Origin of the sequence: Vibrio sp. 10N.261.51.C6 (assembly GCF_041471785.1) — a bacterium.
GTDB lineage: Bacteria > Pseudomonadota > Gammaproteobacteria > Enterobacterales > Vibrionaceae > Vibrio > Vibrio crassostreae_C.
The window spans coordinates 1-57671 of sequence record NZ_JBFRPB010000056.1; the positions used below are offsets into that span (position 1 = coordinate 1).

The 57671-nt window shown below is 44.7% G+C and carries 41 protein-coding genes and 1 pseudogene (1 of these 42 running past the window's edge); 13 read left to right on the forward strand and 29 right to left on the reverse strand.

Going from position 1 to position 57671, the window contains the following annotated elements:
• Window positions 1–48: 48 nt before the first annotated feature.
• Together AB4375_RS15375 and AB4375_RS15380 are read right to left on the reverse strand one after the other, a co-directional pair.
• Window positions 49–2331, reverse strand: a complete 2283-nt coding sequence (locus tag AB4375_RS15375) for an acyl-CoA dehydrogenase (RefSeq protein ID WP_372051933.1) — start codon at window positions 2329–2331, stop codon at window positions 49–51.
• A 55-nt stretch (window positions 2332–2386) separates the two neighbouring features.
• Window positions 2387–3016 carry a TetR/AcrR family transcriptional regulator gene (locus AB4375_RS15380; protein ID WP_017065403.1) on the reverse strand — a complete coding sequence of 210 codons (630 nt, stop codon included), beginning with the start codon at window positions 3014–3016 and terminating at the stop codon, window positions 2387–2389.
• 761 nt (window positions 3017–3777) lie between these two features.
• Between AB4375_RS15380 and AB4375_RS15385 the strand changes: the two genes are divergently transcribed.
• Window positions 3778–5085, forward strand: a complete 1308-nt coding sequence (locus AB4375_RS15385; RefSeq protein ID WP_372051934.1) for a TolC family outer membrane protein — start codon at window positions 3778–3780, stop codon at window positions 5083–5085.
• Window positions 5085–5696, forward strand: a complete 612-nt coding sequence (locus AB4375_RS15390; protein WP_372051935.1) for an OmpA family protein — start codon at window positions 5085–5087, stop codon at window positions 5694–5696. Before AB4375_RS15385 ends, AB4375_RS15390 begins: the two co-directional genes overlap by 1 nt.
• Window positions 5697–5972: 276 nt before the next feature.
• Here AB4375_RS15390 and nhaA read toward each other — a convergent pair whose 3' ends face one another.
• The 5 genes from nhaA to AB4375_RS15415 all read right to left on the reverse strand — a co-directional run bounded on the left by nhaA (window position 5973) and on the right by AB4375_RS15415 (window position 13154).
• Complete coding sequence (nhaA, locus tag AB4375_RS15395; protein ID WP_010441484.1) at window positions 5973–7139, reverse strand: Na+/H+ antiporter NhaA; 1167 nt, start codon at window positions 7137–7139, stop codon at window positions 5973–5975.
• Between the two features lie 275 nt (window positions 7140–7414).
• A complete protein-coding gene (locus AB4375_RS15400) occupies window positions 7415–8563 on the reverse strand; it encodes a lipocalin-like domain-containing protein (RefSeq protein WP_372051936.1) in 1149 nt (382 codons plus the stop codon).
• On the reverse strand, window positions 8553–11006 hold the full coding sequence (locus AB4375_RS15405; RefSeq protein ID WP_372051937.1) for an ABC transporter permease: 2454 nt from the start codon (window positions 11004–11006) through the stop codon (window positions 8553–8555). The genes AB4375_RS15400 and AB4375_RS15405 overlap by 11 nt, the downstream gene beginning before the upstream one ends.
• Window positions 10987–11658 (reverse strand): ABC transporter ATP-binding protein, encoded by a 672-nt coding sequence (locus AB4375_RS15410; RefSeq protein WP_017060385.1) that lies wholly within the window; start codon window positions 11656–11658, stop codon window positions 10987–10989. Before AB4375_RS15410 ends, AB4375_RS15405 begins: the two co-directional genes overlap by 20 nt.
• A 122-nt stretch (window positions 11659–11780) precedes the next feature.
• Entirely contained in the window at window positions 11781–13154 is a 1374-nt protein-coding gene (locus AB4375_RS15415) for an MATE family efflux transporter (protein ID WP_372051938.1), read from the reverse strand.
• 98 nt (window positions 13155–13252) lie between these two features.
• Here AB4375_RS15415 and AB4375_RS15420 point away from each other — a divergent pair, with 98 nt between their 5' ends.
• The gene (locus AB4375_RS15420; RefSeq protein ID WP_372051939.1) at window positions 13253–14683 is read left to right on the forward strand and encodes a DUF2867 domain-containing protein; all 1431 of its coding nucleotides are present in this window, start codon (window positions 13253–13255) and stop codon (window positions 14681–14683) included.
• Between the two features lie 250 nt (window positions 14684–14933).
• Here the strand turns inward: AB4375_RS15420 and AB4375_RS15425 are convergent, their stop codons facing one another.
• From AB4375_RS15425 to rsuA, 3 genes are all read right to left on the reverse strand, one after another.
• Window positions 14934–15593 (reverse strand): DUF2913 family protein, encoded by a 660-nt coding sequence (locus AB4375_RS15425; protein WP_017060382.1) that lies wholly within the window; start codon window positions 15591–15593, stop codon window positions 14934–14936.
• Window positions 15593–16810 carry a Bcr/CflA family multidrug efflux MFS transporter gene (locus AB4375_RS15430; protein WP_017060381.1) on the reverse strand — a complete coding sequence of 406 codons (1218 nt, stop codon included), beginning with the start codon at window positions 16808–16810 and terminating at the stop codon, window positions 15593–15595. The genes AB4375_RS15425 and AB4375_RS15430 overlap by 1 nt, the downstream gene beginning before the upstream one ends.
• Window positions 16811–17010: 200 nt before the next feature.
• The gene (gene rsuA, locus AB4375_RS15435; RefSeq protein ID WP_017060380.1) at window positions 17011–17706 is read right to left on the reverse strand and encodes a 16S rRNA pseudouridine(516) synthase RsuA; all 696 of its coding nucleotides are present in this window, start codon (window positions 17704–17706) and stop codon (window positions 17011–17013) included.
• 97 nt (window positions 17707–17803) lie between these two features.
• On the opposite strand from rsuA, the gene AB4375_RS15440 reads away from it, so the two are divergent.
• From AB4375_RS15440 to AB4375_RS15455, 4 genes are all read left to right on the forward strand, one after another.
• Window positions 17804–19546 carry a DEAD/DEAH box helicase gene (locus AB4375_RS15440; RefSeq protein WP_372051941.1) on the forward strand — a complete coding sequence of 581 codons (1743 nt, stop codon included), beginning with the start codon at window positions 17804–17806 and terminating at the stop codon, window positions 19544–19546.
• A 104-nt stretch (window positions 19547–19650) separates the two neighbouring features.
• Window positions 19651–20049 (forward strand): PepSY domain-containing protein, encoded by a 399-nt coding sequence (locus AB4375_RS15445; RefSeq protein ID WP_017066076.1) that lies wholly within the window; start codon window positions 19651–19653, stop codon window positions 20047–20049.
• 61 nt (window positions 20050–20110) lie between these two features.
• Complete coding sequence (locus AB4375_RS15450) at window positions 20111–20770, forward strand: response regulator transcription factor (RefSeq protein WP_017060377.1); 660 nt, start codon at window positions 20111–20113, stop codon at window positions 20768–20770.
• 104 nt (window positions 20771–20874) lie between these two features.
• Window positions 20875–22221 carry an ATP-binding protein gene (locus AB4375_RS15455; RefSeq protein ID WP_372051942.1) on the forward strand — a complete coding sequence of 449 codons (1347 nt, stop codon included), beginning with the start codon at window positions 20875–20877 and terminating at the stop codon, window positions 22219–22221.
• A gap of 77 nt (window positions 22222–22298) precedes the next feature.
• Here AB4375_RS15455 and AB4375_RS15460 read toward each other — a convergent pair whose 3' ends face one another.
• Together AB4375_RS15460 and AB4375_RS15465 are read right to left on the reverse strand one after the other, a co-directional pair.
• The gene (locus AB4375_RS15460) at window positions 22299–23606 is read right to left on the reverse strand and encodes an LssY C-terminal domain-containing protein (RefSeq protein WP_017070602.1); all 1308 of its coding nucleotides are present in this window, start codon (window positions 23604–23606) and stop codon (window positions 22299–22301) included.
• A 14-nt stretch (window positions 23607–23620) separates the two neighbouring features.
• Window positions 23621–24349, reverse strand: a complete 729-nt coding sequence (locus tag AB4375_RS15465) for a glycosyltransferase family 2 protein (RefSeq protein WP_372051943.1) — start codon at window positions 24347–24349, stop codon at window positions 23621–23623.
• A gap of 367 nt (window positions 24350–24716) precedes the next feature.
• Here AB4375_RS15465 and rplY point away from each other — a divergent pair, with 367 nt between their 5' ends.
• Window positions 24717–24995 (forward strand): 50S ribosomal protein L25, encoded by a 279-nt coding sequence (rplY, locus tag AB4375_RS15470; RefSeq protein WP_017060373.1) that lies wholly within the window; start codon window positions 24717–24719, stop codon window positions 24993–24995.
• Between the two features lie 168 nt (window positions 24996–25163).
• Here the strand turns inward: rplY and AB4375_RS15475 are convergent, their stop codons facing one another.
• The 7 genes and pseudogenes from AB4375_RS15475 to AB4375_RS15505 form a co-directional block, all read right to left on the reverse strand.
• A complete protein-coding gene (locus AB4375_RS15475; RefSeq protein ID WP_017060354.1) occupies window positions 25164–25556 on the reverse strand; it encodes an NUDIX hydrolase in 393 nt (130 codons plus the stop codon).
• Between the two features lie 61 nt (window positions 25557–25617).
• Window positions 25618–26379, reverse strand: coding sequence for a nucleotidyltransferase domain-containing protein (locus AB4375_RS15480; RefSeq protein WP_017068038.1), 762 nt, complete (start codon window positions 26377–26379; stop codon window positions 25618–25620).
• Between the two features lie 14 nt (window positions 26380–26393).
• A complete protein-coding gene (locus tag AB4375_RS15485; protein ID WP_017068039.1) occupies window positions 26394–26930 on the reverse strand; it encodes a GNAT family N-acetyltransferase in 537 nt (178 codons plus the stop codon).
• Window positions 26931–26980: 50 nt separating this feature from the next.
• A pseudogene (locus AB4375_RS15490) lies at window positions 26981–27079 on the reverse strand (DUF3465 domain-containing protein); the annotation flags it as partial.
• A gap of 39 nt (window positions 27080–27118) precedes the next feature.
• Window positions 27119–27370 carry a TIGR03643 family protein gene (locus AB4375_RS15495; RefSeq protein ID WP_017065384.1) on the reverse strand — a complete coding sequence of 84 codons (252 nt, stop codon included), beginning with the start codon at window positions 27368–27370 and terminating at the stop codon, window positions 27119–27121.
• A gap of 123 nt (window positions 27371–27493) precedes the next feature.
• Entirely contained in the window at window positions 27494–28306 is an 813-nt protein-coding gene (locus AB4375_RS15500; RefSeq protein WP_017065382.1) for a hypothetical protein, read from the reverse strand.
• 218 nt (window positions 28307–28524) lie between these two features.
• Window positions 28525–28950, reverse strand: a complete 426-nt coding sequence (locus tag AB4375_RS15505; protein WP_017065381.1) for a hypothetical protein — start codon at window positions 28948–28950, stop codon at window positions 28525–28527.
• A 528-nt stretch (window positions 28951–29478) separates the two neighbouring features.
• On the opposite strand from AB4375_RS15505, the gene AB4375_RS15510 reads away from it, so the two are divergent.
• A complete protein-coding gene (locus tag AB4375_RS15510) occupies window positions 29479–29670 on the forward strand; it encodes a hypothetical protein (protein WP_017065380.1) in 192 nt (63 codons plus the stop codon).
• Between the two features lie 206 nt (window positions 29671–29876).
• Window positions 29877–30296: a BLUF domain-containing protein gene (locus AB4375_RS15515; protein WP_017067227.1), complete on the forward strand. Its 420-nt coding sequence runs from the start codon at window positions 29877–29879 to the stop codon at window positions 30294–30296.
• A gap of 106 nt (window positions 30297–30402) precedes the next feature.
• Here AB4375_RS15515 and AB4375_RS15520 read toward each other — a convergent pair whose 3' ends face one another.
• The 3 genes from AB4375_RS15520 to AB4375_RS15530 all read right to left on the reverse strand — a co-directional run bounded on the left by AB4375_RS15520 (window position 30403) and on the right by AB4375_RS15530 (window position 45353).
• Window positions 30403–31353: an OmpA family protein gene (locus AB4375_RS15520; RefSeq protein ID WP_017068040.1), complete on the reverse strand. Its 951-nt coding sequence runs from the start codon at window positions 31351–31353 to the stop codon at window positions 30403–30405.
• Between the two features lie 62 nt (window positions 31354–31415).
• The gene (locus AB4375_RS15525; protein WP_372051946.1) at window positions 31416–34931 is read right to left on the reverse strand and encodes a hypothetical protein; all 3516 of its coding nucleotides are present in this window, start codon (window positions 34929–34931) and stop codon (window positions 31416–31418) included.
• 27 nt (window positions 34932–34958) lie between these two features.
• Window positions 34959–45353 carry a hypothetical protein gene (locus AB4375_RS15530; protein WP_372051968.1) on the reverse strand — a complete coding sequence of 3465 codons (10395 nt, stop codon included), beginning with the start codon at window positions 45351–45353 and terminating at the stop codon, window positions 34959–34961.
• A 306-nt stretch (window positions 45354–45659) separates the two neighbouring features.
• Here AB4375_RS15530 and AB4375_RS15535 point away from each other — a divergent pair, with 306 nt between their 5' ends.
• Window positions 45660–47519 carry a helix-turn-helix domain-containing protein gene (locus tag AB4375_RS15535; RefSeq protein ID WP_372051948.1) on the forward strand — a complete coding sequence of 620 codons (1860 nt, stop codon included), beginning with the start codon at window positions 45660–45662 and terminating at the stop codon, window positions 47517–47519.
• 28 nt (window positions 47520–47547) lie between these two features.
• Here the strand turns inward: AB4375_RS15535 and AB4375_RS15540 are convergent, their stop codons facing one another.
• Window positions 47548–48414, reverse strand: a complete 867-nt coding sequence (locus AB4375_RS15540) for a LysR family transcriptional regulator (RefSeq protein ID WP_372051949.1) — start codon at window positions 48412–48414, stop codon at window positions 47548–47550.
• 141 nt (window positions 48415–48555) lie between these two features.
• On the opposite strand from AB4375_RS15540, the gene AB4375_RS15545 reads away from it, so the two are divergent.
• A complete protein-coding gene (locus AB4375_RS15545) occupies window positions 48556–48930 on the forward strand; it encodes a nuclear transport factor 2 family protein (RefSeq protein ID WP_372051951.1) in 375 nt (124 codons plus the stop codon).
• A 210-nt stretch (window positions 48931–49140) separates the two neighbouring features.
• Here AB4375_RS15545 and proX read toward each other — a convergent pair whose 3' ends face one another.
• Genes proX through proV form a run of 3 tightly spaced genes read right to left on the reverse strand, consistent with a single transcriptional unit; the run spans window position 49141 to window position 52426 of the window.
• Window positions 49141–50148, reverse strand: a complete 1008-nt coding sequence (gene proX / locus AB4375_RS15550; protein ID WP_017065955.1) for a glycine betaine/L-proline ABC transporter substrate-binding protein ProX — start codon at window positions 50146–50148, stop codon at window positions 49141–49143.
• Window positions 50141–51235: a glycine betaine/L-proline ABC transporter permease ProW gene (proW, locus tag AB4375_RS15555; protein WP_102333175.1), complete on the reverse strand. Its 1095-nt coding sequence runs from the start codon at window positions 51233–51235 to the stop codon at window positions 50141–50143. The genes proX and proW overlap by 8 nt, the downstream gene beginning before the upstream one ends.
• Before the next feature lie 3 nt (window positions 51236–51238).
• The gene (gene proV / locus AB4375_RS15560; protein WP_372051953.1) at window positions 51239–52426 is read right to left on the reverse strand and encodes a glycine betaine/L-proline ABC transporter ATP-binding protein ProV; all 1188 of its coding nucleotides are present in this window, start codon (window positions 52424–52426) and stop codon (window positions 51239–51241) included.
• Window positions 52427–53067: 641 nt separating this feature from the next.
• Here proV and AB4375_RS15565 point away from each other — a divergent pair.
• Complete coding sequence (locus AB4375_RS15565; RefSeq protein ID WP_372051954.1) at window positions 53068–53805, forward strand: HAD-IIB family hydrolase; 738 nt, start codon at window positions 53068–53070, stop codon at window positions 53803–53805.
• A 40-nt stretch (window positions 53806–53845) separates the two neighbouring features.
• Here the strand turns inward: AB4375_RS15565 and AB4375_RS15570 are convergent, their stop codons facing one another.
• The 3 genes from AB4375_RS15570 to AB4375_RS15580 all read right to left on the reverse strand — a co-directional run.
• Window positions 53846–54058 carry a TIGR02450 family Trp-rich protein gene (locus AB4375_RS15570; RefSeq protein WP_017068050.1) on the reverse strand — a complete coding sequence of 71 codons (213 nt, stop codon included), beginning with the start codon at window positions 54056–54058 and terminating at the stop codon, window positions 53846–53848.
• Window positions 54059–54199: 141 nt separating this feature from the next.
• The gene (locus AB4375_RS15575; protein WP_372051955.1) at window positions 54200–56647 is read right to left on the reverse strand and encodes a molybdopterin guanine dinucleotide-containing S/N-oxide reductase; all 2448 of its coding nucleotides are present in this window, start codon (window positions 56645–56647) and stop codon (window positions 54200–54202) included.
• Between the two features lie 22 nt (window positions 56648–56669).
• Window positions 56670–57671, reverse strand: partial view of a NapC/NirT family cytochrome c gene (locus AB4375_RS15580; protein WP_372051956.1) — the 3' portion only. It continues 93 nt past the right edge of the window; the window shows 1002 of its 1095 coding nt (coding positions 94–1095); its start codon lies off the right edge, out of view — the gene reads right to left on this strand; it ends in the stop codon at window positions 56670–56672.

The following is a 57671-nucleotide window of genomic DNA, read 5'->3' on the forward strand; positions in this document are numbered from 1 at the left end:
TTGTGTATAAGAGACAGCCTAATAAGGTGCCTTTTGTCATTTCTTTATCTAAGCAACGCTATTTAGCTTAGGTTTTAACTCTTTTCGCGTCAAAGTTTCACTGTAATCATGACTGAAGTGGTCAACTTGAATCGCTGCGTAGCGAAGTTTGTCTGCTGCAATGATTTGGTCAACTTCGTCTTGAGTAAGAACATCTGCCGCCAGTGCTTGAGCAAGTTTATCTTGCAATAGACCTTTACGAGCCACTTTGCCCTCTTTCACTGCTTTGAAGATCTTACGTTCGAGAGGCTTGATGCTGTACATCGCATTGAACGCATTCTCCATTAGGCCAACACTATCCTCTTCTTCTTTGCCTATGTAGCAAAGGTGAGTTAGACGTTCACGGTGTGCACCCGGAGTCATCAAGCTTTCTGCCAGTTGTACCGTTAGATTATCACTTGGTTTTTCAAAGTGGTTACCGACAGGGAAAACTAGACCTTTAAGTACTTTACCTACCATCTTGTTCGGGAAGTTTCTGTACGCTTCTTGTAGCGATTTAGCCGCGTTATGGAAACAGTGTTGAACCGCGTAGTGTACGTAGTCTAGGTCAGCTTGTTGACGACCTTCATCTTCATACTTCTTAAGCGCTGCAGACGCCATGTATAGGTAACTTAGACCATCACCTAGACGTGCAGAGATAAGCTCTTTACGTTTCAGTTCGCCACCTAGTGTAAGCATTGCGAAATCCGCACTCACTGCAAGCGCACGGCTCAAGCGAGTTAAGTCTTGGTAGTAAGGCTTCGTTGGACCGCTCATATCCGCTTTAATGAACTTAGAGCCTGTCAATGCCGCACCGAACGCACCAAACGTGTTCTTAGTTGCGTGAGAGATATGCTTGAACAACAAGTTATCGAAATCCTTCGCACCTTGCTTCTCATCTGGGTTTGCTGCCGCTTCCATTTCGCTTAGCACGTATGGGTGACAACGTGTCGCACCTTGACCGAAGATCATCAGGTTGCGAGTTAAGATGTTCGCACCTTCTACTGTGATAGCAACTGGAATACCTAGGTAAGGCGCAGCTAAGTAGTTCATTGGACCATCTTGAATTGCACGACCAGAGTGGATATCCATTGAATCATTCAGGATAGTACGCGCCATTTCTGTCATGTGATATTTCGCGATAGCCGTAACGATACCCGGCTTCTCTTTCATATCGAGTGAAGTAGTTGTTAGTGTACGAGTCGCTTCTAGTAGATACGTTAAGCCACCAATACGACCTAAACTCTCTGCAACTCCTTCAAACTTACCAATCGACATACCGAACTGCTTACGAACATAAGCGTATGCGCCGGTCGTTTTCGCCGTTAGGTGGCCCATCGCCGTGCCAAGTGCGGGTAATGAGATACCACGACCTGCAGACAGACATTCCACCAGCATACGCCAGCCTTTACCTGCGTAATCGGCACCACCGATTAACCATTCCATAGGAATAAATACATCGTGACCGCGTGTTGGACCATTCATAAACGCAAGACCAAGTGGGTCATGACGCTCACCAATCACAACACCTTCGTGGTCAGCCGGGATTAGCGCACAAGTGATGCCAATGTCTTCTTTGTCACCCAGTAGCTTTTCTGGATCGTGCAGTTTGAAAGCCAGACCAAGTACCGTCGCCACTGGTGCTAGTGTAATGTAGCGTTTGTTCCAGTTAAGCTTGATACCTAGCGTCTCTTTACCTTCGTGCATGCCCATGCACACAGTACCGACATCAGGGATACCACCCGCATCAGAACCCGCTTCTGGGCCTGTTAGTGCGAAACATGGGATATCTGTACCGTCAGCAAGACGAGGTAGCCAGTAGTCTTTTTGGTCTTGAGTGCCGTAGTGAGACAGCAGCTCACCAGGACCAAGAGAGTTTGGAACCATTACTGAAACCGCAGTACTGATACTGCGAGTCGCAATCTTAGTTACGATAGTTGAGTTAGCGTGTGCTGAGAATTCACGACCGCCATACTCTTTCGCAATAATTAGCGAAAAGAAACGCTCTTTGCGTAAGAAGTTCCACACCTCTTCAGGAAGGTCTCGATCTTCTTTTACAATTTGGTGGTCATCAAGCATAGCGAGCAAGGTTTCAAGCTCATTATCCATGAACGATTGCTCTTCTGCTGTCAGATGAGGTTTTGGGTATTGATGCAGCTTAGTGAAATCTGGTTTACCAGAAAACAGCTCTCCGTCCCACCACACGCTACCCGCTTCCATCGCTTCTTTCTCGGTGCTAGATAGTGGTGGTAGTACTTTTTTAAAGAGTTTAAAAGCTGGGTCACTTACCCATTTTTGTCTTAGAGAGCTCATAGTTCAGATCCTTTTGTTCACTATATTGGTTGTGAATGTTTCGCTTTTTATTGTTTTATTCTTCTGCTGACATGCCAGCGGCTAAATATGGAATAAGAATATCGACCACTGCCTTAGCATCTATCTTTCTGTCATAGTCATTCTCTGCAATTTCTACCAGAGCCTGACTTGATGCCATGGTGAATACACAAGTCCCTAGGGTGAAGTGTAATCGCCAAAATAACTGTTCTTGAGTGAGGTTCGGATTCGCCTTCATTACAGATGTAGTAAACAAAGAAAGTACTTCGCTGTAGCGAGTAGTAATGAACCAACGCAAGTGTCCTTGCACATCTGTATAGCCTCTGCCGATAAGTAACATGAACCGGCTTGTACCATTTGGCCTAACATCATTAAGTGCTCTTAGTGGCTGTCTCAGAGACTCAAACACGTCACTCATAGAATACGTTTCGTTCAAGTTTAAGTTCACTAATGCATCTTGCAGTGCTGGCATAAATGCTTCTAAGTAACGATTGAGTACCGCACGAACCAGAGTCTTCTTATCGCCAAAGTGATAGTTCACTGAAGCTAAGTTGACATTCGCTTTACTCGTAATCGTGCGTAAAGAGGTGTCATTAAAACCGTGCTCAGCAAATAAGCCTTCAGCCACATCTAAGATTTTGTCTTTGGTTGTACTTCTTGGTGCCATTTCAATCACTCGTATTAAACAACTGTTTGAAATATACGCTTAGTACATTTATTTAACAAGCAAGCAACATCACATTTTCACAAATTGGTCGTACCAGTTAATAAAACTCAGCACTAACCGATTGAATCGCTGTGTGTTTACAAAAAAAGAAAAAAATAATGAATTTTCTTGGAACTGAAATGGAAATGGTGGGTCATAAATTATATAGAAAACAGCGTATTTAGAAGTTTAACAGGCCGTCAAACTTGTTCTTCTCACTGCTTTCTTAATTACTGCATTTTCCTTATTAACTCCTATACTTGTATCCGCCCAAACCACGTTGGTTTGGGCTTTTTTTTTGTTTGTTGTTTGGGACGAGAGTGAGCCTTACTTACCCCTCTTCACAGCTACTAACTACAACCTGAACAGCGCGACCGCCTCTTTATATGCTGTCATTTCTTCCTAAGAGTCGAACTACCATGCTTGGCACATTGTTATCACTGGAACTCGTATTTCAAACAACCTACTAGCCAACGTTTACCTATCTGAGTCCAAACCTAATACTACGTTTCCTCTATTTACGGTGCATCCATTCGAAGCTTGCCACTTGCTACTATTGGTAAATTAATCAATAAGGATAGAGACTTACATTCGAAATAAAGCCAACAAACTTAGCAATTTCTTGCAGATGTCCTAAGCTTCGTTTAATACCCTTTTCAATTAAGTAGTTAAACGCTTGTTGGGAAGCGGCGGGAGCTTTTAAAAGTAGAAGGAGACCTACTTTGAGACTGTTGAAATTACCTATTATGTGTTGCTTAGTTATTGCAGAGCCACTCTCTGCTCAAACTTTAGAACAGGCCGTAGCCATTACCTTGGCTACCAATCCTGAGATAAAGAGTATCTTTAATGAGTTTGTGAGTGTACGGAAACGAAATGACGCCGCAGGTGGTGCTTATAGACCTAGTATCGACCTGGATGCTGGTATTGGTTACGAAGGCATAAACCCTGCACCAAATAACGGCCCCGATACCGATCTCACAAGAAAGGAAGCGACGATTTCCCTCACTCAGTTGCTGTGGGATGGTTCATCGACTCTCAATGATATTGATCGTACTGCCGCAGAAGCAGAATCGGTTCGTTTGCAATTGATCGCGGATGCCGAAGACAAAGCGCTGGAGGTAACACAAATCTATCTAGATGCAGTGAAAGCCACTGAAGTGCTGGCACTGTCAGAAAGTAATCTTTCAATACACAAGAAAATCTATAAAGACATAAAGAAACGAGCGAATTCAGGCATAGGTTCGACAGCTGATGTATCGCAGGTAGAAGCTAGGATTGCGAAGGCTCATGGTAATTTGTTGGCCGCACAGAATAATTTGATCGATACCCACACCCAGTTTAGACGAGTGGTGGGTCAAGAACCCCTAGGCTTAATTTACCCAAGAGCCGATATTTCTAAAATTCCTTTGTCGTTAACTGACGCCATTGTTGATGCATTAGACCAACACCCAGTGATCAAAGTTGCAAACGCAGATGTCGATTCAGCCCACTTCCAATACAAACAATCAAAGGGCGTGAACTACCCTACCTTCTCCATCGAGGCTTCTCAGTCGTGGCGTGATGATGCAGGTGGCGATGAAGGCTCAAGTCAAGAGACCCTCGCGATGCTACGCATGCGATATAACCTCTACAACGGTGGTACCGATAGTGCTAATTCAGAAGCTGCAGCTTACCAACTCAATAAAGCAAAAGATCTAAGAGATCGTGCTTATCGACAAGTTGAAGAAGGCCTTCGCCTCTCTTGGAGTGCATTGGATCTGACGTTGCAACAAAAGAACTTCTTGTCTGATCACGTGGATTCGGCGTCAGAAACCGTTATCGCTTATGAGAAACAATATCGAATCGGTAAACGTACGCTACTGGATCTGCTTAACACTGAAAACGAATTGTTTGAAGCCCGCAAAGATTACTTAGATGCGCATTACTCTGAACAGTACGCTAAATACCGTGTAATGAACGCGACAGGCTCTCTATTGAACGCTCTACTGGTCGACATTCCAGACGAGTGGACAACGGCAGTGGAGTATTAATGATGAAAATACCTTACTTATTACTTCCCGTGTTAACGATGACTTTATTTGCCTGTTCAAACCAGCAGGAAGAGGCTTATATCGAGACACCTGAAGCAGAACAGATTGCAGACCTGCAAGACGATGATAGAGATGGTGTGGTGAACGCTCGTGATATCTGTCCAGGTACGCCTGAGACATCACAAGTCGACAATGATGGTTGTGGAGAAACGATTCTTGCGGAAGAAGTCAGACAACTAAAAATACTTTTTGCTCATGACTCATTTGAAGTGAACCCGATCTTCTCAGACCAGATCAGCACGATGGCAGAGTTTCTTGAAACCTACAAAAGTGCCTCGATTGAAATACAAGGCTATGCGAGTAAAGTGGGTTCTAACGAGTACAACTTAGACCTATCAAAAAAACGAGCAAACAATGTTCAAGACGAGTTACTGTCGAATGGTATCGAACCAGAGCGAGTGCGAATTATCGGCTATGGTGAAGAGCGCCTAGAAAGCGTTGGCGACGACCCTACTTCACACGCATTGAACCGTAAGGTAACAGCAACGGTTGTCGGGCTGAATGAGCAGATCGTCGAGGAGTGGACCATATTTACCACGCTAGAAAAATAACATGACACTGTCACTCTGGTCATCCAAAACGATCCGCAATTCATGCCGATCAAAATAATGAGTTGAATCTAGGAGTTTTAGATCATCAATAACTAACCAAACTAAAAATACTAGCAGTTAGGATCAATAAAGCCGAGATAGGAAACCCTATCACGGCTTTTTTGTTCTTTGCTGTCACATGAATCGGGGAGGATGATTCTGTGACTCGTCTTGCTACTCAGAAGTTAGCTTGTTAATCAGTGAATAGGCTCGCCGTTAAACGAGCCTACCCGCTGATTATAGTTTTACTTCTTGTTGCTTTGCTGTTTTCGGTAAAGAAACGCTTAGCAGGAAGTAACCTAGAATTGCAGCTGTTGTAGATCCCATCAGGATGCCTAGTCGAGCTAGTGTGTCAAACTCTACATTCGTTGGGCCAAATGCTAGTGATGAAATAAAGATAGACATTGTAAAACCAATACCACACAGGACAGATACTGCGAAGATGTTCATAAAGTTCACACCTTCAGGGAGCTTAGCAACACCCAATTTCACCGCACCCCAGCTGAATGCAAAGATACCAAGAGGCTTACCAATCAATAGACCCATAGCGATACCAAGCGGTAGCATACCTGTTAGGCTTGAGATTGAGATACCTTCCAATGAAATACCTGCGTTTGCAAAAGCAAAGACTGGCAAGATTGCAAAAGCGACGTATGGGTGCAGAGCATGTTCTAGATGCTTCAGCGGAGAATGTTCACCTTTATTGCCTTTCAGTGGGATAGCAAAACCAATCACTACACCAGCCAGCGTTGCATGAACACCAGACTTCAATACTGCAAACCACAGAATTGCACCAACAATGAGATAAACACTCAGCTTAGTCACATGCTTGTTGTTTAGCATGAACAACACACCAGTCGCGATGAAGCCAACTGTAAGTGCAAGTGTTGATAGGTCGCCTGAGTAGAACAGAGCAATGATAACAACAACACCTAGGTCATCGATAATTGCTAAAGCCAATAGGAACACCTTCAAGCTAACCGGTACACGGTTACCAAGAAGAGCCATAATACCCAATGCGAATGCGATATCAGTCGCTGCTGGGATAGCCCAACCTTGAAGCGCTTCAGGGTTACTTGAATTAAATAGCACGTAAATAAGTGCAGGAGCTAGCATACCACCCACAGCTGCGATAGCTGGGAAGATTGCTGTCTCTTTAGACTTTAATGCGCCTTCTAAAAGTTCGCGCTTAACTTCTAAGCCGATTAGAAGGAAGAAGACAGCCATTAAGCCATCGTTAATCCAATGAGACACAGACATACCAAGAACGTAACTGTGAAGTACACCTTGGTACATTTCGTTCAGTGGTGAGTTTGCTACAAACATTGCGATCGCCGCAGCGATGACTAGTATGATGCCGCCAGCAGATTCCATTTTAAAGAAGTCACGGATGACGTCGGTCATGATTTCGCCCTTATATTTATTATTTAAATAAACGAATAACAAAGAATAACCACGAGTTTATATCCAAGTTTAATTGATAGATAATCACTTCTTCGGATGTTTAACTTCGGTTTTTCCTACAAATACTAAACAATACGTCGTATATTCCATAATGTTGTTATGCACCATGAATTAAGTATAGATGAGATCATCGAACCTGTATGCACAATTCATTGGGGGACGCTAAAAGGCGCAGGCATAAAAAAAGGCTATCAAATTATAGCCTTAGGTGTTTTTCAGTAGCCAGTTAACTGCATAAAGCCTGTCGCTTCATGGCTCCCGCTCGCCTTAATCGGCCCTTCCCAATATGGTATGACAAATGGAAGCCACATATCCCTGCGTATAATACGCGTTGTGAGGTTAATATCATGCTTAGGGACGTTAATGATCCACTGCAAAGGCATCCGTCTTCCATTCATCAACGTTGTATTTTGCAATGGTTGAATGGAAATGTCGGATTCCGTTAATTGGTAAACTTTGCCTGAGCGCGTTGCTAATGTCCCGAATATGTAAGGCAACTGTTGGTTATGACGATAGCGGTTAATGCTCAGCGCTGTGCCGTCATCGAGGTTAAATACAAACCAATCCCAACCTTGTTGGCCCACTCCAAGTAAGCCACTGCCCCACTCTTTATGTACCCACGCAGTTCCTTCCACTTCCTTGGTAACGCCGTCTAGGTTCAACACACCGCTCAACGATAAAAATGGAGCGCTGAAGTTATAAGACGCGACAGGTAATAAGTCGTGCTTTTTCTGATAACCGTTATCGCCGTTGAGCACATAGGGCCCTTTTGCAATGGTGTCGAGTTCTAGTCCAAACGTATCAGTTTGCACTTGAAGGCGCCCGGGGAATGGGGTGTTGCCGAGTGCACGCCAGTTCCAGTTATCAATCCAAAGTCTGAATGGACGATTAGTCATTCCCGCTTGGCCAATACCGCCACGAGCCATGCGCTGTTCTTTCCATACTTTGGACTTAGAAGAGACCACCACATTTGAGATATAGACTTGAGGGCTTTGCCACCCCGGTGTTTCACGTTCGTCCGTTGCGATACGAAAAAAACTCCACTGAACCGAATAGTCTTTACCATCATCACCTTTCAAAGACGCGAAGTAATGCCACAACTCGTGCTGAAACTCTGGGTGGAACTTAAAATCTTGTGGTAGCGAAACATTACGGTCTGGCAAAACAGGTTCGAACACATTGAAGTGTTCATTAACCAATATTGAGTTAACTTCATTCACGCCCTTTTCACCAGGATCGATGAAATAGGAGTAATAACCCCAAACACTTAAAAAGATGCCGAAGAAACTGATTAATAGCAGAGAAGACAGAATTCGTTGTCTTAACTTAGTTGAAGTATTCCGTAAAAACATACTAAAGCGCATCCCTCAGTGACTTCATCGGAGTGTTCCGAATCATTCTCATCACTGGTAAAGCACCAGCTAGCATCAATGCTGCCATGGCCCATGCAAATATCTGCAAATAGTCCCAAGGAATCACTTGTAACTCGAGTGACCACCCAAAAGACTGCTTTATCACGATATCAACAATTAGGCTCGCTAACGCCAATCCGAGCGGAATCGCAATTAAGGAGGAAATAAGCCCAAACACAAACAACTGCAAACTACCTGTCAGGATCAGCTCTTTCGCCGAGACACCCAAACAGCGCTGCAAGGAAATATGCCTTTGGCGAGACACTTCTCCCGCAACCGTCGCGAAGAAGATACCGAAGACGGCGATAACCAAGGTGATGTTACCTAGTGTATCTGCAATCGCGAACGTCCTATCGAACACCCGCATTGCTTGACTGTGAATATTGTTGTTATCGAAAACACGCTCAGAACCAAGTCTAAATACGCTTTCCAATCGGCTGCGAAGCCCTAATGAATTCACATCGTCTTTGAGTATTACGCCAAGTCCGACATTACCCCGCCCTGCAAACCCATACAGCCAGTTTCGATGCGACATCATGACTTGATGGTAAGGGTTACCATAATCGTAATAAACACCGACAACCTGCCAACCAGAGCCGAGACTGTCATAGAGGTCAATGTAGTCGCCAGGCCGAATCCCCAGCTTGAGAGACATCGATTCACTGATCAACACACCTTTAGAGTGATGTAAGTGATACCAGTAATTCGGAATACCTAATTTGATCGTCAGCGCTTCTAGCTCACCTTCAGAAGGACCCGTACTGATCACCTGAATGCTACCAACTGGAGACGCCACATCTTTCTCCCAACGCCACCAAACCGAATCCACTTCAGGTTGGTCGGATAACCAATTACTCATACGAGCAGCGGCATTGTTGGTTGGGTAGATATACAGATCGGCAGCCAAACGCTGTGTTAGCCATTTATCAGTGGTATCTCTAAAGCTACCGACCATGGTTTCTACACCAATATTGGCTGTTAAGGCCAACATAAACGCCATCGTCGCCACGCCACGGTAACTCATACTGGAAGCAGCATCAGCAAAGAACCAGCGAGCGCGAACCCAACGCAACGAATAAGAGAGGCTGTTAAATAACTTCCACATCAAAAACGGGGTAAATAGCGCCACACTGATCAGCATTAGCGCGATAATCGCAAAACCCGTTTCTTGAGTCTGAGGGGCTTGATACACAGCAACAGCAGCAACCAAGAAGCCACAGCCAATCAACGCTTGCCAAGTGAACTCGGTACCCGCAAAACGCATCAAAGACAAACGAGAAGAGAGACGAATCGGTTGAGACTTAAGTAAACGAACCAGTGGCCACGCACACGCTAAGAAAGCACCAATCAATGCCATCAGTAAGCTGTAACCACTCCAACGCCAATTCCAGTCGATCGTTAAGCCGACGTTAGCGTCGTATAAATCGCCCAAGCTTGAAGATACCGCTGGTAACAATTGGTTGGCTAACATGACACCGAATACATTACCGCAGATCCAGCTCAGTACGACCAATATCAACAATTCTAAGCAAAGTGCTTTAGCCAATTGCCAGCCCGATACACCTGTTTGTCTTAAGATTCCGACTAACGGTTGGCGCTGAATAAATGACAACGACATCGCTTGATAGAAAATAAATAAACCAACCACAAACGACAGCATACCCATCGCTTTTAGGTTTAAGTGGAACGCACTGGTCAGCGACTCAAGCTCTGCCTTAGAGCTACGAGAGATCGTCAAACCATTAGGTAACATATTTTTAAGACGTTCAAACTTCTCAGTGGGCATGTCTGAACAAGCAATCACTGAAAGCCCAGCACTGCGTTTAAGCATTCGGAGCAAGGAGATATCCGCAATCAACCTTGTACCATTAATCATATTATTTTGATCAACAACCACAGGACCAAGTTCAGAACCATCCATCAAAGGGATGTAATCACCGTTGTGCCATTCCATGTGTTCAGCAAGATCATCACTGACAAGGATTGGATATGGTGGCTTCATGAGGTTCAAAGCGGTGAGATCTTTTAACGCTATACCAGGTTGTAGCTGAAGCATAGAAACAGGATCTATACCGACAACCATGAAGTTTGCGCCATTTTCATCAGTGATACGATGGTGATCAAGAGGAGAACACTGTTGAAAACCTTCACGGCGAAGTTGGATATAAAAGCCTTGCGGGATTTTATTGGCGTTGTGTTTTGGTCGAATACGGTAAGGAAGAGGATTCGAAAAGAGTTTTTCGCCATGCGCATAGCTTTGTTTGGCGTGTTGGTTGATAGCAGTAACACCAACCAAAAGTGATACGCCGAGGGTTAAACCAAGCCATACCAAAATAATCTGCAGTGGGTAACGTCGATAGTGACCGAGTAGTGCCTTAACTACGGGCCATAACATGCAGTTGCCCTCCTTGCAGACGGATCCTACCATCCATATGCAGAGCTACTTTTTCACTGTGTGTTACCAACAGCAACGTACATTCTAATTGACGAGCCAAAGAGGTCAGCAAACGCATTACCGCTTCTGCATTACGCTCATCTAAACTACCGGTCGGCTCATCGGCCAGCAATATTTTTGGTTCCATATACAGCGCACGCGCAATGGCCGCACGTTGTTGTTGGCCACCAGACGCTTCTTCAGGGTAACGGCCAAGTAAAGGCATAAGATCTAAAGCAGAGAGAATCTGTCTCCAGAGACCTTTGTCTTCAGGTAAGCCTTTTAACTGGCGGCAAAAACGGATGTTATCGGCAATATTTAACGTTGGCAGTAAGTTGAATTGCTGAAAAATATGGCCAATGTTGTTTCTGCGATAAGCGGTGCGGTCACGCTCGGTTGAGTCGTGCATATTGAAGTGAGGAAAAGCGATTTCACCTGAGTCCGCTAGGTCTAAGCCCGCGATAAGATTCAGTAAAGTACTTTTACCTGAACCGCTTTCTCCCATTAATGCCAGCTGGTCACCTTGGTTTAATGTTAATTCAGCACCTTGCAAAACAGGGTGAAACTCCCCCCCATCGACATAGCCTTTACATAGGTCTGACAGCTTTAACATTAAACAGCTCGCATTAGTTAGAATTTGGAAGGAGAATCTACACTAATTCCCTGTTAGGAGGAAGTATTTTGAAAGATAGATCACACGCCAACGATAAAGTGATGCGATTGGTGCGCCCTACTTCAACTTCCTATCAAGTTTTTAATCCATTTTCTTGTTTTCATGCGATAGAGCGACTCGCCCCACTTGAGGACTTCTTCCGTTAGGAAAAGCAGATATACCCACTCAGGTGGAAACTTAAAATAGATAGCCGCGATGGCTGCCAATGGGATACCGATCACCCACTGAGCAATCAAATCTTGATAGAGGCAGAACTTCACATCACCACCCGCTCTCAACACCCCAACGATCACAGTCAATGGCACCGAGCGAAAGACAATACCCACACAGAGGATCAGAATGAACTTCTCTGAGAGGGCTCTGGTTTCTTCCGTCAGTGCGCTAAAGGCATTAAGTATTGGCGTTTGAACGAAATAGAGAAAAACGGCTACAACAATACTAGTTAAGAAACACAAAATTGTTAAGCCAAGCGCTTGATAGTAAACCGCTTCATTGTTTTTTGCACCAAGTTGATTACCCACCAAAACAGCTGCCGCATTCGAAAGGCCAATCAATAAACTCAATGAGATAGATTCAACCGGCGTCATGACCGATAGCGCAGCCAGACCTTGAACGCCCGATTGCCCCATGATCGCGTGGTAAGCAAACAAACCACCCGCCCATGCTAAGAAGTTAAACGTGGTCGGCAGAGACAGCTTCAAGAAGCGAACCACCTTATCAATCGAAGCTGCCGCTTTAATATCGCAAAACTTAAATGCTAATAAATGCTTAGAGAAATAGAGATAACCAAACAAAGTCGCGACTTCAATCGCGCCACTCAGTACCGTCGCAATCGCCGCACCTTTGATTCCAAGCGCAGGAAAGCCTAAGTTACCGAAGATCAGCACCCAGTTTAAGAACACGTTAGACAGGATGCCGATACCGCTGAAAAATGTACTTAGCCCGGGTTTGTGCATCGCTCTCAAACCCACAGCCATACTGCTGACACACGATACCGCTAGCATGCTAAATGACGTAATTACGATGTATTCAACGCCTAAGTTAATGACCTCTTGAGAGTCGGTCGTCACGCCCATGATTTGTGCAGGAAATGAAACGAAAAACGCGATAGTCAGTAAAGCAAACAGTGTCGACACCAGCCACGTCAGCGCAGTGCTTTCTCTCACACCTTGTCTATTACCCGCGCCCCAATATTGAGCAGTAAGAAGAGCACCGCCCGTGGTCACACCCACCAGCATAATGGTCGTCACGAACATCGCTCGGCTCGCCACACCCACAGCTGCGATGTCTGCTTCGCCAAGTTGGCCCAACATCAATACATCCACCAAGCCTCGGCTTGAAAACATAATGCTCTGCAAGGTGATGGGCAGTGCAATCGCAATAAGCCTGCGAACAAAATCACCTCGTGTGTGATGAATAATTGAAGAGAGCAACATAGAGAGATACCTAAACGGAACGTATTGATGAATAAAGATAAATATCGCGCTATTATATCAATGTTCGGTTTTTAACCACAGATATAAATGGAGTAACAATGAAGAAAGTACTGGTTTTAGGCGCTTCTGGATATGTTGGTTCGCAACTCCTCCCTCTCCTGCTTGAGCAAGGCTATCAAGTCACGGCAGCAGCAAGGCATATCGACTATTTAAAGGCACGGACCGAGCCTCACGAAAGCTTATTGCTTGAGTATCTTGATCTGGCCGATCAAGCTGCGACACAAGCCTTAGTCCCCGACTTTGATCTTATCTTCTTTCTCGTCCATGGCATGGCGGAAGGCCACGACTTTATCGATTATGAGCTGAACTTAGCCCGTAACTTTGTTTCTGCTCTTGGGTCAAAGAATCAACACGTCATCTACCTGAGTTCTTTACAGCCTCAGACTGGTGATTCAGAGCACCTTCAAGCGAGAAAGAAAACCGGCGAACTGCTTCGTAAAGGGCCTGTACCCGTTACCGAACTTCAAGCTGGCGTGATCATTGGCCCAGGATCTGCGGCATTCGAGATCATGCGAGATTTCGTGTACAACTTGCCGATTATGATTGCGCCAAAATGGGTTGACTCTAAAGCCAACCCGATTGCTTTGCAGAACCTGAACCACTATTTACTAAAACTCGCACAAGACACGCCTAACGAAAGCCAAACCTTTGAGGTTGGCGGGCCGGATATTGTCTCTTACCGAAACCAATTTGCTCATATTGCCAAAACTGCCGATCGTCCACTCAGGCTATGGGCGACATCGCTACTGACACCAAAGATTGCTTCATATTGGTTAGGCGTGGTGACTTCTGTACCGTCTAACATAGGTAGAGCACTACTTGCAGGCTTAAAGCACGACTTCATCGCCAGTTCGACCATCATTAGAGAAAAGTACCCTCAGAAGCTTATCTCGTTCGAAAATATGGTTGAACAAGCCATTCACGCTGAAGGAAACTTTGTCAAAAGCAATGTATGGGGCTTTGATAAAACCGCATTCAAACGCTGGCAAGCTGGGTATGGCTATTACCCGAAGAAAACAGGCGCAAGTATCACCTCAAGCGCTTCATTGGAATCGCTTTGGCATGTTGCTCAGCAAATCGGAAGCCCGAAGCAAGGTTACTTCTTCGCTAACACTTTATGGCGCACACGCGAATGGTTGGATGTTCTTTTCGGTGGCGGGGTGCCTGTTCGTCAAATGCCAGAAGGCCCCAACCTAAAAGTCGGTGACAAAATCGATTCATGGAAGGTCATTCGCTGTGAAGAGAATCAGTTTTTATCTCTGCTTTTCGGTATGAAAGGCCCCGGTTTAGGGCGACTCGAGATTACCGTCTCTGACCACGGTGACTCTCGCGAGCTGAACATTTCAGCGTGGTGGCACCCTAAAGGCTTTCTAGGGTTACTGTATTGGTTTGCTATGATGCCAGCCCACCTGTTTATTTTTAAAGGCATGGTGAAGGCAATTGAGAAGCAGGCTAAAGAACAGGATTAAAAGCAGATGCGGGATTCGAGTGACGAGATGCGAAAAGATTAAAAGCAGATGCGAGATTCGAGTGTCGAGATGAGAAAAGATTAAAAGCAGATGCGAGATTCGGGTAACGGGATGCGAAAAGATTAAAAGCAGATGCGGGATTCGAGTGTCGAGATGCGAAAAGACTAAAAGCAAATTAGCGACACGCGCTATGAGAGACAAAAAAGAGCGGATAATTCCGCTCTTCGTATCTCTCATCTCGAATCCGCTATTAGCCGATAACGCTAATTGGGATCTCAGCCAGTTGGTTGCCTTGGTTAGCAGGGTAAACGATGTATTCACCGTGATACTTCACCGCAGACTTATAGTCCGTTACTTTGTGAAGCATGAAGCCCGCTTCCATCGCCGCTTGGATGAACTCAGCATGGTTGCCACGAACAAACCAGTTCATTGGCTTAACCATCAACTCCCCGTCGAAAGAGTCGTCACACTGTTTACCGCATAAAGCAAAAGAGTGCTCGCCATCGGTGAAGAATTGAATCTTGCCGCCAGTCGTTAGCTCGTCTTCACTCGATACGCTCCAACCCATCTCGTACATTTTGTCCATGAACGCTTCAACATCACTGTCTTTTAGCGTTTTAGGCTCTTCGCCTTCAGGGAAAAAACGTCCGTAAAACGCAGAAATACGTTTAAAGGTAAAAGTCAAATCAGAGTTGTTGCCTTTTGAGCGACCCTGTTTCTGCCAGCGAACTAAGTCAGGCACAATCACGCGATCATAAGCTTGAGATTTAATCGCTTTTGTTACCCAACGAACAAGATAAAGGTTGTTCGCGATAGGTGCGTCGATCGCTTTACCAGACTTATGCAGAGCATACAGCTCGCCCAGCGCATCGTTCACTAACTTCTGAATTTCAATATAGTATTTTGACATTATGCCTTCTTTCCTAATGTCCAATATAGTAATGCTGACAGTATTGCACATGCTGCCATCATCATAGCCATTGGCCCTGCAGTGTCACTTGGTAGCATAGCAACAATTGCCCCCACTACAGAACCAGTACCAAATCTTAATGTGCCTGCAAGCGAAGAAGCTGTGCCGGCCATATTCGGGTATCCGCTTAAAAGCAGTGCCATTGAGTTACTACCAATGGTAGACAGTGTGCCGATAAACAGCATCACGAATGGCACAATACCCCACAAACCGATATCTAACATCCAACCGACTAACAGACCTAAGCCCGCAAACAGTTGAATGGTTAAACCGACTCTGAGCATAGCGTGAGAGCCCACTTTCTTAACGATTCGACCGTTGATGCTCGTCATCAAGATCATAGCAACAATATTCAAGCCGAACAGGTAGCCAAACAGATCAGGGCGAACGCCATAGATATCGATGTAAACGAATGAACCTGCCGTTAAGAACGCAAACATCCCTGAAAATGAGAATGCACCAGAGAAAATCAGGCCCATCGCCGTTGGGTTCTTACACAGTCGAGCATAGTTACGAATCGTTGTTTTAAAGCGCAATGGTTGTCGGTTTTCTGCAGGAAGCGTTTCTGGGATCTTCATCGATACCGCCAGAATCACGATCACCGCAAAAATAGCCAGAACCCAGAAAATTGAACGCCAACCGAACCACAACGCTAAGTAACCGCCAATCATCGGAGCAACCAATGGCGCAACTGTCATCACCAAAGTAACGAAAGACATGGTTCTTGCGAAATCTTCACGATCGAACATATCTCTTACCACCGCTTGGATGATAACGGCCGCCGCAGCACCAGCAAAACCTTGAGCGGTACGGATGTAAGTCAGCGCTTCAATGCCATGAGTTGTCGCACTCACCATAGAAGCGATAGCAAACAAGAACACACCAATAAGCAGTACAGGCTTGCGACCATAGCTATCCGCCAACGGGCCATGCAGCAACTGCCCCAGCGCGAAACCTGCGGTATAGGCTGTTAGCGTGATTTGTACCTCACCCGCCGTCACACCAAGATCTTTAGCAATGGTCGGCATCGCTGGCAGATACATATCAATGGCTAGCGGAGTAAGTGCACCAATCGCACCTAGAATCAAAAACAGCACTAAGCCTAATTGAGGTGTTTCTAGTTGGGAGCTTTGGCTCTGTGAGGTCGATGTTTGCATGGTTCTCCGAATGTTCAACTGATAGAGCTAGGGACTAGCGTGAGTACGCGAGTCAAAGATTGGCTGAGACTTTCCTAGTACCAGTCAACATCATCAGCCGACGCTATCCATGGTCGGCTTTACAACGAAAGGGCTATTTCCAGCAAAAGTGGTCTCTTGTTAAGAACAATTTCTTGTTAAGAGCAACTTCTAGCTAAGGACTACTTCCAGATTGAATCGACTTCTTCTTGCGTTAGGTAACGGTATTCACCTAACTCTAAAGATTCGTCCATCTCAATTTCGCCAATACGTTCACGGTGTAGTGCTTCTACCTTGTTACCAAGAGCAGCAAACATACGTTTAACTTGGTGGTATTTGCCTTCGTGAATCGTTAGCAATACTTCACGCTCTGCACGAACTTCTAGGTGTGCAGGAAGTGTTAGGCCATCTTCGCTCTTAAGCTGGATGCCCTCTTTGAATTTTTCAACGTAATCGTCTTCAACAGGTTCAACCAACCACACACGGTACGTCTTCTCGCACTTGTGCTTTGGCGAAGTGATACGGTGAGACCACTTACCATCGTCGGTAATCAATACAAGACCTGTTGTATCAATATCTAGACGACCAGCAAAGTGCAGCTTGTCCATTTTGATTTCATCAAGTAATTCAAACGCGATACGATTTGCGCCATCTTCATGCGAACAAACAAAGCCTTCTGGCTTATAAAGCATGATGTAACGTGGGCCGTGAACATTCAGTTCATTGCCTTGCCATTCCACAACGCACTCTTCAGTTACCTTGAGTGAGCCGCTTTTTTGAATGACATCATTTACTGTCACTGCCTTGGATTTTAATAAGTGTGTTGCTTCTCTTCGAGTGACGCCTAATGCATCGCACAGAAATTTATCTAAACGCATGAATACCTCAACTAATCTAAGTCGGGTATTATAGTCACCTTTGCTCAATTAGTTGAGCTATTTCACACTATTTGTTTTCCTTCTTACAAGACGCGATATGTATACACTCCGCCCGTACCAAGCTGATTCTGTAAAATCAGTGATTCATTACTTCAGAAAACACCAAACTCCGGCAGTGCTCGTGCTTCCGACAGGTGCAGGAAAAAGCCTTGTGATTGCAGAGTTAGCAAGGCTTGCGAAAGGTCGAGTGTTGGTGCTTGCTCACGTAAAAGAGTTGGTTGAACAGAACCATGAAAAGTATGAAGGTTACGGGCTGAAAGGCTCGATTTTCTCTGCGGGTTTAGGACGCAAAGAGACCGACCAACAAGTCGTGTTTGCTTCGGTGCAATCTGTGGTGCGAAATCTCGATTCATTCTCTAACCAATTTTCGCTGTTGGTTATCGACGAATGCCACCGTGTTCCCGATGAAAAGACCAGTAGTTATCAGAAAGTCATCACTCACTTACGCGAGAATAATTCGGGCATCAAGGTGCTTGGATTAACAGCGACCCCATATCGTCTTGGGATGGGTTGGATTTATCAATACCACACTCGCGGTCAAGTGCGTTCAGATGAGCCACGTTTCTTCCGCGACTGTATCTTTGAGCTGCCGATTCGTTACCTGCTCGATGAAGGTTTCTTAACTCCTGCACGCATGATTGATGCACCCGTGTTGAGCTATGACTTTTCGCAGTTAAAGCCCGCGAGCACTGGTCGCTACAAAGAAGCAGAACTCGACATGGTGATCGAGCAATCGAAACGAGCGACCCCACAGATTGTCGATCAGATTATTCACCTAGCCCAAGATAAACTAGGCATCATGGTATTCGCTGCGACCGTTCGACACGCGCAAGAGATCCTCGGCTTATTGCCAGAAGGTGAAGCTTCAATTGTGATTGGTGATACACCAACTCTCGAACGTGACCAAATTATCAGCGACTTCAAAGAACGTAAAATCAAGTTCTTGGTTAACGTATCAGTATTAACCACAGGTTTTGATGCGCCACACGTCGATTTAATCGCGATTTTGCGCCCGACAGAATCCATCAGTTTGTATCAACAAATCGTTGGCCGTGGCTTACGCCTATCTCCGGGTAAAAAAGAGTGTTTGGTGCTCGACTATGCGGGCAACAGTTACGACCTCTACCAACCTGAGGTTGGCGACCCTAAACCCGATTCAGACAGTGAAATCATCACCATCCCTTGCCCTGTGTGCGGCTTCAATAATAACTTTTGGGGCAAGCTAGACAGCAATGGCTTCTTGCTTGAGCACTTTGGGCGCAAATGCCAAGGCTACTTTACCGATGAAGACACGGGCGAGCGCGAGCACTGTAATTATCGCTTCCGAGCGAAATATTGCGGTGAATGTGGTGCTGATAATGACATTGCTGCGCGCATTTGTCATGAGTGCGATGCAACCTTAGTCGACCCAGACAAAAAGCTAAAAGAAGCACTGAACCTAAAAGATGCCTTGGTATTTGAATGCTTGGAAATGGACCTCAACGTGCTTAAAGACGAGAAAGGTAAATCACAACTTAAGGTCACCTATCGCGGAGAAAACCAAGCGCAAGTGCATGAGTTTTGGTCATTAACCAGCAAAAAGCAGAAGCAGAACTTCAAAGACCAGTTTGTTCGCCCTCACCTTGCAGACAGACATCGCCCTTTTGAGGAAGCCTCACCAACGAAAGTGGTTGCTCACCAACATAGATTCCGCCCACCTCAATTCGTGATTGCACGTAAAGTCGGGCGTTTTTGGAAAATGAGAGACAAGATATTCGAAGACGAGCTTCAGCAACGTTAACATCTCATTTTTTGAGAACCTAAATCTCATTATTCATCAGGTTCACTTTCTGTTCAGAATTACTTTTTTATACTGAACGCTATCAACCTTCTCTAGGATTCGCTATGTTTAGTAAAGCTATGATTTCTTTGTTTTCTATAAGCTTAGGCTTATTTGTTTCTGCTGGCGCATGGGCTGACTCACATCATAATGGTCATGAATTAGTGCAGGACGTTCATAAAGCAGGAACCAGCATCGAATTTGAAGAAGATCAAGACGAAGTCTATGAAGCCGTACGAGAAGGCTACATTCGCCCTTTCTCAGAAATGTATGCGGCGGTTGAAAACGATCTTCATGGCAGAATCATTAAAGTAGAACTAGAAGAAGATGACGACATTTGGGTGTATGAACTAAAAATCAATTACCAAAACAACATCATCAAAGTCGAATACAACGCTGAGACGTTAGAAATGCTTATGATCAAAGGCCGCAACTTTAAAGACGCAATTAAACACGGCGACTAGTTACGTACGACGAAGAGCTAAGCACGACGAACAGTCATTACAAGAATTAAGAAGAACAATTATGAAAATTTTAGTCGTTGAAGACGAGCCTCGTTTGGGCCAACAAATTATTGAAACACTTGAGGGGGCCGACTGGGTTCCAGAGCTCTCTCAAGATGGTATCGACGCACTCTACCGTGCAACGTCAGAAGAATGGGACGCGATTGTCCTCGATTTAGGTTTACCTAAGCTTGACGGCCTAACGGTATTAAAAGGCATTCGAGACGAAAACATCAACACGCCAGTGATTATCTTAAGTGCTCGTGACACGCTAACTCAACGTGTTGAGGGCTTGAACGCCGGTGCTGATGACTACCTAACTAAGCCATTTGAGATGGTCGAGCTGATTGCCCGTATCCGAGCTCAACTGCGCCGAGCATCAGGCAGTGCTGCTCCGATACTTCAAATCGGTGATCTAAGCCTAGACACACGCAGTTCTAAAGTGTTGTGGCAAGGTCAAGCAGTTAGCCTCACGGCGCTGGAATATAAAGTTGTCGCGTACTTCATGCATAACCAAAACAAGGTTATCTCGCGCACTGAGTTGGTTGAGCATATCTACAAGCAAGACTTCGACCGAGACTCAAACACGGTTGAAGTGTTCATCGGTCGTATTCGTAAGAAAATCGCACCAAAGATCATCAAAACCGTTCGTGGCCTTGGCTACCAACTGAATGCTGAATAGCTCAGTCGTCAATCACGCCAAGAGCAACCATTAATTAAGTGGACAGCCTGTTCTGATCATCGCAATACGATAAGTTACGATGAGCAAAGGCAGGTTGGAAATGCATGAATCTAAAGAAACGAACACTTAAAAACATCAGTTTAAAAAGCCGCTTGCTCCTTGCTGCGGCTTTTTGGCTAGGTGCGATGATATTAGCGGCTGGTGTCGGGATTCCGAAACTGGTTAACGACTACCTCGTCGATGGCATGAAGCAGCAGCTTGGCTTAACCATGGATGAGTTAACCGCCAATATCGAAACCAATGACAGTGGTAACCTGATCATGGCAGAGCGTCTGTCTGATCCTAGGTTCAACCAGCCCTACAGTGGTATTTATTGGCGCGCCGCTACCCAAGAGCAGATCATTCGATCTCGCTCGCTATGGGATAAAGACCTCACCATCAAGCGTTCACCGATTCACACATCAGTCAAAGGGCCAGAGAAAGAAAAGCTGATTTACATCGAGCAAGATATCTACCTGCCTGAACTGAGCGACCCTGTCACGATCACCATTGGTATTGATGAAGATCCATTAGAATCCACACTGACAGAGCTTACTGGTCAAGTCTGGTTGATCCTAATGTTGCTGTTTGTTGGCGTGCTGATGTTGATCGGTATTCAAGTCAGTTGGTCGTTATTACCGCTCAGCAAGATGCAACGCGAACTGGTAATGCTAAGAAACGGCGAGCAACAAGGGTTAAGCGATAACTACCCGAAAGAGGTTTCTCCATTAGTCTCTGACCTCAATGCCCTGCTCTTTCACTATCAAGAGTTATTAGAACGAGCTCGTAACCACGCGGGTAACTTATCTCATGCGTTGAAAACACCGCTTTCAGTTCTAAAAAATGAGATAGAGCGACTTCCAGAGGATGACAAGGCACTGCTGCAACAGCCCATTCATCAGATTCAAAGCCAAATTGATTATCACCTTGGCCGCGCTCGTATGGCAGGTGCAATGAACATTCTTTCGGTGAAGTCTTCACCTTGTGAGCGTGTCGAAGCTATCTCAATGGCGTTTGATAAAGTCTACGCTGCCAATGAAGTCACCATGATTAACGAGCTAGACTCTGAGATTGAAGTGGCAGTAGAAAAAACCGACCTTGATGAAATGGTCGGCAACCTACTCGAGAACAGTTACAAGTGGGCGGGCAGCATTATTCGCGTCCATGCAAATGAACTCGACGATGGCAACATAGAGTTGGTGATTGAAGATGATGGCCAAGGCATTCCTGAAGAGAAGCTTGAGCAAGTGACCAAACGTGGCGTCCGACTTGATGAAACCACACCAGGAACAGGCTTAGGGCTTAATATCGTAAATGAAATGGCACACAGTTACCGAGGCAGCCTAACGCTCAGCAAGAGCTCAATGGGCGGCTTAAAAGCTTCTCTGGTGCTTAAAGTAAGTAAAGGCTGAACAAGCTAAGTAAAAGTTAAACACAATAAGCCCTAACGTAATGCTAGGGCTTAATTCTATCGACCTTATATACAACTCTATATATCGTTCACAGCAACATCCAAAGTTTGTGAATTATCACTAAGGGTCGTTGCTCCAATCGTTAATACCCGGCCATCAGTGTAATAGTCATGATCGTCATTGATCACTTCCACCGTTGCTAATGGGTACTTGTCTAACTCGATGTCTGGTAGTAACGTTCGTATCTGATTAGCAAGCCGATCTCGCTCTTCATCAACATTAGGGTCAATGTTATGAAGCACGGTCACAATGCCTGAGTAAGGCGTGACTTTAAGGCCATCATCATAGCTAATTGCGCCTAACCACTGAGGCTGGTTAGTTTTAATATCAACACCTGCACGCCACCAACGAATATGGCTGCGCTTCATCAGGTTACCCGGCAATTGAAAAGCCATATCTTGCGGCTTGTCTCGCCAATATAAATCAGACACTGGCGGCGTTTTTTCTCTAAGCAATGCGAGATAACCAACCCATTCAATCTCATTTCGAGAGAAGGTTTGATTCTCTATCCAGCCTAATTGCTTCATTAAGTCTCTTGGGGTTGCTCCAACATAAATTACGTTGATCGCTTGCGCCGAGTAGAACGAAGATTTACCGGGGAACGCTTTATAGGTAACCGAGTTCCAGTCGACTTTGTTTATTTGAGCCGTCTCTGGTTGATTCTGAAAGTCATCCGCTTTCCAGAAAAAGTGAGCGTAGTTCGCAAACAATACCCACGCCAACAACAGCGCACTAGACTTAAGTACTAAGCATCGCCACTTCATTCGGTAACCGATAATGGTGAAGACTAATACCGCGAACACACCAACGATCAAGCTATTATGCTCCGAGATAAATATCTTAAGGCTATTAAGCCACGGGAAGTTTTCAACGCCGTGCGCCAGTAACATGCCCCAAGCAATGAACTGCCCTCCACCAAGGGCCAAACCGATAAACGCCAACACACTAAAATTACGCCACGGTACACGATGCGAGCCAGCTATAAATGGCACAACCCAAGCGATAGGCCCTAATAAACGAGCAAAAAGAATGATGTATGTGCCTTTGCGAGCAACCAGATAGCGGCAGCGCGCAATTAATCTTTTGGTTTTAGGGCGAAACTTAATGAGCCTTCGTTGCACCTTAACACCGTATTTATAACCAATGAAATAACTGAGTTGATCACCAAGCAAACCACCTAGCATCACCAAAACCAACGCCATCCATGCACCTGAATACAGTTGAAAGCCCGCTGCGATAAAGAACGGCTCTCCCGGTACAAATAGGTTTGGGCCAATGAGAGCATCACCCAATGCTCCCAGAAACAACCCTAGTCCATCAAACATAACAACCTCAACGCTTACTGTTCTTTGTAGTGACCAAACTTGTAGTTCATCTCGTTATTACGCATTTCTCCTTTAAAGAAGCGTCTTACATTGGCTTTAAGATAAGTAGAGCCTGTCTTCACAACGCCATCTTGGTCTAAGCGACGTGGGTCAAAACCAAAAGTCATATTTAGGAATCTAAATCGCCATGTTTTGCTCGCACGTTTTACGTAGTCACAATCTTCACACAGGACGATCTCTTCATCAAAACCGCCGATCTCATCATGCGCCCGTTTAGTCGAGAAAATACATGCGCCAATCGCCGTCGGGAAAAAGAACTGAGTAGTAAACAAGCCTGCGTTAAATAGCCCGTAACCAAACTTGTGTACAAGCGGCAAACCTTTCGAGCTCATGTACACACCCGCCACTTCAAGCTTGTTCTCTTCTAGTTCATAAAGCGCTTTCGCAAGGAAGTTTCGAGGCAAGCTCACGTCAGCATCTAAGAAAAGGATTCGGTTGTATTGCGCCAATGAAGCACCCGTGTTTCGGCCAAGGCTCACACCACGGTTTTCCATGTGATGCACCGTTAATTTTGGCAACGCGTTTTCATAAGCTTGCGCCACTTCTCTGGTGTTATCTTCACTGTTCGAGTCGACAACAATCACTTCAAACTCTTGGTGGGTTTGCACGCTCAACTCTTCCATTAAGCGGCTAATGCGTTTCTCTTCGTTTAGCGTAATTACGACAATGCTTACCGGTTTCATATTTTCACCTATTCATTCTGCTGTTTAATTAACACTAAGATTAACGAACTAAGACTTAACCAAGTCTTAGGCAAACATTCATTTTCCGTTCATTAACTTGATGATTTAGCAGTGATATAAATAGATAAGGATTGCGATGTAAAAGGGAGTAAAATGCGCTAAACAAGCGTTAGCGAACGTTTTATCTCCAAACGAACCCATTATCGAAGGAAATTCACTTTGAGATGGGCTTCTGACTTGCTCATATTGGAATGTGATGTTAGTATCCGCGCTCGCTTAAGCATGAACTTTTATGTTTAAGCATTACCACACACTCAAGGTCGCATTGAGGTGTGAAGTTAATTTTTACTAATTTGAGAGTAAAACTATGAAATTTGAAGCAGTAGTACGTACTGAACTAGGTAAAGGTGCGAGCCGCCGCCTACGTCACGCTGGTAAATTCCCAGCTGTAATCTACGGTGGCGAAGCTGAAGCTGTAGCTATCGAACTTGTTCACGCTGACGTGATCAACCAAATGGACAAGCCTGAATTCTACGAAGCAATCACTCTACTGATTGACGGCGCAGAAGTTAAGGTTAAGCCACAAGACGTTCAACGTCACGCGTTCAAGCCAAAAGTTGAGCACATGGACTTCATCCGCATCTAATTCCCTACCAAGGAATAAGATTGGATTAATCCAGCCTTCTGCATAGAAAAGATAATCGATCTTACCAGTCGAGAAATCTAGAAATTCGAAACCCCGATGCTACCAACATCGGGGTTTCACCGTTTTTGAGCCCTCAAAAAACGTCCAAAACATCTTATCGAATCCAAACTAAAGATACCTACCCACGCGCTCTACTTCTTTCAAAGCAATACCATCGGCTGCTATACCAACAGGAGCTGAACCTAGTGAATACCACTTAACATCATCAGTCTCTTGAGCGGTGATATCTCCTTTCCAGTCACTCACGATAAAATAATGAATCAACTGAAGTTCCTTCGTAGGATGGTAAAGCGAACACAAGTATTGGTAATCAATCGGAACAACATTAAGCTCTTCATCAAGTTCACGAAACAGCGCCTGAACCTGGTTTTCACCGTGTTCAATATGGCCGCCAGGTATAGTGATTAAACCGGGATCGGTCTCCCTAGACTCACTACGCTTTTCTAGTAATACCTGCGATTCCTTCAGCATGATAAAAGAAACACACTCGTGGACATCCATCTAATTTTCCTAAAGCCGTTACAAAGGTAGTTAAGTTTGTTGTTCTAGCTTGTGTTAATGCTTAATTTACAACAAGCTTTTTACTCAGCCTTTCATACAATTCAAAAGCTTCTGTTTTAGATATCAAATTTCCGAGAGCGTATTGATGAGCTAGCTCAATATCGTCGCTTTGATTGGAGTAATAGCGCTTGGCGACTGCAGCGCACTGGCTCAGATTGGTGTACCAACTGCCGTCTTGCTCAGCCACAAAGTAATACGCCGCTCGAACTAACTTTTTGCCAATTACCTTAACGACATCCGCATCAGTCATTGTTTTGAAACTCGGGGGCATTTGCTTAAGAAAAGTCGATAAATCGCCATTGAGAGCTTGAGCGATTTCAATGCTGGGTTTGTATAGTGGGAACTCATTAGATAAATCATTCCCCCAAACACAACAGCAGCAATGCTTGAGCCAAAACTGCCAATGGAATTCTTCGTTGGGCTGCAGAACCTCTGAGAGATACCCTGGATCAATATCAAGCTTAGTCACTTGCGGATAGGTTTGGGGTATGGTGCCGGAAAGTAGGTTAAATACTTCCTTTTCTCTCTGACCAACAGGCGTAGCGAGTACGATAGAAACATCCAAATCAGAGCGACCAACAATGGCCGTTCCTCTAGGCACGCTTCCATACAAGTAGATACCATCAACTTGACTTGGAAGTTCTCTTAGCAACGAATCAACGACTGCTGACACCACTTCTTGAAATTCAGGCGCAATGTTCTTTGGCGAATAAAGATTTTGAATGAACCCTTCTCGATCGAGTCCTCTATCTAGCTTCTGCATACCACTTTCCATCACTAAGCCTTTTTCCAATCAGATCGAACAACCGCCAACACAACTGTATCCCACCATTGACCTTTGAAGAATCGATGAGCTTTAAAACACGCTTCTTGTTTCATTCCCAGTGACTTACATAATTTAATCGCAGCCAAGTTCTTGCTGATGGTTTCGGCGTAGATACGGTGTATGCCTAACTCTGAGAAACCAAAATCAGCGAGGGCTTCAGATGCTTCTATAGAAAGCCCTTTTCCCTGAGTTTCCCTCGATAAAGCACAGCCCATCGAAGCTTGTTTATCGCCCTCAAGGCGCAAACAAACGGTTCCAATAAACTTCCCCGAGCCTTTGCTTTCAACCGCTAATTGAAAAGACTGGCGCGGAACTTCCAAAGCCTGCGTAACAAACAACTGAGTTAGCTCTCGATATTTGTTAGGTTCACAATCACTTTCGTCATAGAAACGCTGATACTTAGCGTCTTGAGACATCGCAACAAAGGCACACTCGTCTTCGAGACTCATATCTCGAAGAATCAACCTGTCAGTTTCCAGCTTAAACATCAAAATTCCTTTTTATCTTATAGCCTTGAAGGGAAAAGTCTCGGAGGTGTTTACTCGTATACTTTCCCGTTATGCTTCAACCAACCATGAGTGTGATGATTACGAGGGTCTTTGTGCGTCCAGTGCATTGCGCCACCTTTCTTGTTCCACAATCAAATGTCATTTGGGCTGACTAAATAAGTCCCTATCTAACGGTGCTTGTATTGAGTCGGACAATAACCTCTCGAAACGTCCGAACTGCGTAGTTTTACATGCTTGGTCGAGCGCCCAGAAACACGTGAACGCCACAGCTTAAAACTGCCAAGCTTGAGATGGCTACGCATAAAACGAATCACTTCCGATTCATTTAAACCAAATTGCAGTTCTATTGCTTCAAACGGCGTTCTGTCTTCCCACGCCATTTCGATAATTCTTGATTCATTCTCTTTAGATAGCATCATGCATACTCTTCCTTAATAAACTGGAAGAAATACGCCCGTCTTAGATTTAAAGATCACAGGACAAACACTTTGAATTGAACGCGTTATAACGTTCGATAAAACAACAGGCTACCAACTAGGCAATCATGGGGTTAAATAAGCTTGTGCGAACTCTCTAAGCACTCTCGCATTATTGTGGTATTTGCTATCCCCGCACTTTGTGCCATCTACTCTGATGTCCGGGCTGGAATATGCAGGTATAACATCTCGCTCATAAGACATCACTGTGCCTCTGTCAGCACAAATTGTACCGAAGGAATATTGAGGAGCTCTTGGATACGTTCCAGAAATGTAACTTTCTATACTATCAAAATCTTTCAATAACGTTTTATAGTCATGATTAGCACCACTTAAATGGCCAATTTCATGCTCCATTAAGTAATCAGGGCAGTTTATCGCTAAAGAAAAAAAGTAGGATACCGAAGAAGACATACCACAATAATCAGACTCAAAGCTAAAATTATAATTAGAAAATACTATCCCAGTAAAAATGGGGACGCCGTCTTCTGTTGTTTCTGGAATCGGTTCTTCCATCGAGAGTTTTAATAACCTCTCTGCTGCGCCCAAATCTTGAAACCAAAGGCTGTCGATTTCAGACGTATAAGTCACCTTAGTGACTTTTCTCGTCATAGGGACGCAGGAGTTTTTTAACACCAGATTCGAATAGCTTTCCCATGTCGCTATTTTAGAGGCTATAAATGCTTTGGAATATTCATCTAACACCGATTCATCAACATAAAGGTGGATTTCTGTATTCAAAACCTCGCTCTGTACACAAGTAGGAAACTCGATGCTTTGAGCATTGGAGAGTCGACTATTGCTCAACACTATAATCAAAACACAACCAACTAACTGGATGAGCCTTTTAAAAGAACTCTCACTGACTCGTGTATTCATTTCCACCCTCTCCCTATATTCAAAACCACAAAGAGCATCAAAAACGCCGTGACTTAAGATTCATATCAACCCCCATTACACATATAAGCATTGGCCTCTCAAAGTAACCTGCACTACCTGTGTTTTTCAGAAAATAAAAAGCTCGCCATACAATGACGAGCCTTGTTGATTATGGGAGCTTAACGCTTATAAGACCTTAACCTTAACAGATCTAGCCACTAAGACAGCTGATCGCGTAAAGCCAATTCAACGTTTTTCAATACTTTGAACTCTTCTCGAGTACAACCGCGCGCCACGGAAACCCAATGGTCGCCAGTTTCATCGGCCCCTTTAAACTCTGCACGCAACTCATATCGTCGCCATGTAACAAACGCCAAAATAAAGGTCAGTGCAAGCATTGGTAAACCGAACTGAGGAACAAATGCCCAAGTCGCCGCCGAGAGGACTAAAGCCAACGAAACGATATTGATTGCGTTTTCTTTAAGACCCAATTGACGAATTTCTAACTGTTTGATTTTACGTAAGCTATACACATCTTTTTTAACTCGGAGTTCATCAGAACCCACCAGAAAGTCTGATGCTTTGTATGACCTACGAAGTCGCACTAAATTCGCTAACCTGTTGCGTGTTTGGTTCTTATTCATCGCCTTTCTCCATGTTATTTAAAGGTTAGTAAAAAATAATATAATCATGAAGTTAATGAACGAATGCTTGTTTTATAAATCAAACCAATATTAAAATCAAGCCTATGTGATTAATAACAATTATAACAACACCACTTAGCATATAAAATTCAAATAAAAAGAAGGCTTATTGAGGAGTCGACTCATCGTAAATCGATGTACTTTAGTTAAGTTAGATATAGGCCGATAATATTTCCAATAACCGACCAAACATACCAAACGGCGGGCATAATTCCTCCTGCTTTGTAACCACTTATTTCAACGCGATTTTTGCGACAAACTTCGTGTTCAAGGAATGCTGAACAGTGGTCACATAACGCTCCACTTGTCATAGGTCGCATAACTCCCTTGCCCACAATCCATCCGGCTTTTAAATACCTGAATCACTCAATTGAACATATCAATATAGCTTATCGATTAAGCAATTGATCTCATAATGTAGAGTCTGTACGCTTACACTATGCACACGGTTACCTAATGAAGATCACGATGAACGAACTATTGACATGCGGTATGGAACAGAAACAACGAACAACGGTGACGAGTTTATTCGCAAGAAATGGATTTAAGATCGCAACGACTGACTTTGATGATGTGACTTTCGAACGTGAAAATGTGTTGGTCAACGTTCGATTTGATTCCTCTTCTAACGTTGAATCGATTTCAACTCTAAACAACTAACGAGCTCACAAGCAGGTCGCTAAAATAATTGAATGGCCAACATTCGAGTCATTTTAGCGTATCTTGCAACCTGCCCTTTTCTACTTCATCCCCACCCTCTTCTCTTCCAAAAGCCACCGAGTGACAATTAAATCAATAACTCGCAATTCCATGATCTTGGCTTATATTTATTAATATCCTTTGAAAAAAAATTCGAAATGATGCCTATGTTCCTAACTCGGTTAATTTATGTCAGTACGCTCTGTGAAAGTTGCGATTCTCAGGCTTTGAACGACATTCTTCAGATTTCACACGACCGCAATAAGCAAAGCCATTTAACAGGCCTTCTAAGCCACAATGATAAGTATTTCCTGCAATGTATTGAAGGTTCGAGAACCGCAGTGAACCATACTTACAATCATATCTTGAATGACACGCGACACAAAAACGTCATGATTTTATATTTCAAAGAGATCGATTGTAGGCAGTTTGGTGATTGGTCTATGGGTGATATTCCACAATCTAGCCTAACTGAACTGGTTAATTTACAGTTTTCAACATCAGACCAGTTCAACCCGTATGAGATGTCAGGAGAAAGTGCCTACCGAATGCTTCTGGAATTGAAACAGAATTTGCCATCAGAATAGCTCTTCGACCCAACTTAATCCGTAGAGCAAGCAACAAAAAGCCCCAACGTATGGGGCTTTTTGCGTTTTATTGTAAAGGCAACTATTCGTTATTCTTCGGTGAACTCTAATCGCTCTCGCTGCTCACCGCTTCTTGTTCACTGCCAGCAAGAGCTTGCTGTTCGGCGGTAATATCAGATTCTTTGAACACAATGAACGCGCGGCGGTTTAATGCATCGGCTTTTTCAGAGCGTTCATTAATCGCAGGCTGCAACTTACCAAATGACTTCACTTCCCAGATAAACTGCTTAGGATCGAGTTTGGTTTTGAGGTATTCAACCACCGTTTCTGCGCGGCGCTCTGCCAGCTTTTCATTGTAAGAAAGTGAACCCGATTGGTCGGTGTGCCCTGCCACCATTATGCTGCCTTGCAGGCCGCTCAACTTCGTTGTGAAGTCATCTAACTGAGTTAGATCTTCTTGCTTGAGTACTGACTTATCGAAATCGAAGTGTGGCGTCATTGCCATATAAACTTTACGTTCTGGTTTTGGTGGCTCACAGAAAGGCATCTCTTCGTACTTCTGAGCTTCTTCAAACACAATAAATGCACGGCGGTTCTCCGCTCGGTCTTTATCTGTCTTACCAAACAGAAGAGGTTGAGTCTCACCAAAATGTTTCACTTCCCAGTCATATTTCGTTGGGTCTAGTTGCCCTTTCAAATAATCTGCGACCGATTTAGCACGGCGCTGTGAAAGACGTTCGTTGTATTCCAGAGAACCTTTGTAATCAGTATGGCCGACAATCGTGATACGCCCTTCGAGGCCTCTGATCTCTTTAACAAAGGTATCCAAGTTGATCTTATCGAGGTCGCGTAATTGGTATTTATCAAACGCAAAATGCTCTGCGATGGCGATGTGCACCTCACGCTCTGGCGCCAAACACTCGCTGATTAAAAACTTAGACACATCGATGCCTGCGAACTTGTCTCGGTTCTCCTGGCTCACATAGGTGTCGGTTGCACAGCCGGACAGCAGCAAAGTACTCATCACTGCGCTTATTAGGAAAATAATTTTTTTCATCTTACTCTTTACTGTCACTTTGAATTCTCAACTCTTAACTTTCAACCCACTTTGGGGCATGCTTAGATCTTACCGACTAAGTTAATAAACACGCCGGATGCGTCGTAGTCGTCATCATTGGTTAAGTCACTATCAAACGCAGAGAAGTTATAACCAATCCCCATTTTGAAGTTCTCGCCGATGTGCTTGTTCACCGAAACTAACGCACCGTGTTCTAGCTCATCGTTGAGTGTGTCTGTTTTCCAGTGGTATTCACCCGTCACATCCCACTCTTTCATCACACGGTAAGAAGCGCTTAATCCGTATAGGTCGATATCGCTTTTAACCAGCTCATTCGAACCAGATGCTCGTTCAAAAGCTTGCTGTTTGTCTTTATGGGCGTACTTAGTACCGACATCCCAGTGTTGGTCAATCGAATAGATCGCCTCAACTTCAATGATCTGACTGGTTTCGTCTTGATAATCCACATCGCGATCCAGTTGATCGAAATCTGCAATATACGTGTAGCGGCTCAGTAAGTTGAGTCGATCGTTGTAGATCGGACGATACGCGAGGCCGCCAGTGGCTTCGGTAAATTGCGCCATGGTTTCGCCCGTGGTTTCGCTTTCGGTGATGGAGTAGTTGTACTTACCAAATAGCGTGTACTCTTCCGTTAAGTGATGCGTGTAACGGTTGGTCGTCACGATTTGTTGCAGTTCTCGCTGAGCGATGTCAGGGTCGTCTTCACTCTTATCCACTCGGTATTCAAATTTGTGGCTAAGGGTTATGTCATCTAGGTCAATTGAGGCATTGAAGCTGATAGATTCACGCTCTGTGGTAATGTTCTCGTCATCTTCAATTTCACCAAGCTGATAACCAATCCCCATCTCGATATCTTCCGTCACATCGTAGCCAAAGCCGTATGAGTCGATACGGCCATGACCATCATTTTCATCAACAAACTGGTTCTCTTGGTAAAAATCGACACTGCTGGTGAGATCTGCACGCTGACCAACAATCACGTTGTTTTGGCCTTCGTAGTTATCATCTACATAAGTTACGTAGGTTGAGTGGTCATCGGATACATCGTAAGTCACAGTCGCTTCTGCTACTTGGCCTCGGTCGCCATCGGTGTATTCGCCACCAAGAGACAAGTCTTCCAACACTTGGAATTCAGCACCAATCGACGCGCTGTCGTTTTCATCATAGTCATCCGACTGGTCGACGGTCTTTTGCCCTTTGACGTAAACGCTGTTCTCGCTGTCCCACATGTATTCCAAACGCACACCTGCTAAGGTCGCATCGCTGTGCTCGTCGTTTTGGTTAAGCTCTTCAGTTTGTTGCCCTGCCGCCGAAACCTTAATGTGCTCGGTGATTTTAACTTGAGTCTCAATCTCAATCGTTTCAGTATCTGTTTCTAGATTACCATCGACATCGCGCTCTTCATTGGTCGAGAAGCGAGAGAGAACCGCCAAGCGATCAGTAGCTTGTAAACGAACTTCAGCACCGTATGCCTCTTGCTCTAGATCATCGCTGCTGCTCGCGTAGCTGTATCCCGCGTCTTTGTCTCGGTACCAAAGCTTAAGGTCATTGCCAACGGCACCAAAGATGGTTGGAGCAAGATCGTAAAGGCTAGTCACAGCCGTTATTTGGATACTGTCACCCTCGCGATCTTCTAACGTATCGCCAATTGGCGTAAAGGTTAAGCCGCCATCAACAGAGACAAAATTCGACTCAGTTTGAGTACCTTCACTGTGTGCAAACTCAGCCTTAATGTAGGTACCTTCTGTTGCACGCAACGTTAAGTCCGTACCGTAAGACTCGTAGTCTTGGTTGTCCTTTTCTTGAGTCGCATACGTCACGCCAACACCAACGTAATCGTTGATCCAACCTTTAGCACGACCACCGTAAGACATCGCATCTAATGAATCTGAACCTTGTGGGACGTACTCATAGTCGACAACCAGAAAGTTTTCGTAGTCGTCTCCGTTTTCAATCACGCTGCCAAAGCTGTCGGATAGGATGTTGTCGAGTGGCTTGGTCAAAATAATTCGACCTTGGTACGGGTCAAAGTCATAGTCGACGCCCGGCTCAAGTGGGATTTCATTCTGCACTAGGCCAGATTCATCTTTTACTTTGACGTAAACTTTGTCACTTCCCGGTACCGCTTCACCATGACGAAGGAAGTACAGAGAGCCGCCTGTACCCAAGAACTCATCGTGTGCATACAAGGAATCAGCTTCTGCGGTAAAACCGACCATGTTCAGACGATCTTCACCGTATTGTGTAGTATCGCGAGTGCGATAATCAGCTTTGAAACCATAGAGGCTACGGTTGTAATCGTTGTTCTCAGTGCCTGTTAAACCCGTGTTGTAGTTACCCCACAAGTATTGAGACTTATCGTATTCCACATTGAGGTAAACCTTGCCCTTGGTGTTGACCACTTTTTCGATGTTTGAGCTGTCACCATAGTTACCGTAATAAAGCTCATCGTCGTCTTCGAGGATATCGAACACATCCGAATCGTCTGAGGCGAACGGATGTTTGAACATGTCTTTGATTTCACTTTCTCGCGTATCAAAGTGAGTTGTTACACGAAGTTTGTCGCCAAATTTACCCTGACCAAAGTACGCTAAACGACCTTGGTTATAGATGTCATTTTGATACTGGTCATCGACACTTAATGCATCGCTATTACCAGACACATTATTCTTACCAACATAAAGATCAGCCAAACCGGTTTGTGCGTAGTACGTATCTGGAATACGAACGTACAGCTTGTAACGACGTTCATCACCGTTATCAAACACAACCTTGGTAGGGAAAATGTAGGAGTCTGTTGGTAAGTACTGCTCTGCATATAAGTTGCCATCTTCGACATCAAATTCATCTTCACCGATGATGACTTTATCTACGCCTTTCAAGCCAGTGCCGATGAACTTCGCTAAACCCGCATTGGTCGGGATGTTGTGACGCATCAGCTTTGCCTGTCCGTAACTTTTACCTTTGCTCTCTTCATCGTCGTTATCGTTTCGGTCGATATCGACTTCAGAGTCCGGCTTAACTAAGTCAGTCACACCAACGGTGGTCACATCCATGTTGCCATCTTTGTCCCACGCTTTTAGGCGGAACATCAGCTGCTCACCGACCTCAAACTGATAATCAACATCAGTTTGACCATCCCAATTGATGTCAGAGTCGTTCGCCAGTTTATCGCCTTCAAGCACAGCGATTGGCTCAGACAGACCAAAGTCACCCACTCGGTACACTTCCAACTGGTACTTTTTGATGTAGTAACCGTAGTTGGTGGTAATGGTGAAACCGACGCTGTCACGCAGTGTGCCTTGTTCGACTTCTAATTCATCGCTGACACTGACATCTAATACTGGGTCAAAGCGAGTGATGTCACGGCTTGCCCAAATAGCGCCTTGCTCTAAGTAAATACGCGAGCTGTCTTGGTCTTGGTTCGGCTTGGTGATTTCAATGCCAGTCGTCTCAGAACCGAGTTTTTCAAGCTTACCTGTGTCTTTCGCTACCGCCATCACAGGAATGGCCGTTAACACACACGTCGCTAAACGAGACTTACTAAATACTTTCATACAATTTCCAGTTACGGTTCCAATGGCTTACTTCTGTTCACTTTGTTGGTCTTTGCGAAGAACGCTAAAGTTGAACTTGGTGAGCTTGTTCGGGGTAATTCGCAACACTTTTGGGTTTTCGCTCACCACTTCCATGGAGGTGGAGAGCGAATCAGTGTCCAACTTCACGAGGAAGTTCTTACCTTTCTTATTGAGTACCCATTGGTCGGGCACGTGGTAACGACCGTACTGGTCTGTGTAAATAACGATTCCCTCAACCGTTATCAACTTAACGCCCGGAATACCATCTTCGTAAATACCTTTGTTCTCGATAACGATTTCCCACAGGTAATCCTCGCCATCGCGATACAGGTTTCTGGTTACGTTGAGGTTTTCCGCGCTCAGTCCCTTTTTCTTGTCCGATTCATGCTTAAACTGAATCTGACCTTGTGCGTCGAACTCGATGCGAGAGCCCGCATCGGTCGTGACGTAGAAATCAAAGCTCTGCTGTGTGCGAGTTTTAAATTGAATAACCACTTTGCTGGTTTCTGGCAGCGTTCGGTTCACTGAATGTCCCCAAAGATCACCAAGATCCAAGCCTTGCTCAAGTGCAGTGGTTATCGCACCATCTTGAATAGCAACGTCTTGACCATCACGAATGATGTGCGTCGAATCAGCGATGTAGCCTTGCGTTGCTAAGTTCGCAGTTAGCTCAACATCAAACGCGGTTGCATCGGCTTGGAATCCATCTTTGTTGTGATCTTCAAAAACTTTACCGATGATCGATGAGGTATCGAACACCTTGTCCGGCTCAATGGTCACTTTGGCGGTGTCTTCATTAGAAACAGCCGAGCCATCAACCTTCGCTACTGCGGTGTTGATGTAATCACCAAAAGTGGCACCTACCGAGACACGCAATAAGTAACGAATACGCAGCTTCTCGCCCGGATCAAAGTTCAACGATGTGAACATTAACTTGCCCGTATCTGATGGATCTTGAGAGATAACCTGATCGTCTTCCGTACCGAACTCACCATCAATGCCGCTTAGCACAACTTCTGATGTATCCACGATGTATTTCAGACCACCTGGGTAACGGTCTTCCACAGCCACGTTCTTAAAGTAAGATTCATTGTTGTTCTCAACGATGATCTCGTACTCAACCGCATCACCCACTTGCGCGGTATCTTGCAACGCAGACTTGGTCAGCTCCAACTCTCCAGAATTATCAGGAATCTTCTTGATATGAGTAGTTACACTGTCGCTGGTTTCGGTACCGTCAGATTCGGTCGCCGTAAAGGTATTGGTAATGTCGTCATCCAAGCCCTTACCTAGCGTACCCACGACCTCAAACGCGTAAGCATTTCGTTTGTTGGATTTCAGGTTAACGGTAGTGTCTAAGTCTTTATTCGACGGGAAAGAATGACGCTGAATAACCGCGCCTGAGTCGTCGACTTCCACACCTTCAATTGTCCAATCGGTAAAGACTTTATTAGCAGTGCTGTTTTGTAGCTCACTGATCTCATCGGTTAGACGAACATTGGCCGCGTTACCTTGACCATTGTTAGTCACGGCTAAGTAATAAGTGACACTGTCATCATCTTCGGTGTATTCAGGTTTATCTGAACGTTTTTCAACAACCAGATCAGCACCCACTGGCGGTAAATCCAAAGCCGATACTTGGTCTGCCACTGCCTGCATCGAGGTTTCAGACGCCAACATGCCCTTAGAACGAGCGCGCATCGCTGGGCTACCAGTTAAGTCGAGGTAGTATCCAAGCACATCGATATTAGTCAGCATGTCTTCGTTGACCGTCAATGTGAACGTGTAATCAATCTTGCCGCCCGGCGATATGTCGACCAAGGTGAACAGGTCTTTGTCGTCATCAAAGGTGCCAGGTTGAGTTTCAGCCCCTTCTGATGTTGCCGTTAGTGTCCATTCATCAAACGCATTACTAAGATTACCATCAATATGATCACCCATGGATTCAGAGAACTGGGTGTAAAGCGCGACATCTTTGGCTATACCTCGGCCTATGTTTTGCACCACTAAGTGATACTCAACCTGCTCTCCCGGCACGTAATACGGGGCATCGGTAAACAGCTCAGCTTGAACCACAGCCGCAACTGTTTGAACTGGAGGACTGATAACATCGCCGCCATCTACTTGCGCAGTATTAATGATGTGTCCGGTCGCGGTATCGACTACGGTGCCTTTTGAGCGGAACACAACTGTGCCGTGCGGTGCAATATCCACACTGTACTCAATCGGGCTAATTTGCTCCGTCGTCGTTCCTACCGTGGTTGACTCAACAACCAAAGAAGTGGTTCCAGCAACAAAAGCAGGCCCAGTGGTACCATCGTAATAGCCCACCTCTATCGTGCTCATGTCATCGACAACACTTAAATCGCTGATGTAGTTGTTAGAGGTGTTTTCAATGGTAATCAAGAATTCCAGCTCACCACCCGGCTCATACTCGGTTTGTACGTTAGTTTTCGTCGCAACAAACTCAGAGTCTTTCGGTGTCATGACTACCGTTGAGTCTTGTGGTGTTCCGTTATAAGTGATGGTTGCCGTGTTACTGATATCGCCAATCGCCGTCGTACGAATCAACGCCTTAACATGGAATGTCACGGTACTTTGTGGCGCCACATCCATACTCACATCGATATCTTCACTCAAGTCGAACGTCTTGGGAGTGACAACAGAGCGATCATCCGAGGCGTCAAAGCTCACTTCCCATAGTAGGAATGCCGACTCTTGTTTATCCGCGGTCGTATCGACTTGAATGTCACTGATGATGTCTTGAAGTTGAACACCAGATGCAAACGCATCAGAGCTGTTGGTTACGGTGATGTCGTAGTTAATCAGCTTGGTTACTTCATACGATGGCGTATCAACCGTCTTCTTGACCGAAACCGTCGCCAACACTGGTGTACTGGTAGCACTGTCATCAAATGTTGTGCCGTCAAAGGTCGCTGATGCGATGTTAGTAATATCGCCTGTCGCCAACGGATTAGTCGCAACTTGAATAGTGAAAACAATACTGTCTTGAGGCGCAATATCGAGCGTCTCATGAAGGTCTTCACCACGGGTTGCATCCGGTACTGGGGTTTCACCGGTTGTCGATACCGCCGATATTTGGATTGAAGCAGGGTCAAAAGCTTGTTCAGTCGTACCACCTGCAATCGTGGTTTCAACCGACTTCAGCGCATCTTCAATAGCAACATCTTCAGCCCAACCTAAGCCGTTATTCTTAACGGTCACGGTGTACTGAAGTGTTTCTCCCGGAAGGTACTCTGCTTTATCGACATCTTTAGTGATCTCAACTTGCGCATCTTCTGGAATGTAGGTCGCGTCTGCAGAGTGCTCACCGTCGTCGCTATCAACTTTAACGACGTTAGTGATCTCGCCTTTGGCCTTATCATTAACAGTGTTGGTCACGACAAATGAATAACTGTCACCCGGGTGAATGCTGTAAGTCGCACTATAACCCTGTGCGTTATTAACCACATCTTTGCGAGCGTTCAGGGCTGGATCGCCACTGCCATCAAGCTGTTCGTCGCTAATGATCCAATTACCTGTCAACGCTTGCTCTTGATCTGGGCTGTTAGCCACCTCTGTCATGATGGTATCGATGCGATCCGTCAGGACTTGATCGACAAGGTAACCTTCACCTGTGTTAGCCACGGTGATCTTGTATGAGATAGGTTGACCCGGTTGATACTTAGCATCAGGTTCTGCAATTGGCGTCGTTTCTTTGGTTAGAACCAATTGACCCGACTTCGGAGTGATAAAGCCTTCTCGTAAGCGAGCGATCTTCGAATCGTCCAAACCATGTCGTAGATAAGCCGTATTGGTGAAGCGCCCAATCGCGTCATCTCGTACCTTGCCTTGGACGTGAATACGGACAGCTGTGTACTTATCACCACCACCCGTACCAGCATCGTCACGCCCAGCCATCTTGATCGATTCAACAGATAAATCGATGTCTGGACTGTTTTGACCAACTAGCTTATCTAACTCTGAAAAATCATTAGCGTCAGGGTCTGATGGCGCGGAGTTATAAAGCACATTGTAATCGACGCTCCACTCCGTGAGTGCGGTTTGCATCGAACCATCGACAGTTTCGACTTCGAAGCCACTGATGATGTCGCGGATTGAAAACAGGCCAGAATCCACATCATCGTTGGTAATATCGATGTAGTAATTCACCGTTCCACCAGGTACGTACGTAGGTGTATCTGTCCACTTATCAACTAGAATGTTCGAGCGGCCAGGGTTGAGGACAATATCGTTGGTGTTATCGCCATTCACTTGTGCTGTATTGGTGATGGTACCTGTCGCTGACGTAGAAACTCTGCCTTTCACGTCAAATACAATGTGCTCACCTGGGCGAAGGTCGACAGTTGCATTCAATGGTACACTGCTGTTGTAGTTACCTCGTACGTCATAAGAACCAACAGGTTCCACAGCAATCGCGGTGGTCCATTCAGAGAACGCATCATCACCATCTTCGGTTTTGATGGTATGAATAGCATCGATAACACTCACGTCATTCGCGATGCTATCACCCGTATTCTCTAGCGTAACTTGATACTCAACATCCCCGCGAGGTGCGTAGGTACAGCTACTGCCATCGTTTGAAGGAACTGAACAACCAGCCGATTCACCATCGGTGTAAACCAAGGTTTTGAAATAGTCGAGCTCAGCTTCTTGAGGTGGGATAGTTTCTGACGTCGCAGACTCATTTTCTGCCGTCACTCGGTTGGCTTCGATAGTTCCCAAAGCGTCATCACGGATAACACCCGTTAAGTTAAACGTCAGTATTTCACCTGCGGCAATATCGGTTTCAATATTCAGGTTATTGTTTGGGTTATAGCTAGGAACATAGGTATCGACGTTGGCATCAATACCATTACTGATTTCGTGAATGATATCGCCCGAAACAAAGGCAGACTCCATTGTTCCGCCAATAACCTCAACTTGGATATCCTTTACCGTGTCTTTGATTTGAATATCATTCGCCCAACCGTTTTCAGTGTTAGTGACCACAAATTCATACTCAACTTCGTCACCCGGCAGATAGGTATCCCCATCATTGAACGGGTTGCCGTTAATCGACACCACGCGTTTTTCAACACTGATATTATTTCCTAGTGGCATTAGAGTCGCAGTACGAACCTTACCGTCATAATTCGCTTTGTTTTGAATATCGCCCAACGCATCCTCACGAATCTCAGCATGGATGGTGAACGTTAGGCTTTCTTGAGGCGCGATAACAATGTCGTTATCAATATTGACGTTATTACCAGAAACGAAGTCAACCGCGTCTGTAATCGAATCTACCGCTGCCGTTTTTTCTAGCTGCACTTCCCAACCAGATAAAAATGGCTGGCCGACAGGGTCAGTGCCAGACGTCGAGGCATCTTCTGCAATGCGAGTCTGAATTGCAGAAATAGTATCTTCAAGGCGAGAACCATACTCAATACCATTACCCGTGTTCTTAATTTGAACTCGGTAGTAAACCTCACTTTCACCAGCGACTTGAGAATACTCAGTCTTTGCCGAGGAGAGGCCTGCGTCATAAAATGCTTTCTTAGAGAACGAAATTTCAGGCTCAGCCATCTTTGCAGGTGGAGATACGGCAATTAGTTCATTTCCGTCATCTTCATCGATGTACGCTCGGTTAGTGAAAGAACCTACTGCTTTCGGACTGATTTTGGCCTTGATGACGTAACGCACAAACGATGACAATACTACACCGCCAAAGTTGTCTGCCGATATATCAAAGTGCGTATCAATCGGTTGATTGTCTTTAATCGAGTTATCTACATCAGGATCTGAAATCCCCGATCCATCAGCGAAAGTTTCAATCGTCCAACTATCAAACGCCGAACCGCGAGTTCCATCGTAGTATTGAGTCGTTATCTGGTCGATATCATCACGCAGGCTAATGTCATCAACGTGCGCCGATGCGATGTTCTCGATTAGGATTTCATACTCGATGTAGCCGCCAGGCATGTAATTGGTAGCACCAACCAACTCATTACCATCCGTGTCGTAGTAAGCCAGAATGTTTTTTTCGTAATCAATTTTGCGACCAGTTTGCGAAATATTATGAGATATCGTGTCGCCATCGACGGTTAGAACGTTAACAACATCGCCATTGGCTTTGTCATTGATGGTCGCGACAACTTGGTACTCAAGCTTAGCGCCCATCGGAATATCGGCTTCAACATTTAGGTTACTGTTGGTTGATGTGTAAACATTGCCAGCACCTGCGCCCGCATCCACATACTCAGAATCAGTTCCAGTTGCGATCGATGTGATGGTCCAATCTGAATACGCTGGTCCTGTATTACCATCCACTAAGCTGACCGTAATATCTTCGAGGTTATCGACGATTGGAATATCGTGAGCGTTACCTTTGCCGTCATTCTCAATCACTAAGTGATAGGTCACGGTTTGAGCGGGCTCGTACACCGCTTCATCAGTCGTTTTATCAAAATCTAAATGGTAGCCATCGGGAATCACGACGGTATCTCGATAATGAATATCACCGACCGCATCCGGTCTTACGGTACCTGTTACTGTGTAAGTCACGTCTTCGCCAGCATCGATATCAATCGAGGTTACGATGTCAGTGTCGTTCGCAACATCACCGTCTTTGGTACCATCTGTTGTACCCGCGTTCGCAGGATCGCTCTTAGCAACCGCCACCGTAAACTTGTTTGAACCTACCGAATCATCGAAAAATGGATTACCTGAATTGCCATCTTGTAGCTCCACTGATATGTAATTAATCAGTTCGTTAACGTCTACGTTGTTTCGATAACCATGTCCATCTTGAGAGTTGTACCTAATGGTATAAGTCAACTCATCTCCCGGAGAGTAGCGGTTAATGTTAGTAGTGCGAACAACGCCGCCGTTATTATGTACCTGATGGTTTTCAGCCACGGCACGTTTGGCATACTCACAATCGTCAGTACAACCGGCATTATCATCATGAATCAGCACGGCTTCGTTGCGGATTATGCCGCCGTCTCTGTCCGCTACACCGTTAGATACCGCATTGTCTTTGACATGCGCCTTAATACGCACCGTGACAAAGTCTTTGGCCGGAATTGAAACTGGGAACTCCACATCTTCAGTCGTTTGAGGGCCGAAACCAGAGCCAGTATCAACAGACCAATAGTCAAACGGGTTTTGATTAAGAACATCTTCTACTTCACCATCTTTATCATTCGCTAGCGTAGTAGTGATCTCACTCAGGCGATCCATGAAGATAAGATCGGTCTCATCAGTGTCGCTGTTATTGCCAATAACGATGGTGTAGGTGAGATCTTCACCCGGCGTGTAGCGGACAACATCGGTCGTTTTGGCTAATGAAACATTGATGTCATAGGTACTGTGTGAGTTATCTATTTGAGCGGAAGAGCTGTGGTCACGGTCTGTAATAGGATCGTAAACATCAACACGGTTCGATACTTGTTCTTCTTCATAGTCAGACTTAACAATGCCGCTCACCTCATAGTGAACCCACCCTCCGGGAGTGATATCAACGTCGGTATCGATGTCAGTGTCGTTAGCAATGTCACCGTAACGAGAACCCGGTTTATCTGTGTTGGTCGAACCTACAATTGTCCAACTATTAAAGAAGTTAAGCGCTGAAATACTATCTTGTACCGTTGCGTCATTTGCATAGCCAACACCGCGGTTATAGATATAAATATCGAACGTAGCGCGCTCACCTACAACAAAGTCGGTATTTTGAGCGGTCTTAGCGACTACAAGATTCGGCTCGCTAGGATAGGTACGTACCGTATCCGATAGATTAGTATCTGGTCCCGTCACTGTTGCGGTATTGGTGAATGCTCCCCAAAGAATCTCACTGTCGACACTGCGATCGAGTGTCCCAACAATGGTATAAGTAATCGTCGCACCTGGCGGGATCTGAGCGGTGGCATCCAGATCATTGTTATCCGAGAACGATCCAGGGTCAGTCACGGCTTTCACCCACGGGGAGTCTGCCTCTCTTTCTGCACTGATCGTCCACGAAGAGAACACGGGCTTGGTTTCACCCGGCTCGTGAAGTAACTCTGCTTCTATGGTACTGATTTCATCTTTAACATTGATGTTAGAGGCGAAACCGTTCCCTGCTGGGTTGGTAATGCTGATCGTATAAGTGACAGTATTGGTGGTGTCGGTATACGCGTTTTGTTCGTCATGACCATCAACACGCTTATCCAATACTAAGTAGTAATCTCGTGGGTATGAGCCTCTATCGGAATAAAGTACGCTGTCAACCGTCACTTCATTACGGATTTCATCATCGGCAATGGGGTTTACGATCGCGGCAATGCTATAAACGATCTTATCGTGTGGAGCTAGCTTTGCCTTCACATCTAAGATCTTTTGATTCTTCTGATTACCTTCTATGTCATCAGTAAAGCCGGGATCACTGTTTGTCGAAATTGAGCCGTCAGAGGCATAAGATTTCGCAGTAATAATCCAGCTCAAATACGCTTTAGTCGGTGTATCATTAATAGACTGAGTCATGACAGAGACTAAATCATCATAAACCGGTATATCAATCGCATAGCCGTCACCGTTATTCTCTACCGTGATGTCGTAGTTCAGGGTACCGCCAGCTGAGTAGTAACGAGAATCCACTTCCTTTTGGACCTTTAATTTCGAGTTTGGCATTTGGACGCCAGAACCCGACTCGCCTAAGTTATCCCCTAAGCACAAGCCGGCATCGGTACCATCATCAACAATCTGCCCCACACTGGTGTCTGCCACTTTTGCGGTCAGCTTATAATGAACGAAGCCCTCAGGTGCGAGGTCGACTTTCAAATTGATGTCGTTTGTTGTCCAAGTATTGTAATTAAATGAACCATAATTCGATCCTTCACCACTTCTATCAGCGACTTCAAGCTTCCACTCGGAAAATGCTGAAGCATTAGAGCCATCCGCTTGCTCTGTCACGATACAAGCAAATTTATCGACAACTTCGATATCGTTGGCGAAGAACTCTGTGTCCTTGTTAGAAATAACAATGTCATAGACCACTTCGTTATCACCGACTATCCCCGGAACATAAGTCGTATCTGTGGTGTTCTTATTACGTGTAATTTGACTTGATGACGTCGTCAGAACGTCTTTCGAATCGAGAATATTGGCCAAAGCATCGCCAGAATCTGCGTGGCCATCAGCATCAACCACTCGGGCTGCAACTTGGGGAATTTGACCAATAGACACAGGGCTAACGTCCACCACAACGGAATAAACAATCTGCTCACCGGGATAGATAGACACTTTGTCTTCTAGTGACTTGTTAGACTCCTTTCCAGATGCATTGAGTTCAGAAAGGCTATTAGAACCGATCGAGGTCACTTCATTGGTCCAAAAATCGTAAGGGTTACCAACCGTGTCAGTTGCGTTCTTTTCGTTGCTGACATCGTTGCCTAGATCGGTTTCAAGATCCGCAAGAAACTGCTGAACCGAATAATGGTACGCGATACCAGTGTTTGCTTGGTTAGCAACCGTGACCGTATAGGAAAACTCATCGTCGACTAGGTAGTTATCCGATTGGTTCAAGGTATGTGTCAGGGTGATACTAGGCTCAGTGGGTGGAGTGATAACCTCATCAACTGTGACCAAGTCATCGCGTGTTTCAGCGGTTATACCGTCATTAACAATGTCGCCGACTAAATTGTCGGCAACGGTCGCTTGAATTTCGTAAGTCACTGACCCACCTATATCAATCGACGCAGCACTTACTGATAAGTCCCCTGATTCGGCGAAGGTGCCTGGATCGCTTTTGCTGCCTTCAACCTTGCTTACTGAGTTAACGTTGTCAGTAAAGGCTTGTTGCAAAGCCCCTTCAATATTGAGTGCCTTTATGTCTGAAATGACATCTTGAACGTCGATCGTCTGAATAAACGTATCGCCAGTGTTCGAAACCTTAATCTTGTAGGTGAGTTTGTTATTGAGTTGATAGTTCGTCTTATCGACTGAAACAACAACATCATGTTGGTACACACCACGCTGAATGGATTCTGTATTTGATTCAACAGCATCCAATAGTCCAGTGCTCGCACTTGCGACGTTATCAATCGTACCGGCTGCGTCAGCAGAAACGGTGGCGACCATGGTGTAGGTCACCGACCCACCAGCCGCAATACGCACACCTGATGCATCTAAGTTTCCGAAGCGACTGTAATCACCTGGAGATGACAGGAAGGAGGATTGCGCTTGAGTCGAGACTTGCGAGAACGCGCTGACATTATTCCCTTGGTCATCTGTCGTTAAGATATTTAACAGCTCATCCTTAACGTCCAACTCAGCAATAGCTTTATCCGACTCATTCGTTAAAACAAGCGTATAAGCCACCTCTTGGTCGTTGTCGTAAGACGCGCTGTCAACAGACAGATCCATAACAAGACCCGTTGTGTCCGCATAGGAGGCAAATGGAATCAATAAAATAGATAAGAAAAAGGCAAGGTTGTATCTGAACATTAACGCGCACTTCACAGTAGATTGACAAGTGTCTAGGCAAAAAGCCATAGATTTGACGTCACTAATTTGGCACTTAGCCTATTAGGGACATGCGCAACATACAGTTCAAATAATCCGAACAATTAACATCTGTAAAAAACAAATTACTGAAGATGTTAAATAGAGAATCTGATGTCTAAATTAGAATCAAGACATTGAGTTAATTATCAGAAGGTTAATGTTTTAATGAGTGAGTTTTCACAGTTGTTACGTAACTTCAGAAAGGAACTTCAATTTACACAAACAGAGTTTGCAACCTACTTAAATCAGCTGGACGACGAGTTTAATGCGGTTGACGTCGTAACGATAAATCGTTGGGAAAACAGTAAGGTAAAGCCTAGTACATACAAAGCACTCAAGATCTTACAGTACCTTGGCGGAGATTTGTTTGAGACAATAAAGAGCTTTAAGTCCGAACAAAAAGACACACTAATCGAACTGTTTTTAAACGAATCCTATGGCTCATTTCAAAGTAGAATTTCAGCTCTATCAGGCCTGAATCAACAACAAGGCAAACGCAACTTTAAGTCACGGCCTTTAATGTCAGAGCCGTGTGACACTGGCGTTATCGACAGAATCAAACTACTTTCTAAATTCACAAAAGTCGATATTTCGCCATTGGACCAAATTGATTTATATCTCTACTACTGTGAGAAAAAAGCACATGGTCACAAACTGATCAATGTAGATGGTGACATTGTGAGTCACAACGTAGGCTTTTTCTTTGAAGACCATCAATTTGAAACATTAAAAACTCAAGAGCTAGATCTAAGAATGGCCTGCTCTTTAAATTCAAGCAAAAGCATAAATTATTTTAATATAAGCTCACACTCAGAGACAAAAGATCATGTTATTGAGCATATAGTTTCAGATATACAGTTACTTTCTCAGAACAAAAACATTAAAAAATATTCTGTTTTAGTAAAAGACCCCAACATGATGAAACTCTTGAAGGGCGTGGGGTTTGAAGTATTTAAATTTTCGGAACCTTCTGCTAAAAAATGTAATATCACATTCAAAAATAAATATTATAGCTACTGTATATTAACGATTGATAAAATAGACTATCTGACTAATCGGAACGTAATGTCACTAATCAAAGATGAATATTCTACCATGATGAAATTTCCGCAATTACTGCGCGAAGCGCGCAAGAAATTGAAGTTAACGCAAAAGGATTTTGCGGCATACATTAATCACTTAGATGATGAATTCAGCTCTGTAGATGTCGTAACGATAAATCGATGGGAAAATAGCAAAGTAAAGCCAAGTAATTACAAAGCCCTAAAGCTATTGGACTGCCTTGGTCTGGACTTGTATACAACGTTGAAATCCTTTGATTCAGAAGATAACGAAGACAGTGCATTACTTGAAGACTTCCTTCGTGAGAGGTTCTTTTCGTTTCAAAGCCGAATATCGTCTATCACTAAAGGGGAAATAGAAGAAGGCTGCGACTGTCAGATCATGCCACTAATGACAGATCAGAATGACAAATCAGTAATAGATAGAATAAAGCTGATTTCACAATATACAAAGGTGGATCCTTCAGCTCTTGATACTATCGACCTGTTTCTCTATTGCAGTGAAAAAAAGGCGCATGGCAGAAAAATGGTCGATGTTAATGGCGATATTGTTAGTCATAGCCTAGGTTTTTTCTTCAACGAAGAGGTATTCGAGCAATACCAAAATAAACATCTACATATTAAGCAAGCCTGCTCTTTAGAGTCTAATCATAACTTAAATTACATTGTGGTTAGCGGTCACTCTGAGAAGCGCGAACAATCTATTGCGAACCTGATTTCCGATATGAAGCTTCTTGCAAGCAATACTAAGATCAAGAAATTCTCTATGATGATCAAAAACCCAAATGCATTGGAGCTGATGAAAAACCTTGGATTTGAAATATGGAAGTTTTCAGAACCAACAGAAGAAAAGTCGAACATCACCTTCAAAAACAAAAACTACCGCTATTGCGTACTGACTATCGACAAGATTGAATTACTGAGTAATAAACATGTTATTTCTTTTATTAGTAAATATGGTTAAGCACCGGATTTTACCAACGATAGAAAGCTTATACTAAATTCTGCTTAAGCTTTTCTTCCAACGCTTGGATACACAGCTTGATGGCGATAGGCGTATTTGAAGCAAATGGGTTTAGCGCATAAACCGTGTTGGTGGGTAATTCAAAGCTTGGCAGCACGTCGACAACATCACCAAATAACTGAGGAATGCAGAAATCTGGAATCACACCGATACCAACACCTGATTTAATCAGTGCAAGGCAACTGTGGAACGAATTGGTGACGCAACTAGCTTGCTGTTGGTAGACAAAGTCCTGCTCAGTTTGAGAACTAAAATGATGAGTCACCTGCTTTCCCTGCCAGGAGTTTGCAATGTAAGGAATCGATTCAAGCTCACGTTTACGCATGCTTTCAACGCCACATAACACATCTTTAAACTCACCTAAACGCTTTTGCTTTAAGTTACTGTCACGAGAACTGCCCACTCGTACCGCGAGATCAATATCGTGCACCATGAAGTCTAAATGCTGATCGTCGCTTATCAGTTCTGGCTTTAACTTCGGATATTGTTTCATCAGATCGGCAATAACAGGCGCTACCAATAAATCCATCAAGGCATTCGGAGCTGTGATACGAATCCGGCCTTGTGGCTCTTCTAGCTCGGCTTTTGCCATATCCCAAGCCGATTCAGCGATCACATTGATGTCTTTGCAACTCAAATAAAAGCGCTCACCCATGCTTGTCAAAGTTTGTCTTCGTGTTGTGCGTTTAAGGAGAGAGGCGCCTAACTCTTGTTCTAGAATTTTGAGATGTTGACTGACGACAGATTTAGACAACTCTAACTTTTCAGCCGCAGCCGAGACTGAACCCTGCTCTACGATATGAGCGAAAATCGACATCTGCTTTAGCTTACTCATCTTATTGTTCTCTTTTTACAAACAGTATTTTCTATTATCTCTGTTTTTCAAGTTAATTACCAAAGCTAAACTGTATTCAACTTATCGAGATAACCCAATCAAAAACACAGTGTTTCAAAGAAGACTGTTATGGAGAAAACAATGTCAAACAATCAAGTATTAGAAGCGTGTAAGCAAGGCATTAACGCATGGCAAAAAGCATTCAACAACCAAGACGCGAAAGGTTGTGCAGACCAATATACAGAGAACTGCGTAATGGAAGCGCGTCCATTTGGTACTTTTGAAGGTCATGAAGCGATTCAAGCATTCTGGCAAGGTATCATAGACCAAGGCTTCAAAGACGTTGATTACACTGACGTGAAATGGGAAGAGCACCCAGAAGGCGGCTACATCCTTACTGCTAGTTGGACAATGAATAAAGCATTTGGTGTTGTACACCGTGAACACTGGGCAGTACAAGAAGATGGTAAAGCTCGTCTTGTCAGCGATGACTTCGAAGTTCAAGGTGAACGCTAGAGCTGTAATTAAAGGCTAGAAGCTCAAAACTCAAAATAGAAACAGAAAACAAAAAGCCAGTAATCCAAATGGACTGCTGGCTTTTTAATGTTCACTCTTGTCGCCATTTCACTTGATTTGAAGGTGATTGAGTGACTCTACACAATCACTCAACACGCTCATCACTTCAAATCAAAATGTCTGGTAAGACAGGGCAAATACAAGTCAAAGTTACAGTGCTGCTTTCTTCGCTTCTGTAATCCAACCATCGAACGTGCTTTGGTTCGCTTTGATCCAACCGTTTACGTGCGCTTCGATATCAGCAGAGCTGTTCTTACCTTTACTCATCATCATGTTCTGAGCGCTTACATCATTGATGTTAAGTTTGATGATTTCAAAAAGCTTCGCTGCTGATGGGTTGTTCTTAGCAAACTCTTTATTCGCAATAATGCGCATTGAGTTCATTTCGAAGCCGTAGTTTTTGCCGTTAGATAGCGTCGTATCCACGTTCGAACGCTCGCCAGGAAGTGCTGAGAAAGGAACTTCTAACCAAACTACATCTTCGTTAGGCACCAATACGCCACTTACCCAGTAAGGTGTCCACGTGTAGTAAAGGATTGATTCACCCTTTTGGTAACGAGAAATTGTATCTGCAATGATTGCAGCGTAGTTACCTTGGTTGTGAGTTACCGTATCGTCCAGTTTGAACGCTGAAAGTTGGTGTTCAATCACCATCTCACAACCCCAACCTGGGTTACAGCCTGTTAGGTCTGCTTTGCCATCACCGTCCGCATCAAACAGCTTCGCGATTTTTGGATCAGTTAATTGACCAATGTTGGTGATGTTGTACTTTTCAGCCGTTTTCTTATCAATTAGGTAACCTTGAGCAGCGCCGCTTACATATTGGCCTTCACGGTAGAATTTCTCATCACCACCTGCCATTGTGTATTTATCAGCATGAAGCGGGAACCAACCTACCGTTAGAAACGTTGCGTCACCCTTTGCAATCGAGGTGTAGCCTACGTTGTAGTCCACTTCTTGAGTTGATTTCACGTCATAACCCAGTTCTTCTAGAGCACGGTTAACGATCAATGTTTGGAATGTCTCTTCCGCTACAGAAGATTGAACAGGCTGAACTGATACGCCATCACCCGGTAGGCTTGCTGCCCACACGTTAGTCGATACCGCTAATGTAGAAACGATGCTTACTGCGAGTTTACTCTTCCATGAATTATTCATTGGTGTTTTTCCTTAATTGAAGTTCTGATTTGTTACCGCGATTAAGTACATTCAGTACAAGGGAAACAGGTCCCATGCGATACCAGCGTAATTTTGTATTACCAGCATTGACACCCAGTACTTGGGTGATTCTGTCTAATAAGATGGCTAAGATAACGATGCCTAAACCACCAACAGCGGCCAGTCCCATATCCAAACGGCCAATACCTCTCAGTACCATTTGACCTAAACCACCTACCGCAATCATTGATGCGATAACCACCATCGATAACGACAACATCAGTGTTTGGTTCACGCCCGCCATGATAGTTGGTAATGCAAGTGGCAGTTGAATTCGGTAAAGCATCTGCTTTTTGCTTGCACCGAATGAGTGACCCGCTTCGATCAATTCTTCCGGAACTTGCTGAATACCCAAGATGGTCAAACGAACAACAGGAGGAAGTGCGAATATGATGGTCACCACGACACCCGGAACGTTACCGATACCAAACAACATGACGATCGGTACTAAATAAACGAAGGCTGGTGTGGTTTGCATAGCATCCAAAATCGGGCGCACGAATTTAGCCGCCGTGTTACTTCGAGCGAGCCATATCCCCATGGGTAAGCCAATCAATAGGCAGAAGAATACGGATGTCATGACCAGTGACAATGTGGTCATTGCTTCAGACCAAGCGCCAATCAAGCCAATGAAAGTCAAAGATACGGCCGTTGCAACGCCAAGCTTCAAGTTTGAAAACTGCCATGCCACTAGAAACAAGATGATCAACATGAATGGTGCTGGCGTAGACACCAACGCCGTTTCAAATGAACTTAGGATAAAATCGATAGGCACACGGATTGCCTGGAATAATGGGCGTCCGTGCTCAACTAACCAATTCAGTCCAGACTCAACCCAAGTGTCAACAGGCAGCACAGCCTCTGCAAAAGGGTCAAGTGGATCAAAAGGTGTCGTTTCAACGGTTTCGCTGCTTAACCAATCCGCTGACGGTGAGGTATCAGCGGATTGACCCCAAGGATCACTTGCAGGTTGAGCTGGAGGAGCCGATTGAGACCATGGGTCATTATTTGTTTGTTCAGACGACATGATCTACCCCTTATCCAATGTTTGTAACAGTCGTGACTTAGTCACCACGCCAAAGTAATTACCTTGCTCATCCACAACAGGCACTGAGTAAGGCACACCACCAACTAGGCCAAGCACATCATTGATTGGTAAATCAGGGTTCAGCGTTAGTCCATCATCGTGCTGTGCGCTGATGAGTGATTTGTTCTCTTTGTGGGCTTTACGAAGCGAGTCGATAGAGACAATGCCGGAGTAACGGCTGCTCTTCTCAACTACGATGCCGTACTCGCGGTCGTTATCCATCAAAATTTGTAGAGCGGACGCTGGGCCATCGTGTTCTGATTTTTTAAATACCGCAGCTGGCTTCTTACGCGCAATGTCTTTCACAGTAAGTACGCTTGCTACGTTCACACCACGGAAGAAAGCTTCGACATAATCATTCGCTGGGTTACTAAGAATATCGTCTGGAGTACCGACTTGAACCACTTCGCCATTTTGCATAATCGCAATTCGGTCACCGATACGCATCGCTTCATCCAAATCATGCGAGATAAAAACAATGGTTCGTTTATCGTCATTTTGAAGGCGAATAAGCTCATCTTGCATTTCTGTACGAATCAAAGGATCGAGCGCCGAGAACGCTTCATCCATCAACAAGATATCTGGGTCACATGCTAGTGCACGAGCCAAACCAACACGCTGCTTCATACCACCAGATAGTTCATCTGGGTAAGATTCTGAATATGCGCCAAGGCCAACACGTTCAAGTGCTTCAAGTGCTGATTGCTTTCGTTGCTCAACTTCAACACCCGCAAGCTCTAGACCAAATGCGGCATTTTCGATGACCGTCATATGCGGCATCAAAGCGAAATTTTGGAAAACCATCGAGATGTTGTTGCGGCGAACTTCGCGGAGTTCATCTTCTGAGATGTGGGCAATGTCTTTGCCTCGAAGAAGCACATTGCCTTTGGTTGGTTCGATCAAGCGGTTAAGAAGGCGTACTAGGGTTGATTTGCCAGATCCTGACAGTCCCATTATGACGAAAATCTCGCCTTCTTGGATACTAAGAGAAACATCGTTAACGCCGATCGTTAGCCCTGTTTCTTCGAAAACTTTATCTTTATTTGCGCCTTCATTAATCATTGTAAAAGCACGGTCGGTGTCTTCACCAAACACCTTGTACAGTCCCTTAACTTCCAGTATGGGATCCATGTAATCTAATCCTTTCTCAGTTATTTAAACTTAAAAATGGTTATTTAAACCTGAAAAACAATTAGCACTCTAAGTAATTGGCACATGTAAACCAAGGAGCTTCGTGCGGTAAAATAAGGTGACAGACCGAAACCAGACCAGTGACAGCAAGACCAAAAAACAAGCAAAAATATAACAAACCACTGATAATTAAAGGGATAAATTAGACAGATGCACTACCAACATTATGTATTACTTAGTCGTAGATTATTGAATATTAATTTTACATTAGAGTAATTAATAGGCTGAATGAACCAACAAAAGCCACAATTAGTTCGCACACAAATAATTCGAATACGAACTATTTATTAAGCTTTCATGATGTTTCCGAGGCGAAAGTTCGCTCGGTAGAAAATATAAGATCAACTCTCAATCTCTACCTAAAAACCAAAGGTCAACCGGCTAAAGTCAGCGAGTTGAAATCAACCTTTTCAACCAAGAATTTTAATACGTCACACCAACTGTGATACTTGCTGCAAACTGTCAATTGGTGATTATCTAAGCTGAACTTCAACTTGTAGAGTGCTCATTGCTGAGCCATTCTTTATAAAAGAAATAAGCATTTTCCCGTGACGAAATAGAGAAAAAGACAAGGAATTCGAATGATAAAAATGTTGGTGTGTGACTTTGACGGTACGCTGGATGGAGGCTCATCTCACGGTGTTAACCAGCTATTTGATTACCTCACAGAACAACCTGATATTCGCTTTATCATCGCGACAGGAAGAACATTACCTTCGATTCGAATGGGTTTAGAATCGGATAACTACCCGAAGCCACACAGTATTATTAGCGATGTGGGCACCAAAATTCATCATGTTCATTCCCAAAAACCAGACCATGTTTGGCATAACCAACTGGAAGCTTCTTGGAACAAATCAAGGGTAGAGACGGCTCTCGCCCCCCTTGATTTTATGGGTGAGCGCATAGAAAACCATCAAGGCGATTACAAGATCACCTTTGAAGGAAAGCTTTCAGAGCCTCAACACGAACTGATTGAATCTAGCTTGGAGATGCACGGATTAGATGTTCACCTGACTTACTCTCATGATTGGTACTTAGATATCACACCAAAAGGCGTTAACAAGGCGACTGCGATTAACCACCTACTCGAACAACACGATTTGAGCGTTGCAGAAGTGTGCGTCGCAGGTGACTCAGCTAACGACACCTCAATGCTCACCATTGAAGGCGTAAACTCGATACTGGTTGCTAACCATTACCCAGAGGTTGCTCACCTATCGGATAGAGACAACGTATACACGAGTAGAGCAACACATGCTGAGGGTGTCTTAGAAGGCCTTAAATACTGGCAAGGGCGTGCAGCAGCGGGTAATTAGAAATAAGTAGAGGTGACCGACTGCTCCCTACTTGCTATCCTTATTTCCAACCGGGAAGCCAATGATCCTTGTCGGTGAGATCACGCCAGTTGATGTCTTCCTCTCGTTTGGTCATCACCGCTTCTATCAAACAACGAATAACCTCCCCTTCTTCAAACTCTACCTCTGTGACCATAAAGTGTTTTTCTTTCTTTACAGGGCTAACGGCCGTCCATTTACTGCGAAGTAGTTTCTTTGGATTGATTCGATTCATGAGTTTATTTCTCGCTTAGATGTCATTGATTATTATGGATTGTCTAGCCGACACTGAGTAATAGTCTTCGTCGCAAGAAAAGGATCAAAAAAAGCCAGCGATTAGGCTGGCTTCATTCAGTTAGCTATTACTTGTTAAAGATTAGCCGTTTTTAGGTGGATCAAATGCCGTCAGTTCTAATACTGGGCCTGTGTATTTTTCAATTTTCACAAGCGCAGAGTTCGCTGCACAACCATTTGCCAAACGAGAGGTCGGAATATCCAACGTAAGTACGTTACAGCCGCCGTTTTTACATAGGCCTGTATCTTTATCTAAATCTGGCCAACCGCCTTCATGGATACATACTGAGCCTTGTTTGATGCCATCAGTCACTAATGCACCAACCAATACTTGGCCACGACCATTGTGTGCACGAACCAAATCACCTGTTTTAATGCCACGCGCTTTTGCGTCTTCAGGGTGGATTGAAATCGGCTCGCGGTCTGCGATAGCGTACTCTTCACGAATCTTCGCGTAGTTGAACTGACTATGTAGACGGTGCGCCGCGTGCGCTGTCATCAATTGCAGTTCGCCATCTTTAGCATTGCCGGTGTACTCTGTTGGCTCCATCCAAGTTGGGTGTGCTGGGCAATCATCTAGTTGGTAACCTTCAATGGTTCTTGAGAATATCTCGAACTTGCCACTTGGTGTACCTAGTGGGTTCATGATTGGGTTCTCACGAAAATCAGCGTAACGAACAAACTGTGCGTTCTTCTCGTTCCACTTCATCTCGATCAACTGATTATCTTCCCAGAACTTGCTGAAGTTAGGCATTACGATACGCTGACCACGACCACCTTGCTGTGCGGTTTTGTAGAAACCATACAGCCATTCCATCTCGGTCTTGCCTTCGGTGTACACATCACGACCACCCGGAGCAAGTAACTCAGACATGTCCGCAAATACATCGAAATCGTTACGAGCTTCACCTTGTGGCTCAACCACTTTCTTCATTGGCACTAAGTGTTGGTTACTGTAGTCACCCGTCATCGTCATATCATTACGTTCAAACGATGTAGTAATTGGCAGAACAATATCCGCGTGCTTAGCTGCTGCTGTCCAGTAAGGTTCTGAGATAACAATCAGCTCAGGCTTTTGCCAAGCTTTGATCAAGCGGTTGGTATCTTGGTGGTGAGTAAAGTTCGCACCGCCTGCCCACCAGATCATTTTGATCTCTGGGAACGTTAGGTTGTGACCATTGTGATGGTAGCTTGAACCCGGGTTTTCTAGCGCTTCAACAATACGCGCTACAGGGAATGCGTTCACAGATCCTGAAACAGCCCAATCGTTACCCGCCGAAGAACCACCGCCAAGTGACGCTGAAATCGCAGGAAGTACGCCTGCATCACGAGCAGGGTTACCACCGTTTGAGTAGTGGTAAGAAAGACCGAAACCACCACCAGGCAAGCCAACTTGACCTAGCATTGTCGCTAGCGTAACCAACATCCAGTGACGTTGTTCACCGTATTGTTGACGCTGCATACCCCAGCCAGACATCAGCATAGTACGGTTCTTACTGAAGATATCCGCAAGTAGCTCAAGCTGCTTCACTGGCACACCACAGATCTCAGACGCCCACTCAGCAGATTTTTCTACGCCGTCTTCCTTACCCATCAAGTAAGCTTCGAATACGTCGTAACCTGTTGTGTATTTACCCAAGAATTCTTTATCGTGCTTGCCCTGTTTCACTAACGTGTGTGCGATACCCATCATCATGGCTACGTCAGTCATTGGGTGAGGAGCAATCCACTCTGCGTTGTCACCAAAAAACTCGATAGTCTCAGAGCGCATTGGGTCAATCGCAATCACTGTCTTACCCGACTTCTTCAACTGGTGGAAGAACTCAAGACCTGCACAGTCGGTTGAGCTCCAAGCGATCTTCAAGGTGTTAATTGGGTTTAGGCCCCAAAGTACCACCACATCACTGTGCTCAAGGATAACTGGGTAAGTCGTCTGCTGTTCATACACCTCAATCGAACCCACAACGTGCGGCATGATAACTTGCGCAGCACCTGTTGAGTAATCACCTAAGTGACCAGAGTAACCACCAGCCATGCTCATGTAACGTTGTAGAAGCGTTTGCGCTTTGTGCAGAACACCACTTGAACGCCAGCCATAAGAGCCTGCGAATACAGATTCCGCACCGTGCTCTTGACGAATACGTGAGTGTTGTTGGTGAATCAATTTGTACACTTCATCCCAAGAGATACGAACAAATTCATCACTACCACGTACACCTTCAGGTGCAGATGGGTTAGCCAAGTAGCCTTTACGAACCATAGGGTACTTAACACGCGCTTTGGTGTGTACTTGATCAGGGCCTGTGGTCTGCAGGCTATTTGGAACCGTTTGTGCCAGTGCATTCGTCGTCGACACTAACTTGCCATCTTTCACTTCACACAGCATTGGTCCCATACGACCTGATGTTAGAACACCAGAACCACGTTTGTCCGAAGCAATTGCGCTCATCGGCGTCAAAGATGTGAATGCCAACGCACCAGCTGTAATACCTGTGCCTTTCATAAATCCACGACGTGTCATATTAGTCATAATTTTATCCTTCTAATTCTCTTTAGTGACCAACAACGTCTTTCGCGTGGTTTTGGAAGTACTTAGTCAGCAGCTCAAGGTTTTGCTCAGAAATGTCTGTACGGTCGCCCATACTTTTCGCAACAGGTCCCCAAGCATTCACAGTGAAGTGGTTTGAAGGAATTTTCGCGTGACACGTTGCACAGTAAACGTTGTCCAACTCTTCTGCGTAAGACCAGATTGGGTCTAGTTTATCGACAACTGGAGAAGTGATATCACCCGTTAGCGCAACTGAACGCCACTCGTTACCATAAGCATCGGCTTCGTATTCACCAGTAGTCAGTGCTTCTTGACCTTTATCAGTTAGTGTCGCAACGATTGCACGTTGACCTTCACCGAAGTAAAGCACTTGCTCTGCGCCTTTCATTTGGAATGCATTCAAAGTCACAGTACGGTTGTCGCCTTCAGCTTTAACCACTTCTAGTTTTGCTGTTGGATTTAGGTTACCAAATTCGCCCATTGCGATGTCGGTTACTGGGTAAACCACTTTCGCATCAACTGGCGTATTTTGAGTAAAGGCAATCAAGGTCTCGAAGGCTTTGCTGTCTAGTTGAGCTTCTGGGGCAAAGTGCGCGACGCCTTTATGACAGTCGATACACGTTTGGTTATTTTCACGACCATAAGCATGCATTTTTGCTGCATCACGAGATTGCTCGAACTCTTCCATTGCATCGAATTCGTGACAAGAGCGACAAGTCGCTGAGTCATTCTCGCGGAATTGAGCCCAAACTGCCTCAGCCATCTCTTCACGGTGTGCTTCATATTTCTCAGGCGTGTCTATCTTACCTGAAATAAATTCGTGGTAGATGTCTTTGGACGCTCTTACTTTGGTGATCACGTAGTCAATCGGATCAGTTGGAATGTGGCAATCGGCACATTCAGCTCGAATGCCTTTTGCGTTACTGAAGTGTACAGAACCTTGGTATTCTTTGTGGGGTGCTTCCATTGTGTGGCAAGAAACACAAAACTCAGTGCTCGATGTATA

What these genes read in the sequence shown, in the direction of transcription:
- AB4375_RS15375 (WP_372051933.1), bottom strand. Translation starts at nt 2,331, where the DNA reads ATGAGCTCTCTAAGACAAAAATGGGTAAGTGACCCAGCTTTTAAACTC.
- AB4375_RS15380 (WP_017065403.1), bottom strand. Translation starts at nt 3,016, where the DNA reads ATGGCACCAAGAAGTACAACCAAAGACAAAATCTTAGATGTGGCTGAA.
- AB4375_RS15390 (WP_372051935.1), top strand. Translation starts at nt 5,085, where the DNA reads ATGATGAAAATACCTTACTTATTACTTCCCGTGTTAACGATGACTTTA.
- nhaA (WP_010441484.1), bottom strand. Translation starts at nt 7,139, where the DNA reads ATGACCGACGTCATCCGTGACTTCTTTAAAATGGAATCTGCTGGCGGC.
- AB4375_RS15400 (WP_372051936.1), bottom strand. Translation starts at nt 8,563, where the DNA reads ATGCGCTTTAGTATGTTTTTACGGAATACTTCAACTAAGTTAAGACAA.
- AB4375_RS15405 (WP_372051937.1), bottom strand. Translation starts at nt 11,006, where the DNA reads ATGTTATGGCCCGTAGTTAAGGCACTACTCGGTCACTATCGACGTTAC.
- AB4375_RS15410 (WP_017060385.1), bottom strand. Translation starts at nt 11,658, where the DNA reads ATGTTAAAGCTGTCAGACCTATGTAAAGGCTATGTCGATGGGGGGGAG.
- AB4375_RS15415 (WP_372051938.1), bottom strand. Translation starts at nt 13,154, where the DNA reads ATGTTGCTCTCTTCAATTATTCATCACACACGAGGTGATTTTGTTCGC.
- AB4375_RS15420 (WP_372051939.1), top strand. Translation starts at nt 13,253, where the DNA reads ATGAAGAAAGTACTGGTTTTAGGCGCTTCTGGATATGTTGGTTCGCAA.
- AB4375_RS15425 (WP_017060382.1), bottom strand. Translation starts at nt 15,593, where the DNA reads ATGTCAAAATACTATATTGAAATTCAGAAGTTAGTGAACGATGCGCTG.
- AB4375_RS15430 (WP_017060381.1), bottom strand. Translation starts at nt 16,810, where the DNA reads ATGCAAACATCGACCTCACAGAGCCAAAGCTCCCAACTAGAAACACCT.
- rsuA (WP_017060380.1), bottom strand. Translation starts at nt 17,706, where the DNA reads ATGCGTTTAGATAAATTTCTGTGCGATGCATTAGGCGTCACTCGAAGA.
- AB4375_RS15440 (WP_372051941.1), top strand. Translation starts at nt 17,804, where the DNA reads ATGTATACACTCCGCCCGTACCAAGCTGATTCTGTAAAATCAGTGATT.
- AB4375_RS15445 (WP_017066076.1), top strand. Translation starts at nt 19,651, where the DNA reads ATGTTTAGTAAAGCTATGATTTCTTTGTTTTCTATAAGCTTAGGCTTA.
- AB4375_RS15450 (WP_017060377.1), top strand. Translation starts at nt 20,111, where the DNA reads ATGAAAATTTTAGTCGTTGAAGACGAGCCTCGTTTGGGCCAACAAATT.
- AB4375_RS15455 (WP_372051942.1), top strand. Translation starts at nt 20,875, where the DNA reads ATGAATCTAAAGAAACGAACACTTAAAAACATCAGTTTAAAAAGCCGC.
- AB4375_RS15460 (WP_017070602.1), bottom strand. Translation starts at nt 23,606, where the DNA reads ATGTTTGATGGACTAGGGTTGTTTCTGGGAGCATTGGGTGATGCTCTC.
- AB4375_RS15465 (WP_372051943.1), bottom strand. Translation starts at nt 24,349, where the DNA reads ATGAAACCGGTAAGCATTGTCGTAATTACGCTAAACGAAGAGAAACGC.
- rplY (WP_017060373.1), top strand. Translation starts at nt 24,717, where the DNA reads ATGAAATTTGAAGCAGTAGTACGTACTGAACTAGGTAAAGGTGCGAGC.
- AB4375_RS15475 (WP_017060354.1), bottom strand. Translation starts at nt 25,556, where the DNA reads ATGGATGTCCACGAGTGTGTTTCTTTTATCATGCTGAAGGAATCGCAG.
- AB4375_RS15480 (WP_017068038.1), bottom strand. Translation starts at nt 26,379, where the DNA reads ATGCAGAAGCTAGATAGAGGACTCGATCGAGAAGGGTTCATTCAAAAT.
- AB4375_RS15485 (WP_017068039.1), bottom strand. Translation starts at nt 26,930, where the DNA reads ATGTTTAAGCTGGAAACTGACAGGTTGATTCTTCGAGATATGAGTCTC.
- AB4375_RS15495 (WP_017065384.1), bottom strand. Translation starts at nt 27,370, where the DNA reads ATGATGCTATCTAAAGAGAATGAATCAAGAATTATCGAAATGGCGTGG.
- AB4375_RS15500 (WP_017065382.1), bottom strand. Translation starts at nt 28,306, where the DNA reads ATGAATACACGAGTCAGTGAGAGTTCTTTTAAAAGGCTCATCCAGTTA.
- AB4375_RS15505 (WP_017065381.1), bottom strand. Translation starts at nt 28,950, where the DNA reads ATGAATAAGAACCAAACACGCAACAGGTTAGCGAATTTAGTGCGACTT.
- AB4375_RS15510 (WP_017065380.1), top strand. Translation starts at nt 29,479, where the DNA reads ATGAACGAACTATTGACATGCGGTATGGAACAGAAACAACGAACAACG.
- AB4375_RS15515 (WP_017067227.1), top strand. Translation starts at nt 29,877, where the DNA reads ATGTTCCTAACTCGGTTAATTTATGTCAGTACGCTCTGTGAAAGTTGC.
- AB4375_RS15520 (WP_017068040.1), bottom strand. Translation starts at nt 31,353, where the DNA reads ATGAAAAAAATTATTTTCCTAATAAGCGCAGTGATGAGTACTTTGCTG.
- AB4375_RS15525 (WP_372051946.1), bottom strand. Translation starts at nt 34,931, where the DNA reads ATGAAAGTATTTAGTAAGTCTCGTTTAGCGACGTGTGTGTTAACGGCC.
- AB4375_RS15530 (WP_372051968.1), bottom strand. Translation starts at nt 45,353, where the DNA reads ATGGATCTGTCTGTTGACAGCGCGTCTTACGACAACGACCAAGAGGTG.
- AB4375_RS15535 (WP_372051948.1), top strand. Translation starts at nt 45,660, where the DNA reads ATGAGTGAGTTTTCACAGTTGTTACGTAACTTCAGAAAGGAACTTCAA.
- AB4375_RS15540 (WP_372051949.1), bottom strand. Translation starts at nt 48,414, where the DNA reads ATGAGTAAGCTAAAGCAGATGTCGATTTTCGCTCATATCGTAGAGCAG.
- AB4375_RS15545 (WP_372051951.1), top strand. Translation starts at nt 48,556, where the DNA reads ATGTCAAACAATCAAGTATTAGAAGCGTGTAAGCAAGGCATTAACGCA.
- proX (WP_017065955.1), bottom strand. Translation starts at nt 50,148, where the DNA reads ATGAATAATTCATGGAAGAGTAAACTCGCAGTAAGCATCGTTTCTACA.
- proW (WP_102333175.1), bottom strand. Translation starts at nt 51,235, where the DNA reads ATGTCGTCTGAACAAACAAATAATGACCCATGGTCTCAATCGGCTCCT.
- proV (WP_372051953.1), bottom strand. Translation starts at nt 52,426, where the DNA reads ATGGATCCCATACTGGAAGTTAAGGGACTGTACAAGGTGTTTGGTGAA.
- AB4375_RS15565 (WP_372051954.1), top strand. Translation starts at nt 53,068, where the DNA reads ATGATAAAAATGTTGGTGTGTGACTTTGACGGTACGCTGGATGGAGGC.
- AB4375_RS15570 (WP_017068050.1), bottom strand. Translation starts at nt 54,058, where the DNA reads ATGAATCGAATCAATCCAAAGAAACTACTTCGCAGTAAATGGACGGCC.
- AB4375_RS15575 (WP_372051955.1), bottom strand. Translation starts at nt 56,647, where the DNA reads ATGACTAATATGACACGTCGTGGATTTATGAAAGGCACAGGTATTACA.